Origin of the sequence: Nonomuraea sp. ZG12, from assembly GCF_052068115.1 — a bacterium.
Taxonomy (GTDB): Bacteria; Actinomycetota; Actinomycetes; order Streptosporangiales; family Streptosporangiaceae; genus Nonomuraea.
Genome location: NZ_JBQHCW010000007.1, coordinates 223,980 through 276,821 on the forward strand (window position 1 = coordinate 223,980; position 52,842 = coordinate 276,821).

Annotated in this window: 59 protein-coding genes, 2 tRNA genes and 1 riboswitch (2 of these 62 running past the window's edge); of the genes, 26 read left to right on the plus strand and 35 right to left on the minus strand. The window is 70.2% G+C overall.

Annotation, left to right across the window (positions count from 1 at the left end):
* The 4 genes from ACTMTF_RS21700 to ACTMTF_RS21715 form a co-directional block, all read left to right on the plus strand.
* Window positions 1-594 carry the 3' portion of a DUF2510 domain-containing protein gene (locus tag ACTMTF_RS21700; RefSeq protein WP_441112332.1) on the plus strand. The gene continues 492 nt to the left of window position 1, outside the view, so 594 of the gene's 1,086 nt are visible here — the last part of the coding sequence; its start codon lies beyond the left edge, outside the window; it ends in the stop codon at window positions 592-594.
* Window positions 595-664: 70 nt separating this feature from the next.
* On the plus strand, window positions 665-1,258 hold the full coding sequence (orn, locus tag ACTMTF_RS21705) for an oligoribonuclease (protein WP_189136750.1): 594 nt from the start codon (window positions 665-667) through the stop codon (window positions 1,256-1,258).
* A gap of 66 nt (window positions 1,259-1,324) precedes the next feature.
* A tRNA-His gene (locus tag ACTMTF_RS21710) sits at window positions 1,325-1,400 on the plus strand.
* A 182-nt stretch (window positions 1,401-1,582) separates the two neighbouring features.
* A complete protein-coding gene (locus ACTMTF_RS21715; RefSeq protein ID WP_441112333.1) occupies window positions 1,583-1,780 on the plus strand; it encodes a helix-turn-helix domain-containing protein in 198 nt (65 codons plus the stop codon).
* A gap of 41 nt (window positions 1,781-1,821) precedes the next feature.
* On the opposite strand, the gene lat is transcribed toward ACTMTF_RS21715, so the two are convergent.
* The 4 genes from lat to ACTMTF_RS21735 form a co-directional block, all read right to left on the minus strand.
* The gene (gene lat / locus ACTMTF_RS21720; RefSeq protein WP_441112334.1) at window positions 1,822-3,102 is read right to left on the minus strand and encodes an L-lysine 6-transaminase; all 1,281 of its coding nucleotides are present in this window, start codon (window positions 3,100-3,102) and stop codon (window positions 1,822-1,824) included.
* A gap of 66 nt (window positions 3,103-3,168) precedes the next feature.
* Entirely contained in the window at window positions 3,169-3,711 is a 543-nt protein-coding gene (locus ACTMTF_RS21725) for an HdeD family acid-resistance protein (RefSeq protein WP_441112335.1), read from the minus strand.
* Between the two features lie 172 nt (window positions 3,712-3,883).
* Window positions 3,884-4,528, minus strand: coding sequence for a PAQR family membrane homeostasis protein TrhA (trhA, locus tag ACTMTF_RS21730; RefSeq protein ID WP_441112336.1), 645 nt, complete (start codon window positions 4,526-4,528; stop codon window positions 3,884-3,886).
* Between the two features lie 20 nt (window positions 4,529-4,548).
* The gene (locus ACTMTF_RS21735; protein ID WP_441112337.1) at window positions 4,549-6,060 is read right to left on the minus strand and encodes a penicillin-binding transpeptidase domain-containing protein; all 1,512 of its coding nucleotides are present in this window, start codon (window positions 6,058-6,060) and stop codon (window positions 4,549-4,551) included.
* Between the two features lie 69 nt (window positions 6,061-6,129).
* On the opposite strand from ACTMTF_RS21735, the gene ACTMTF_RS21740 reads away from it, so the two are divergent.
* A complete protein-coding gene (locus ACTMTF_RS21740; RefSeq protein ID WP_441112490.1) occupies window positions 6,130-6,951 on the plus strand; it encodes a spermidine synthase in 822 nt (273 codons plus the stop codon).
* Window positions 6,952-7,011: 60 nt separating this feature from the next.
* Here ACTMTF_RS21740 and ACTMTF_RS21745 read toward each other — a convergent pair whose 3' ends face one another.
* Entirely contained in the window at window positions 7,012-7,407 is a 396-nt protein-coding gene (locus ACTMTF_RS21745) for a helix-turn-helix transcriptional regulator (RefSeq protein WP_441112338.1), read from the minus strand.
* 151 nt (window positions 7,408-7,558) lie between these two features.
* Between ACTMTF_RS21745 and ACTMTF_RS21750 the strand changes: the two genes are divergently transcribed.
* Window positions 7,559-8,524 (plus strand): pirin family protein, encoded by a 966-nt coding sequence (locus tag ACTMTF_RS21750; protein ID WP_441112339.1) that lies wholly within the window; start codon window positions 7,559-7,561, stop codon window positions 8,522-8,524.
* A gap of 102 nt (window positions 8,525-8,626) precedes the next feature.
* Here ACTMTF_RS21750 and ACTMTF_RS21755 read toward each other — a convergent pair whose 3' ends face one another.
* From ACTMTF_RS21755 to ACTMTF_RS21785, 7 genes are all read right to left on the minus strand, one after another.
* Window positions 8,627-9,160: a hypothetical protein gene (locus tag ACTMTF_RS21755; RefSeq protein ID WP_441112340.1), complete on the minus strand. Its 534-nt coding sequence runs from the start codon at window positions 9,158-9,160 to the stop codon at window positions 8,627-8,629.
* A gap of 74 nt (window positions 9,161-9,234) precedes the next feature.
* The gene (locus tag ACTMTF_RS21760; RefSeq protein WP_441112341.1) at window positions 9,235-9,510 is read right to left on the minus strand and encodes a 4a-hydroxytetrahydrobiopterin dehydratase; all 276 of its coding nucleotides are present in this window, start codon (window positions 9,508-9,510) and stop codon (window positions 9,235-9,237) included.
* Between the two features lie 9 nt (window positions 9,511-9,519).
* Entirely contained in the window at window positions 9,520-10,374 is an 855-nt protein-coding gene (locus tag ACTMTF_RS21765) for a carbohydrate ABC transporter permease (protein WP_441112342.1), read from the minus strand.
* Window position 10,375: 1 nt separating this feature from the next.
* Complete coding sequence (locus ACTMTF_RS21770) at window positions 10,376-11,290, minus strand: carbohydrate ABC transporter permease (protein ID WP_441112343.1); 915 nt, start codon at window positions 11,288-11,290, stop codon at window positions 10,376-10,378.
* Between the two features lie 3 nt (window positions 11,291-11,293).
* Window positions 11,294-12,733: an N-acetylglucosamine/diacetylchitobiose ABC transporter substrate-binding protein gene (gene ngcE / locus ACTMTF_RS21775; RefSeq protein ID WP_441112344.1), complete on the minus strand. Its 1,440-nt coding sequence runs from the start codon at window positions 12,731-12,733 to the stop codon at window positions 11,294-11,296.
* 139 nt (window positions 12,734-12,872) lie between these two features.
* Complete coding sequence (locus tag ACTMTF_RS21780; RefSeq protein ID WP_441112345.1) at window positions 12,873-13,556, minus strand: SDR family oxidoreductase; 684 nt, start codon at window positions 13,554-13,556, stop codon at window positions 12,873-12,875.
* Between the two features lie 93 nt (window positions 13,557-13,649).
* Window positions 13,650-14,678 carry an alcohol dehydrogenase catalytic domain-containing protein gene (locus ACTMTF_RS21785; RefSeq protein ID WP_441112346.1) on the minus strand — a complete coding sequence of 343 codons (1,029 nt, stop codon included), beginning with the start codon at window positions 14,676-14,678 and terminating at the stop codon, window positions 13,650-13,652.
* Between the two features lie 112 nt (window positions 14,679-14,790).
* Here ACTMTF_RS21785 and ACTMTF_RS21790 point away from each other — a divergent pair, with 112 nt between their 5' ends.
* Entirely contained in the window at window positions 14,791-15,369 is a 579-nt protein-coding gene (locus ACTMTF_RS21790; protein ID WP_441112347.1) for a TetR family transcriptional regulator C-terminal domain-containing protein, read from the plus strand.
* Between the two features lie 22 nt (window positions 15,370-15,391).
* On the opposite strand, the gene ACTMTF_RS21795 is transcribed toward ACTMTF_RS21790, so the two are convergent.
* Entirely contained in the window at window positions 15,392-15,865 is a 474-nt protein-coding gene (locus ACTMTF_RS21795) for an RrF2 family transcriptional regulator (RefSeq protein ID WP_441112348.1), read from the minus strand.
* Window positions 15,866-15,935: 70 nt separating this feature from the next.
* Between ACTMTF_RS21795 and ACTMTF_RS21800 the strand changes: the two genes are divergently transcribed.
* Complete coding sequence (locus tag ACTMTF_RS21800) at window positions 15,936-16,781, plus strand: SDR family oxidoreductase (protein ID WP_441112349.1); 846 nt, start codon at window positions 15,936-15,938, stop codon at window positions 16,779-16,781.
* On the opposite strand, the gene ACTMTF_RS21805 is transcribed toward ACTMTF_RS21800, so the two are convergent.
* Window positions 16,707-17,417, minus strand: a complete 711-nt coding sequence (locus ACTMTF_RS21805; protein WP_441112350.1) for a LysR family substrate-binding domain-containing protein — start codon at window positions 17,415-17,417, stop codon at window positions 16,707-16,709. The genes ACTMTF_RS21800 and ACTMTF_RS21805 overlap by 75 nt on opposite strands.
* A gap of 20 nt (window positions 17,418-17,437) precedes the next feature.
* Between ACTMTF_RS21805 and ACTMTF_RS21810 the strand changes: the two genes are divergently transcribed.
* On the plus strand, window positions 17,438-17,719 hold the full coding sequence (locus tag ACTMTF_RS21810; RefSeq protein ID WP_441112491.1) for a cupin domain-containing protein: 282 nt from the start codon (window positions 17,438-17,440) through the stop codon (window positions 17,717-17,719).
* Window positions 17,720-17,736: 17 nt separating this feature from the next.
* Here ACTMTF_RS21810 and ACTMTF_RS21815 read toward each other — a convergent pair whose 3' ends face one another.
* Window positions 17,737-18,951 carry an aminotransferase class III-fold pyridoxal phosphate-dependent enzyme gene (locus ACTMTF_RS21815; RefSeq protein ID WP_441112351.1) on the minus strand — a complete coding sequence of 405 codons (1,215 nt, stop codon included), beginning with the start codon at window positions 18,949-18,951 and terminating at the stop codon, window positions 17,737-17,739.
* A gap of 25 nt (window positions 18,952-18,976) precedes the next feature.
* A complete protein-coding gene (locus tag ACTMTF_RS21820) occupies window positions 18,977-19,894 on the minus strand; it encodes a carbohydrate kinase family protein (protein ID WP_441112352.1) in 918 nt (305 codons plus the stop codon).
* Between the two features lie 67 nt (window positions 19,895-19,961).
* On the opposite strand from ACTMTF_RS21820, the gene ACTMTF_RS21825 reads away from it, so the two are divergent.
* On the plus strand, window positions 19,962-20,546 hold the full coding sequence (locus ACTMTF_RS21825; protein WP_441112353.1) for a TetR/AcrR family transcriptional regulator: 585 nt from the start codon (window positions 19,962-19,964) through the stop codon (window positions 20,544-20,546).
* Between the two features lie 3 nt (window positions 20,547-20,549).
* Here ACTMTF_RS21825 and ACTMTF_RS21830 read toward each other — a convergent pair whose 3' ends face one another.
* From ACTMTF_RS21830 to ACTMTF_RS21845, 4 genes are read right to left on the minus strand one after another with little or no spacing between them, the layout of a single operon-like run.
* Complete coding sequence (locus ACTMTF_RS21830) at window positions 20,550-22,658, minus strand: glycoside hydrolase family 2 protein (RefSeq protein WP_441112354.1); 2,109 nt, start codon at window positions 22,656-22,658, stop codon at window positions 20,550-20,552.
* A gap of 55 nt (window positions 22,659-22,713) precedes the next feature.
* The gene (locus ACTMTF_RS21835; protein ID WP_441112355.1) at window positions 22,714-23,556 is read right to left on the minus strand and encodes a carbohydrate ABC transporter permease; all 843 of its coding nucleotides are present in this window, start codon (window positions 23,554-23,556) and stop codon (window positions 22,714-22,716) included.
* Entirely contained in the window at window positions 23,553-24,419 is an 867-nt protein-coding gene (locus ACTMTF_RS21840; protein ID WP_397004667.1) for a carbohydrate ABC transporter permease, read from the minus strand. Before ACTMTF_RS21840 ends, ACTMTF_RS21835 begins: the two co-directional genes overlap by 4 nt.
* Window positions 24,416-25,780 carry an ABC transporter substrate-binding protein gene (locus ACTMTF_RS21845; RefSeq protein WP_441112356.1) on the minus strand — a complete coding sequence of 455 codons (1,365 nt, stop codon included), beginning with the start codon at window positions 25,778-25,780 and terminating at the stop codon, window positions 24,416-24,418. The genes ACTMTF_RS21840 and ACTMTF_RS21845 overlap by 4 nt, the downstream gene beginning before the upstream one ends.
* Window positions 25,781-25,901: 121 nt before the next feature.
* On the opposite strand from ACTMTF_RS21845, the gene ACTMTF_RS21850 reads away from it, so the two are divergent.
* Together ACTMTF_RS21850 and ACTMTF_RS21855 are read left to right on the plus strand one after the other, a co-directional pair.
* Entirely contained in the window at window positions 25,902-26,951 is a 1,050-nt protein-coding gene (locus tag ACTMTF_RS21850; RefSeq protein WP_441112357.1) for a LacI family DNA-binding transcriptional regulator, read from the plus strand.
* 88 nt (window positions 26,952-27,039) lie between these two features.
* Window positions 27,040-27,681, plus strand: a complete 642-nt coding sequence (locus ACTMTF_RS21855) for a class II aldolase/adducin family protein (protein ID WP_441112358.1) — start codon at window positions 27,040-27,042, stop codon at window positions 27,679-27,681.
* A gap of 3 nt (window positions 27,682-27,684) precedes the next feature.
* Here ACTMTF_RS21855 and ACTMTF_RS21860 read toward each other — a convergent pair whose 3' ends face one another.
* Window positions 27,685-29,253, minus strand: a complete 1,569-nt coding sequence (locus ACTMTF_RS21860) for a DUF885 domain-containing protein (protein ID WP_441112359.1) — start codon at window positions 29,251-29,253, stop codon at window positions 27,685-27,687.
* Window positions 29,254-29,275: 22 nt separating this feature from the next.
* Here ACTMTF_RS21860 and ACTMTF_RS21865 point away from each other — a divergent pair, with 22 nt between their 5' ends.
* From ACTMTF_RS21865 to ACTMTF_RS21885, 5 genes are all read left to right on the plus strand, one after another.
* Window positions 29,276-30,493, plus strand: a complete 1,218-nt coding sequence (locus ACTMTF_RS21865) for a DUF4032 domain-containing protein (protein WP_441112360.1) — start codon at window positions 29,276-29,278, stop codon at window positions 30,491-30,493.
* 183 nt (window positions 30,494-30,676) lie between these two features.
* Window positions 30,677-31,054 (plus strand): roadblock/LC7 domain-containing protein, encoded by a 378-nt coding sequence (locus ACTMTF_RS21870; RefSeq protein WP_397004679.1) that lies wholly within the window; start codon window positions 30,677-30,679, stop codon window positions 31,052-31,054.
* A gap of 4 nt (window positions 31,055-31,058) precedes the next feature.
* Window positions 31,059-31,859 carry a hypothetical protein gene (locus ACTMTF_RS21875; protein ID WP_441112361.1) on the plus strand — a complete coding sequence of 267 codons (801 nt, stop codon included), beginning with the start codon at window positions 31,059-31,061 and terminating at the stop codon, window positions 31,857-31,859.
* Window positions 31,860-31,888: 29 nt separating this feature from the next.
* Window positions 31,889-32,281, plus strand: coding sequence for a roadblock/LC7 domain-containing protein (locus ACTMTF_RS21880; protein WP_441112362.1), 393 nt, complete (start codon window positions 31,889-31,891; stop codon window positions 32,279-32,281).
* Entirely contained in the window at window positions 32,278-32,649 is a 372-nt protein-coding gene (locus ACTMTF_RS21885; RefSeq protein ID WP_397004685.1) for a hypothetical protein, read from the plus strand. Before ACTMTF_RS21880 ends, ACTMTF_RS21885 begins: the two co-directional genes overlap by 4 nt.
* A 54-nt stretch (window positions 32,650-32,703) precedes the next feature.
* On the opposite strand, the gene ACTMTF_RS21890 is transcribed toward ACTMTF_RS21885, so the two are convergent.
* From ACTMTF_RS21890 to ACTMTF_RS21910, 5 genes are all read right to left on the minus strand, one after another.
* Window positions 32,704-33,564 (minus strand): alpha/beta fold hydrolase, encoded by an 861-nt coding sequence (locus ACTMTF_RS21890; protein ID WP_441112363.1) that lies wholly within the window; start codon window positions 33,562-33,564, stop codon window positions 32,704-32,706.
* 130 nt (window positions 33,565-33,694) lie between these two features.
* On the minus strand, window positions 33,695-34,522 hold the full coding sequence (locus ACTMTF_RS21895; RefSeq protein WP_441112364.1) for a hypothetical protein: 828 nt from the start codon (window positions 34,520-34,522) through the stop codon (window positions 33,695-33,697).
* A 181-nt stretch (window positions 34,523-34,703) separates the two neighbouring features.
* Window positions 34,704-34,841: riboswitch (cyclic di-AMP (ydaO/yuaA leader) on the minus strand.
* A gap of 164 nt (window positions 34,842-35,005) precedes the next feature.
* On the minus strand, window positions 35,006-35,206 hold the full coding sequence (locus ACTMTF_RS21900; protein WP_397004691.1) for a DUF5302 domain-containing protein: 201 nt from the start codon (window positions 35,204-35,206) through the stop codon (window positions 35,006-35,008).
* 81 nt (window positions 35,207-35,287) lie between these two features.
* Window positions 35,288-36,520, minus strand: coding sequence for an erythromycin esterase family protein (locus ACTMTF_RS21905; RefSeq protein ID WP_441112365.1), 1,233 nt, complete (start codon window positions 36,518-36,520; stop codon window positions 35,288-35,290).
* Window positions 36,517-36,708 carry a hypothetical protein gene (locus tag ACTMTF_RS21910; protein WP_397004695.1) on the minus strand — a complete coding sequence of 64 codons (192 nt, stop codon included), beginning with the start codon at window positions 36,706-36,708 and terminating at the stop codon, window positions 36,517-36,519. Before ACTMTF_RS21910 ends, ACTMTF_RS21905 begins: the two co-directional genes overlap by 4 nt.
* A gap of 181 nt (window positions 36,709-36,889) precedes the next feature.
* Between ACTMTF_RS21910 and ACTMTF_RS21915 the strand changes: the two genes are divergently transcribed.
* The gene (locus ACTMTF_RS21915; RefSeq protein ID WP_441112366.1) at window positions 36,890-37,717 is read left to right on the plus strand and encodes an SAM-dependent methyltransferase; all 828 of its coding nucleotides are present in this window, start codon (window positions 36,890-36,892) and stop codon (window positions 37,715-37,717) included.
* A gap of 30 nt (window positions 37,718-37,747) precedes the next feature.
* On the plus strand, window positions 37,748-38,596 hold the full coding sequence (locus ACTMTF_RS21920) for an MBL fold metallo-hydrolase (RefSeq protein ID WP_441112367.1): 849 nt from the start codon (window positions 37,748-37,750) through the stop codon (window positions 38,594-38,596).
* Window positions 38,597-38,598: 2 nt separating this feature from the next.
* On the opposite strand, the gene ACTMTF_RS21925 is transcribed toward ACTMTF_RS21920, so the two are convergent.
* The 3 genes from ACTMTF_RS21925 to ACTMTF_RS21935 all read right to left on the minus strand — a co-directional run bounded on the left by ACTMTF_RS21925 (window position 38,599) and on the right by ACTMTF_RS21935 (window position 41,035).
* Complete coding sequence (locus tag ACTMTF_RS21925; RefSeq protein ID WP_441112368.1) at window positions 38,599-39,180, minus strand: DJ-1/PfpI family protein; 582 nt, start codon at window positions 39,178-39,180, stop codon at window positions 38,599-38,601.
* A complete protein-coding gene (locus ACTMTF_RS21930; protein ID WP_441112369.1) occupies window positions 39,180-40,124 on the minus strand; it encodes a GlxA family transcriptional regulator in 945 nt (314 codons plus the stop codon). Before ACTMTF_RS21930 ends, ACTMTF_RS21925 begins: the two co-directional genes overlap by 1 nt.
* A 95-nt stretch (window positions 40,125-40,219) precedes the next feature.
* Window positions 40,220-41,035 carry a class I SAM-dependent methyltransferase gene (locus ACTMTF_RS21935; RefSeq protein WP_441112370.1) on the minus strand — a complete coding sequence of 272 codons (816 nt, stop codon included), beginning with the start codon at window positions 41,033-41,035 and terminating at the stop codon, window positions 40,220-40,222.
* A gap of 144 nt (window positions 41,036-41,179) precedes the next feature.
* Between ACTMTF_RS21935 and ACTMTF_RS21940 the strand changes: the two genes are divergently transcribed.
* On the plus strand, window positions 41,180-41,827 hold the full coding sequence (locus ACTMTF_RS21940; protein WP_441112371.1) for a TetR family transcriptional regulator: 648 nt from the start codon (window positions 41,180-41,182) through the stop codon (window positions 41,825-41,827).
* 61 nt (window positions 41,828-41,888) lie between these two features.
* Entirely contained in the window at window positions 41,889-43,535 is a 1,647-nt protein-coding gene (locus ACTMTF_RS21945) for a tannase/feruloyl esterase family alpha/beta hydrolase (RefSeq protein ID WP_441112372.1), read from the plus strand.
* 113 nt (window positions 43,536-43,648) lie between these two features.
* Here the strand turns inward: ACTMTF_RS21945 and ACTMTF_RS21950 are convergent.
* Window positions 43,649-43,722: transfer RNA gene (locus ACTMTF_RS21950), tRNA-Lys, on the minus strand.
* A 103-nt stretch (window positions 43,723-43,825) separates the two neighbouring features.
* Here ACTMTF_RS21950 and ACTMTF_RS21955 point away from each other — a divergent pair.
* Entirely contained in the window at window positions 43,826-44,665 is an 840-nt protein-coding gene (locus tag ACTMTF_RS21955) for an AAA family ATPase (RefSeq protein WP_397004711.1), read from the plus strand.
* A gap of 16 nt (window positions 44,666-44,681) precedes the next feature.
* Entirely contained in the window at window positions 44,682-46,055 is a 1,374-nt protein-coding gene (locus ACTMTF_RS21960) for a vWA domain-containing protein (protein ID WP_441112373.1), read from the plus strand.
* A gap of 37 nt (window positions 46,056-46,092) precedes the next feature.
* Here the strand turns inward: ACTMTF_RS21960 and ACTMTF_RS21965 are convergent, their stop codons facing one another.
* Window positions 46,093-46,857 carry a nuclease-related domain-containing protein gene (locus ACTMTF_RS21965; RefSeq protein ID WP_397004715.1) on the minus strand — a complete coding sequence of 255 codons (765 nt, stop codon included), beginning with the start codon at window positions 46,855-46,857 and terminating at the stop codon, window positions 46,093-46,095.
* Between the two features lie 155 nt (window positions 46,858-47,012).
* Here ACTMTF_RS21965 and ACTMTF_RS21970 point away from each other — a divergent pair, with 155 nt between their 5' ends.
* Window positions 47,013-47,621, plus strand: a complete 609-nt coding sequence (locus tag ACTMTF_RS21970; protein WP_397004717.1) for a TetR/AcrR family transcriptional regulator — start codon at window positions 47,013-47,015, stop codon at window positions 47,619-47,621.
* Here ACTMTF_RS21970 and ACTMTF_RS21975 read toward each other — a convergent pair.
* The 3 genes from ACTMTF_RS21975 to ACTMTF_RS21985 are packed head-to-tail and all read right to left on the minus strand — an operon-like array spanning window position 47,580 to window position 51,084.
* Window positions 47,580-48,692 (minus strand): acyl-CoA dehydrogenase family protein, encoded by a 1,113-nt coding sequence (locus ACTMTF_RS21975; RefSeq protein WP_441112374.1) that lies wholly within the window; start codon window positions 48,690-48,692, stop codon window positions 47,580-47,582. The genes ACTMTF_RS21970 and ACTMTF_RS21975 overlap by 42 nt on opposite strands.
* Window positions 48,689-49,852, minus strand: a complete 1,164-nt coding sequence (locus ACTMTF_RS21980) for an acyl-CoA dehydrogenase family protein (RefSeq protein ID WP_441112375.1) — start codon at window positions 49,850-49,852, stop codon at window positions 48,689-48,691. The genes ACTMTF_RS21975 and ACTMTF_RS21980 overlap by 4 nt, the downstream gene beginning before the upstream one ends.
* Before the next feature lie 29 nt (window positions 49,853-49,881).
* Window positions 49,882-51,084: an acyl-CoA dehydrogenase family protein gene (locus tag ACTMTF_RS21985; protein WP_441112376.1), complete on the minus strand. Its 1,203-nt coding sequence runs from the start codon at window positions 51,082-51,084 to the stop codon at window positions 49,882-49,884.
* 106 nt (window positions 51,085-51,190) lie between these two features.
* Between ACTMTF_RS21985 and ACTMTF_RS21990 the strand changes: the two genes are divergently transcribed.
* Window positions 51,191-51,769: a GNAT family N-acetyltransferase gene (locus ACTMTF_RS21990; RefSeq protein ID WP_441112377.1), complete on the plus strand. Its 579-nt coding sequence runs from the start codon at window positions 51,191-51,193 to the stop codon at window positions 51,767-51,769.
* Here the strand turns inward: ACTMTF_RS21990 and ACTMTF_RS21995 are convergent.
* Window positions 51,766-52,341: a TetR/AcrR family transcriptional regulator gene (locus ACTMTF_RS21995; RefSeq protein ID WP_441112378.1), complete on the minus strand. Its 576-nt coding sequence runs from the start codon at window positions 52,339-52,341 to the stop codon at window positions 51,766-51,768. The two genes, ACTMTF_RS21990 and ACTMTF_RS21995, sit on opposite strands and share 4 nt — an antisense overlap.
* A 112-nt stretch (window positions 52,342-52,453) precedes the next feature.
* Between ACTMTF_RS21995 and ACTMTF_RS22000 the strand changes: the two genes are divergently transcribed.
* Window positions 52,454-52,842, plus strand: partial view of an alcohol dehydrogenase catalytic domain-containing protein gene (locus ACTMTF_RS22000; RefSeq protein WP_441112379.1) — the 5' portion only. It continues 622 nt past the right edge of the window; 389 of the gene's 1,011 nt are visible here — the first part of the coding sequence; it begins with the start codon at window positions 52,454-52,456; the stop codon falls past the right edge of the window.

Consider the following 52,842-nt stretch of genomic DNA (forward strand, 5'->3'; position numbering starts at 1 on the left):
CCTGAGCCGACGCCGTCCGCCGAGCCGCCCACGGCCTCGGCCGAGCTCCCCGCGCCGGAGTCAGGTCGCGTCACCGACCCGAAGGCGGAGGTCTCGTTCGAGGTGCCCGAGGGCTGGGAGGTGCCGAAGACCCCGATCAACGGCAGCGACCCGCGAAGCCAGCAATGGACGAGTGGCGTCCAGAAGACCTCGCACGACAACTACGACGGCAAGAATGCCAGCTGGATCGGCAACGTCTACACCGGGACTCTGAGCGAGAGCTATCCCTACGCCGGGGCGTCCGGGCTGAGCGCCACGGCCAAGACCATCTTCCTGGACTTCAACGCCAGGTACTACGGCCTCCCGCACAAGAACAAGATCATCGCCGACAAGGCCCTGAAGATCGGTGACCGGGACGCCTGGGTGCTCCAGTTCGAGCTCGACTTCACCGAGGAGTCGGAGAAGAACGACTACAAGTGGAAGAAGGAGAACGGCGCGATCGTGCTGATGGACCGGGGGGAGGGCCAACGACCGGCCCTGGTCTACATGTCCGTCCCGGACAATCTCGGCACCGACGTCGTCAGCGACGTTCTGAGCTCGCTGAAGCCCGCCTGACCGGTGGCACTAGGCTGGTGGGACAAGCAAGCGGGCGGATCGCTCCGAGCCGCTGCGGCGAGGAGAACGAATGAGTGACGTGCTGGTCTGGATCGACTGCGAGATGACGGGGCTCGATCTCGGGCGCGACGCGCTCGTCGAGGTGGCGTGCGTCGTCACCGACAGCGAGCTCAACCAGCTGGACGAGGGCGTCGACGTGGTCATCAAGCCGCCGCCGGAGTCCCTGGAGCAGATGTCGCAGGTGGTCCGCGAGATGCACACCGCCTCCGCGCTGCTGCCCGAGCTGGCGGGCGGCGTGACGCTGGCGGAGGCGGAGTCCCTGGTGCTCGACTACATCCGCCGCCACGTTCCGGAGCCGAAGAAGGCGCCGCTCTGCGGCAACTCCATCGGCACCGACCGCACGTTCCTGTCCAGGGACATGCCGGCGGTCGACGGCTACCTGCACTACCGCATGATCGACGTTTCGTCGATCAAGGAGCTGGTGCGCCGCTGGTATCCACGCGTCTACTTCGCCGCGCCGGAGAAGCAGGGCGGCCACCGGGCGCTGGCGGACATCACCGAGAGCATCAGGGAGCTGCGCTACTACCGCGCGGCCGTGTTCGTGGGTCAGCCGGGGCCCGACTCGGCGACCGCCCGGACGCTCGCCGAGCGTGTCACGGGTTAATCAGTGGCGTAAAGGGTCCCGAAGACCGCTACACTTTTCCTGTGCCGCTCATGCGGGTGGCTCGTGGTGGGTGTAGCTCAGGCGGTAGAGCGCCAGGTTGTGGTCCTGGATGTCGAGGGTTCAAGTCCCTTCACTCACCCCAAGGCGTAACGGCCGGTCCTTCGGGACCGGCCGTTGCCGTTTTTTCCAACATTGTCCCCAAAACATGACAATGCGAGTTATGCTCGCTGTCTACCGCTAACGCCGGAAGCGCGGGGGCCTCGGCGATCTGACCGTCTTCGTTCCGGAGGCCGGATGAGAGTCGACGATGCAGCGTTTGACAGCGTGTTCACGTCCTTGAGCAAGCGCGAGGCCGAGGTCATGGATCTGATCGCCACCGGTCAGTCCAACGGCCAGATCGCGCAGCGATTGTTCCTCAGCGAGAAGACGGTGAAGAACCACGTCAACCGCATCTACGCCAAGCTCGGCGTGGACTCGCGGGTCACGGCCATCGGCCTGTGGCTGTCTCGCTCCTCCGAATAGCCGGTACGCCCCCCGCCGGCGCCGGAGATGTCCCGCCAGGGCTACGAGCGCTGTTCCAGGGACGTCGACAGGGCCGCGAGGCCGTGGTCGAGGTCGTGCTCGGAGATGTTCAGGGCCGGGCGCAGCCGGATGGAGCGCGGGCCGCACGGCAGCACCAGGACGCCCGCCTCCTCCCTCAGCTGGGTGACCAGGGCGTCGCGCTCGGCGGTGCCGGGCAGGTCGAAGGCGCACATGAGGCCCCGGCCGCGGACGTTGGAAACGGTAGCCGGGTGCTCGGCTTCGAGCTTGGTGAGCCGTTCGAGGATAAGAGCGCCCAGCGTGCCGGCGCGCGGGATCAGGCCGTCCCGTTCGACGATCTCCAGCAGGCCCCTGCTGCGCACCATGTCCACCAAGCCGCCGCCCCAGGTGGAGTTGATCCGGCCGCTCTGCCGGAAGACGTTGTCGGACACCTGGTCCAGGTGCCCGCCCGCCATGATGCCGCCCACCTGGACCTTCTTGGCGAAGGCCACGATGTCGGGCGACAGGCCGAGCTGCTGGTAGGCCCAGGGGGTGCCGGTCGTGCCGCCGCCCGTCTGGACCTCGTCCAGGACGAACAGCGCGTCGTGCTCGTGGCAGAGGCCCTGCATGGCCTGCAGGAACTCCGCGCGCATGTGGTTGTCGCCGCCCTCGCCCTGGATGGGCTCGGCGATGAAACAGGCGATGTCGTACGGATACCGCTCGAACGCGGCGCGAGCCTGGGCGAGCGCTCGTTCCTCGGCCGCCTCGACGTCGCCGTGGTGGATGGCCGGCACGTCGATGCGCGGCCAGTCGAAGACGGGGTACCGCTCGGTCTTGACCGGGTCGGTGTTGGTCAGGCTCATCGTGTAGCCGCTGCGGCCGTGGAAGGCCTTGGTGAGGTGCAGGACGCGGGTGCCGAGAGCGGGCGATCTGCCTTCGGCCTCGTTGCGGCGGCTCTTGTAGTCGAAGGCGGCCTTCAGGGCGTTCTCGACGGCCAGGGCGCCCCCCTCGACGAAGAACAGGTGCGGCAGGGCGGGGTCACCGAGCACCCGGGTGAAGGTGTCGACGAAGTCGGCCAGATGCTCGGTGTAGATGTCGGAGTTGGCGGGCTTGTTCCGCGCCACCTGGCCGAGGAGCCGGGTGAAGTCCGGATCGAAGGGCGGGTTCACGCCGAGGGGAGCTGAGGCGAAGAAGGTGTAGAAGTCCAGATACCGGCGGCCGTCGCGGGCGTCGACGAGCCAGGGCCCCTGGCTCAGCTCCAGATCCAGCACCAGGCGGTAGCCGTCGACGAGCAGGTGGCGGGCAAGGCGGGCGTGTACGTCCATGTCTCCTCCACGTATGGCCGGACATTCAATACATTCCCCTCCTCAACCCCGATATATCCGTAAAATTTACGGATATTGGCTCTTTGGCACCATCTTCTTCACCCGGAACGACAGCGCGACCAGCGCGATGCCGTACAGGATGGCGAAGATCGCGATCAGCCAGACCAGGCTGAGCATCCCCGCCCCCGGCCAGATCAGCAGCAGGATGCCGAAGATCACCGACAGGGCGCCGGCCAGGATGAGCGTCCACTCGTTGTCGATCACCTTGCGAAGCCGGATGCCGTCCATGATCTCGGCCACCCCGGTGAAGATCGCCCAGAAGGCGATGACGTACAGCAGCGCCAGCGACGTGATCCCCGGCCAGATGAATGCCACCAGACCCGCCAGTATCCCGAAAATTCCGGAAATGATGAGCCAGGCCCGCGACCGCGCCCCATGCCGGAACGCCGAGAAGAGCGAGAAGACCCCGTCCACGATCGCGTAGGCACCGAAGAAGATCACCAGCACCAGCAGGGTGATACCGGGCCAGATCAGCGCCAGGATCCCGAAGATGATCGCCGCGATGCCGCGGATGAGCACCAACCACCAGGTGCGCGCGAGTTGCTCCATTCCGGACTGTTGTCCGCGCCGAGCACCCGCCCAACCCCTGACAAGGTCAAAACTGTGTGACTGGTGATGGACAAGGTCAAAACTGTGCGGTTGGGGATAGACAAGGTCAAAACTGTGCGGCTGGGGATGGACGCGGTCAAACGCGTGACGCGAGCACGTGGTCAGAACCGCGTCACTGGGAGTAGACGACGATCGACACCGCGATGTACTGGACCAGGTAGGCGGCGATGGTGAAGGCGTGGAAGACCTCGTGGTAGCCGAACCAGCGCGGCGACGGGTCCGGACGGCGCAGCCCGTACACGATCGCGCCCGCGCTGTAGAAGACGCCGCCGACGGCGACCAGCACCACGGCGACCATGCCCGCGCCCTGCAGGAGTTGCGGCATCACGAAGACGGCGGTCCAGCCGAGCGCCAGGTACAGGACCGTGTAGAGCCAGCGCGGCGCGCCCATCCACAACACCCTGAACAGCACGCCCGCCAACGCCCCGCCCCAGGTCACGGTGAGCACGGCGACCCTGGGGATCCCGTCGAGCGCGAGCAGCGCGAACGGCGTGTAGGTGCCCGCGATGATCAGATAGATGTTGGCGTGGTCGAGGCGGCGCAGGACCTCGGCCAGGCGGGGGCCGAGCGTGCTGCGGTGGTAGGTGGCCGAGATGCCGAAGAGCAGCGCGGAGGTGATCGCGTAGATGGCGGAGGCGAGCCGGGCCTGCAGGGTCGGCCCGAGGGCCACGAGCGTGAACCCCGCGATCAGCGTCACGGGCAGCGCCCCCGCGTGCAACCACCCCCGCAGCCTGGGCTTAACGGTGATCGTCGTCATATAACCTACGGTACCGTAGGTTAGAGCCCCTTGAGGAAGCGGGTGGCGATCGGCACGGCCGCCGAGCCGCCGGATCCACCGTGCCGCACGAAGACGCAGAAGGCCAGGTCGTCGCGGTAGCCGACGAACCAGCCATGTGATCGCCGGCCCTCCACCTCGGCCGTTCCGGTCTTACCGGACACCCCGTCGGGCAGTCCGCCGCCGCTGGCCGTGCCGTGCGCCACGACGGCCCGCATCATCTCGCGCAGCTTGGCCACCACGCCCTGGTCCAGCTCGACCGGCGGGGACGGCTCGCCGTCGATGCGGCGTACCTGCTTGTCCGACAGCAGGCGGGGCGAGCGCCAGGTGCCGTCCTGCACCGCGGCGGCGATCGCGGCCATGCAGAGCGGGCTGGCGACGACCGTGCCCTGGCCGATGGCGTTCGAGCCGAACCAGTCGGCGTCCGCGGGGTCCTCGATGATGCCGCACACGCCCTGCGCGCCGGTCCGCATCGGCCTGCCGAACCCCCACTCGTGCGCGGTCTCGCGCAGGTCCTGGCGTTGAAGGCGGGTGAGCGCCTGCTCGACGAAGGTGGTGTTGCAGGAGTAGGCGAAGGCGTCGGTGAAGGAGACCAGGCCGCGATCCGCCCCGCCGTCGTTGGTGAAGGCCCGCCGCTCCGGGAAGCTGTACGTGGCCGGGCAGGGCACCTGGGCGGCCGGTTCGAGCCCGGCCTTCATCAGGGCGGCGGCGGTGATCATCTTGAACGTCGATCCCGGGGGGAAGAGGTCGTGGAAGGCGCTGTAGTTCTCCTCCAGCCTGTCGGCCACCGCGAGCACCTCACCGGTGGCGGGCCTCAGCACGACGATCGCCGAGTCCTCCACCCCGTCCAGTGACCGGGCGGCGGCGGCCTGGACGGAGCTGGACAGTGTGGTGCGCTCCACGTCGGGCTTGGGCTCGGCCGTCATGACCCGCTGCTCCGGCCGGCCCGGCGCCTTCGCCACCAGCGCCCACCCCGCGTTGTCCTCGTCCAGCTCCGGCCGCAGCCGCGCCAGGATGGACTCGGCGTAACTGTTGTTGGGGATCTTGTGGCCTTCCCTGGTGAGCAGCTCGACCGGGGGCCCGTCGAAGTCCACGACCTCCACCGTCCCGCCGTCCTTGAGCAGCGGGTGGAGCGTCTCCGGCGTCCACAGCACCTTCCACTGCCGATTCCGTACGGCCAGCCGCAGCGTGCTGTCGAACGGCCAGGCGCCGAAGGTCTCCAGTGTCCTGCTTCCGCTGAAGGGCACCTCCGCCGTCTCGTCGCCGGTGGCCTTGATCGTCCCTGGCCGCAGCTCCAGGCTCTCGACACCGAGTTGGGCGCTCATCGACAGGTGGCGGGCGCGGAAGTCGCCGGGCGGCTCGTGCACCAGGCCGGCCATGGCGTCGACGTTCCCCGCGCGCCAGGCCGTGAAGTACGCGGCCGAGGTCTCTGCGGCGCTGCCCTTGACACCGCCGGCGGCCGCGACCGCGAAGGCGACCGCCCCGAATACCGCCGCAACCGCGCTAACGAGCACAATCAACCTTCGACGTCGCATACGGTTCTCCCAGGAGGGATCAACGTGGCACGTGGACAGCGAGAGCCGATGCCCGGGCAATATCCGGTGACCTTCGGCGAGGTCGAGCTGCTCCGGGATCTTGATAGGCAGGACGGCTGGGTGCTGTCCAAGGATGGCGTACCTCAGTCATATATTGACCTACAAGACCCGACATTTCTTGAATTCGAGTACGTACGCCTCATGGCGGATGTCATCGACCTGCTGGACGAGGGGCCGCTGAGCTGTGTGCACGTGGGGGGCGGCGCCTGCACCATCCCGCGCTACGTCGCGACCACCCGCCCCGGCTCCCGGCACATCGTCATCGAGCCCGACGGGCTGCTCATCAACCTGGTGCGCGAGCAACTCGACCTGCGCTCGGTGCCGCGCCTGAAGGTGATCGTGGCCGGCGGCCGCGAGGGCACCGCCAAGGTCTGGGACGACACGGCCGACCTGGTGGTCCTGGACGCCTTCATGGGCGCCACGATGCCGGTGGAGCTGGCCACGACCGAATACCTGGGCGACCTCGCCAGAGTGCTGCGGCCCTCGGGCACTCTGCTGATCAACCTGGCCGACGGCAAGGGACTGGCCTTCGCCAGGCGCCTGCTGGCCACCGTCACCGGCACGTTCGGACACGTGGCGCTGCTGGCCGAGCCGGGCGTCATGCGCGGCCGGCGCTTCGGCAACCTCATCGTCGCCGCCTCGCGCACCGAGCTGCCCCTCGACCTGCTCACCCGCCGTGCCGCCGGCGGCCTCACCCAGGCCAGGTGCGTGCACGGCACGGCGCTGACGAACTTCATCGCCGGTGCGGCGCCCATCAAGGACGGCGACGCGGTCCTCGCGCCGGTGCCGCCGCCCGCCGTCTTCGGATAGCGCCGTCTCCGGTCTGTGCCGTCTTAGGTCAGGGCCGTCTTAGGTCAGGGCCGTCTTCGGTCAGGGCCGCAGGTAGGCCAGCACCGCCGCCACCCTGCGGTGCACGTCGGCGCTGTTCTCCAGGCCGAGCTCGGTGAAGATGGAGTTGACGTTCTTCCCCACCGACGACACCGACAGGTGCAGCGCCCTGGCGATGGCGCCGTTGGACCTGCCGTGGGCCATCTCGCGCAGCACGTCACGCTCGCGCGTGGTGAGCGCCTCGTGCTCGCCCCGCACGTCGTGCCGGTCGGCCAGCGTCGCCGGCCCACGACGCGCACCGGCGCCGAACCCTTTGCCGTCGTCGACCACCGCCACGCTCAGCCGACCGGCCGCCCTGTCCAGCCGTACCTCTATCGTGGTCGCCTCGGCGTGCTTGAGCGCGTTGGCGTCCGACGACGGCCGGACCTTCGTCGTCACCGTGATGGGCGTCGACCCCGCCAAGACGCACGACGCCGGGAAGCTCGGCCAGGAGTTCGCGGCGCTGGTGCGAGGGGGGTTCGCGCTCGCCAGGAATAGTTGAAACATAAACTTGGTTGTCCCCGGCACCTGAAGCCGGAAGGAGCCCGACATGCCCGCCGTAACCGTCGAAAACCCGCTCACCCTCCCCCTGCTGCCCGAGCCCGCACCGGGCACCCTCCAGCGCAAGGTGCTCGCCGTGGAGTCCGCGCCGAGCGGGTTCGAGGGCGAGGGCTTCCCCGTGCGGCGGGCGCTCGCCGCGATCAAGCCCGCCTACCTGGACCCGTTCGTGATGATGGACCAGATGGGTGAGGTCGACTACGCGGCCGGTGAGCCCAAGGGCACCCCCTGGCACCCGCACCGCGGCTTCGAGACCGTCACGTACATGATCGACGGCGTGATGGACCACCTCGACTCCAACGGCGGCGGTGGCACCATCACCAACGGCGACACGCAGTGGATGACCGCCGGGGCCGGGATCCTGCACAAGGAGGCGCCGCCGGAGTGGCTCGTGCAGCAGGGCGGGCTGTTCCACGGCATCCAGCTGTGGGTGAACCTGCCGGGCGCCAAGAAGATGACCGCCCCGAAATATCAGGACATCCGGAGCTCCAGCGTCGCGCTGCTCGGCAGCCACGACGGCGGCGCGCTGGTACGGCTCATCGCGGGCGACCTGGCGGGCCACAGCGGCCCCGGCAGCACGCAGACGCCCATCGCCCTGCTGCACGCCACCGTCAGCCCCGGTGCCCGGCTCGCCCTGCCCTGGCGCAAGGACTTCAACGCGCTGGCCTACGTGCTGTCGGGCAGCGGGACGGTCGGAGCCGACAACCGTCCGCTGAAGAGCGGTCAGCTCGCGGTCTTCAACGGCTTCGGCAATCGCCCGGGGCTCAGCACGGACGGCGAGTTCATCACGATCTCCGCCACGGAGAAACTGGAGGTCGTCGTGCTGGGCGGCGAGCCGATCGGTGAGCCGGTGGCCCACTACGGCCCGTTCGTCATGAACACCCAGGCGGAGCTCGCCCAGGCCATGGAGGACTTCCAGAAGGGCAGGCTCGGCACCATCCCGGCCGGGCACGCGTAACCGGTGAGAGGCCCGCGCGGCAGTGACCGCGCGGGCCCCGTTGCCGTTGCCGTTGCCGCCGGTGCCGCCGGTGTCGTCGTCAACCTCGTCGGCAGGCGAGGATCACTTGAGCGTCAGGCAGGCGGCGCGGTCTCCGGCCGCGCCGATGTCGGGGCCCGAGGTCGTGGTGGGCTTGGCGTGCACGATGAGCGACCTGGGCAGCCTGGCCGAGTCGAGAACCCAGTCGTTGCGCGCGGTGGAATGGCCCGCCCCCGAGGCGTCCGTGGTGAAGTCGAGCCAGACCTCGCTGGCGGCGCTCACCTGGCCGGGCACATGCTGGTAGTGCGGGCCGGCGTCCTCGCCCTTGGGACCGCAGGGCTTGGTGTGCAGGTGGGCGCCGTAGGTCCGCTCCGGCCGGAAGCCCTCGACCACCAGGGACGTGAGCGTCCGGCCGGCGGTGGACTCGGCGGTGAGGTTGGCCTGGGCGCCGACGGGCACCAGCTTGCGGTCGTAGGTGATGGCGTCGGGGCCGCTGGTGGTGAACTCACCGCTCCCCTTGAGCATGATGCCGTCCTGTGCCGCCGGATGCGCGAGCTGTGCCGGAGCGCCGGAGCAGCCCGCCGCGAACAGGGCGAGCAGAAGTGCGGGCAGGCGCATGTGAACCCCTCAGGAGCACGAGCCCGTACGAACGCGGACTCTCGGGGCACCTACTCTATAGAGTAGCCGCTCGGCTACGCATCGTATTCGGCCGCGATGGCGTCGATTCGTGCGGCGAGGGTGAAGTCGAGCTCGGTCAGGCCGCCCTGGTCGTGCGTGGTGAGCGCCAGGTGCAGCTCCCGCCACCGGATGTCGATGTCGGGATGGTGGTTGAGCTCCTCGGCCCGGACCGCGATCTCGTCGACGATCCGGATGGCCGTGGGAAAGTCGGGGGCGGTGATCGTGCGGCGGATCTCGTCGCCTTCGCGCCGCCATCCGGGCAGCTCGCGCAGCTTCTGCTCGACGTCCATGCGGCAACGTTACTTCAACGTCCCGGCGCCGAGCCCGGACTGGATCTGGCGCTGGAAGATGATGTAGACGAACAGCACGGGCAGGATCGCCATGCTGAGCGCCGCGAACAGGCCCGGCCAGTCGGCCTCGTAGCCGGCCAGGGTGGAGATGTTGGCGATGCCCTGGGTGATGACCCAGTCCTCCTGGTCGCGGGCGAGCAGCACCAGTGGCAGCAGATACTGGTTCCACTGGCCGAGCACGTTGAAGATGGTGATGCTGACCAGGCCGGGCCTGGCCATGGGCACCATGATCTGGAAGAACGTGCGGGTGTGCGAGGCGCCGTCGATCCTGGCGGCCTCGGCCACCGCCTCCGGCAGCGTCCTGAAGAACGCGGCCAGGAAGAAGATCGTGAACGGCATCGAGTAGGCGATGTAGACCAGGATCAGCCCCGCGTGCGTGTACAGCAGGCCCAGCTGGTCGACCACCAGGAACAGCGGTCCCAGCGCCAGGAAGACGGGGAAGGCCATGCCGGCCACGAAGAAGTAGTAGATGAGCCGGTTGCCGGGGAAGCGGTAGCGCGCCAGCACGTAGGCCGCCATCGAGCCGAACAGCATCGTGCCCAGCGTGCCGAAGAAGACCACCACGACCGTGTTGAGCAGATACTGCCCGATGTGCGCCTTGTCCCAGGCTCTGCCCCACGAGTCGAGGCGCAGCGCGCCGGGCAGTTGCAGCGCGTCGCCGAAGAGCTCGGCGTTGCTCTTGAACGACGCCAGGAACGTCCACAGCAGCGGCGCGATGATCAGCAGCGCCCAGATGAACAGCGCCACATGGGACAGCCCGCCGAGCACACTGGGCCGGGGCTTGCCCTGACGAGGCGAGGCCATATCAGAACTCGATCCTTTCGCGCCGGGTGGTGCGCAGCGTCAGCACCGCGAACGTCACCGTGAGGAAGAACAGCGCCACCCCCATCGCCGACGCGTAGCCGTAGTCGGTGTAGCTGAAGGCGGTCTTCCAGATCTGCACGGGCAGCACGCTCGTCGTCCCGTCGGGCTCCCCCTTGTCCCCCACGAGGACCTGGATCAGGGCGAACCCGTCGAACGCGGCGATTCCCAGATAGACCCAGCCCACTTGGACGGTGTCCCGCAGCAGGGGCAGCGTGATGGAGAAGAAGAGCCTGAACCGCCCCGCGCCGTCCAGCGCCGCCGCCTCGAAGTAGTCCTTCGGAATCGCCGCCATCCCAGCCGAGAACAGCACCACGTAGAACCCGACCGCCTGCCAGACCATCACCGCGATGATCGACCACAGGGCCAGGTCCGGCTCCACCAGCCAGCCGACGGGGTCGAGGCCCAGTTTGATCAGCAGCCCGTTGACGACGCCGTACTCGTCCGGCCGGTAGATGGCCCGGAACAGCACCCCGACCACCGCCACGGCGAGCACCTGGGGGAAGAAGAACACCACCCGGTAGAACCTCGACCCCCAGATCCCCTTCATGCCCGCGCCGCTGGACCCGCCGCCCAGGTTGAGCAGGTAGGAGAAGAACAGGGCGATGACGATGGTCAGGATCGGCAGGACGAGCAGGATGAGCCCGTGGTTGCGCAGGGCCTGCCAGAAGTCCTGGTCCGCCAGCAGCTCGGCGAAGTTCTCCAGCCCCACGTACGTGAGCTCACTGGCGTAGCCGTCCCAGTCCGTCAGCGAGATCTGGAACGCCTGAACGTACGGACTGATCACGAAGACCGAGTAGAGGGCGAGGGGAACGAGGAGGAATCCGGCGACGAATCCGTACCTGCGCAGCCGCTCCATCGGCTACTGGCTCCGGATCTGCTTGGAGACCGAGGAGTCCTTCTTGATCTCGTCGGCCCTCTTCTGCAGGTTCGCGCAGAACTCCTCCGGGGTGATCCGGCCGGCCATGACCCGGTTGACCTGCTCGGTGGCCTGGTCGAACAGCTCCTTGTACCAGCCTTCGAAGCGGGCGTCGGTGATGATGTTCTGCCCGGCCGCGTCCTGGGCCTTGGCGGCGCTCTTCAGGGCGGCGGGCAGGTCGATCCCCTCGGCCGCGCCGTTGACGACCGTGAGGTTCTTGGTCTGCTCGGTGAAGCCGCGCGCGCCTTCCTGGGAGAGCATGATGCGCAGGTATTCGAGGCCGCCCTGCGGGTTCTCGCCCTTGGCGGCCACGATGAAGTTCTCGCCGACGCCGACCTGGATGGCGCCGTACGGCATCTTGTCGGTGGCGGTGACGTCGGGGATGGGGGCGATGGCGTACTCGAAGTCGTCCGGCTTGTCCTTGGCCATCTCGTTCTCGATCCAGGAGCCGACCGGGTAGAACAGCAGCCTGTTCTGCAGGTGCTTGACCTGGGTCTGGGTGTGATCAAGGCCGAAGTACGATTTATCGCCGTATTTGCTTTGGATGTCCACCCAGGCGGCGACCGCCTGCTTCATCGGCGCGGCGAGCCAGGCGCCGTCGACCAGATTGTCGACGTCGATGATGACCTGGTTCCCGCCGATCTTGGCGGCGGTGTAGAGGATGTTCCAGAGCTGGTAGTACGGGCCCTTCTGACCTGGATAGGCGAACAGGAGGATGCCCTCCTGCTTCGCCGTCTCCCCCAGCGCCGTGAACTCGGCCCACGTCTTCGGCAGCGCCCAGCCCTTGTCGGCGAAGAGCCTGGCGTTGTACCACAGCGCCCGGTGCGACACCGTGTAGTTGAGCACCAGGTCCTTGTCACCGATCTTGGCATTGGTGATCACGGCGGGCGTCAGCGTGTCCCGCACCTTCCTGGCCGGATCGTCGAGCGAGGGTGCGTCGAACAGCACGGACAGGTCGGCCAGGTGCCCCTGCCCGGCCAGCGCCACCAGGTCCATCGACTCCGGGCCGGAGTTGTTGACCACGTCCGGCACGTCGCCGCTGACGAAGCGAGGGCGGAGCTGGGTGCTGATCTGCTGGGTCGCGTTGTGCTTGACGGTCGCGCCGGGGAAAGCCCTCTTGTACGCCTCCTCGTGCAGATTCTTCGCGTACGCGTCGCCGTACCCGCCGCTGAAGATCGTCACCTCGAGCGGCTTGGCCGGATCGACGCCGAACGGGTTCTTCCCGTCGGCGGAGGCGGCGAGCGACGTGGCGGGTGCGGCCGACGATCCGCCGCCCGCGGTGGCGCAGGCGCTCAGCAGGCCCGCGCTGGGACCGGCGGCGAGCGCGGTGATGCCGATCCGGCGCAGCAACTGGCGTCGGGTGATCTCTCCCGGGTTGGACATGGGGGGCTCCTGAAGAGAGGACTGATTAGGAAAGTTTCCTAATCATGGGCCCGAACGTATGAACGCCCGCCGATGCCCGTCAAGAGGCCCCCATGGAGACGTGACCTTGCCGTGATGTCCAACCCGGCTCCGCCGTCGCTCAGCCCGCCGGCGAGGACGCCAGATCGCGCTTCACGGTGCGGGTCAGTTCGTCCGCGAGGATCTCCGGCGCGCCCGACTCGACCGCTTCCAGCGCGGCGGTCGCGACCGTGGCCGGGTCGGTCTTGTCCTCCGGAGCGACGAACGCGGCCATGGCGGTGTCCATGTACCCGACGTGCAGGGCGGTCACCTGAATGCCCTTGGGAGCCAGCTCACCGCGCACCGCGTCCGTCATCGCCCAGCTCGCGGCCTTCGCGGCACTGTAGGCGCCGGAGCTCGGCAGGTGCAGCCAGGACAGGATGGACAACACATTGAGGATCGCGCCGCCGCCGTTCGCCTCGATGATCGGTGCGAAGGCGCGCGTCACGCCAAGGGTGCCGAAATAGTGGGTCTCCATCTCCAGGCGGATCTGATCCAGATCGCCGGTGAGGAGCGAGCTGCGGGTGGAGATCCCGGCGTTGTTGATCAGCAGCGTGACGTCGGCCGCGACCCGGGCAGCCTGTGCCACCGACTCCGGGTCGGTGATGTCCAGCCGCAGCGGAATCGCGCCGGGCACGTCGACCGACTCGGGGTCGCGGGCGGCGGCGTACACCTTGGCGCCGCGCTCGATGAGCTGCGTGACGAAGTGCCTGCCCAGCCCCCGGTTCCCGCCGGTCACCACTGCCACAGAACCGTTGATGTCCATGCCATGTCCTCCTTGTTTGTCACGATTCGTACCCATTAGTGCTGATTTATAGTTTTTGTCGGCTTTCTTGAGCGCCGCCTTCCGGCAGCCCGGTCAGGCCGCCGCGTCCAGGACGATGCGGAACCTGGCCCGGCCGGACATCATGCGCGCGTATGCCTCCGGCGCCCGTGACAGCGGCATGACCTCGACCATCGGGCTGATCCCGTGCCGCTCGCTGAAGGCGAGATTGTCCTCGTTCTCGATCGACGTGCCGGTGAGGCTGCCGCTGACCGATCGGGAGCCGAAGATCAGGTCCGCGGGGCTCACCGGGATGGGGTCCGGAGCCGCGCCGACGACCACCATGCGGCCGCCCGGCGCCAGACCCGCCGGCAGCGGTGCCATCGAGGCGCCGGTGGTGGCCGTCGCGACGATCAGGGCGGCGCCGCCGAGCTCTCGCAGCGCGGCCCCCGGGTCGGTCACCGAGCTGTCGATGTAATGGTCGGCGCCCAGGCTCCCGGCCGCCTCCGCCTTGGCGCCGCCCCGGGCGACGGCGGCCACCCGGTAGCCCAGCTTGGCGGCGTACTGCAGGCCGAGGTGCCCCAGGCCGCCGATGCCCTGGATCGCCACGAGCGCCCCTGGCCGGCCGTGGATCTGCTGCAGCGCCTTGAACATGGTCAGGCCGGCGCACAGCAGCGGCGCGGCCTCGACCGAGCTCACCCCCTCCGGGACGCGGACCAGCCCGCTGCTCCTGGCGAGAATCGCCTCGGCGTACCCACCGTCGGCCGTGATCCCGAGCTGCGGCTGGTCGGCGCAGTTGACGAAGTCGCCGCGCCGGCAGGGGTCGCACTCGCCGCACTGGCCGCCGAGGAAGCCCACTCCGACGCGCTCGCCGATCCGCCATCCCCGCACCTCGTCACCGATCGCGTCGATGACGCCGACGATCTCGTGGCCGGGGACCATCGGCAGGCTCGGATCGGCGCGCAGGCCCTCTGCCGCGACGGCGTCGGTGTGGCAGACCCCGCAGGCCTCGACCCGGATCCGCACCTGGCGGGCGGCCGGCTCGGGCAGCCGCCGGCTCACGAGCTCGAACTTCCGCGCTCCCGTCACCTCGAAGGCGCGGTAGGAGCCGTTCTGACTGGGCATCTTGCTCTCTTCTCTGGCTGACGACTTCTTCAATATGACCGGTCGTCTTAGATACGTCAAGTCGCTGTACGAGCATTGACAACAGGTGAGACGACCGGCCATATTGGACGCCATGGCCAGGCGGAGCATGCGCAACGAGATCGTCACGGCGGCGCTGGAGCAGTTCCACGCGCACGGCTACAACGCGGCCGGAGTCAAGACGATCACCGACGCGGCCGGCGTACCGAAGGGGTCGTTCTACAACCACTTCGACAGCAAGGAGACGCTGGCCGTCGAGGTGCTGCGTGTTTACGGCGAGGGGCGTCTCGACGAGCTGCTCAACGGCGCGGGCGAGCCGCTGGACCGCCTGCGCGCCCACTTCGGGGCCCTACGGGACGAGGTCGTACGGCGCGAGTTCACCCGGGGGTGCCTGCTGGGCAACTTCGGCGCCGAGATCGCCGACCACAGCGAGGTGATCCGGGAGACCGTCGCGGAAGGCTTCCGGCAGTGGGTCGAGGCGATCTCGACCGTCCTCGCCCAGGCTCAGCGCGGCGGCGCCGTGCGGGCCGGGCTCGACCCCGAGCTCACGGGCCGGTTCCTGCTCAACGCCTGGGAAGGCACCCTCCTCCGGGCTCGGGCGGACCACTCCGCCGAGGCCCTGGACACCTTCTTCGCCATCGCCTTCGGCCCGCTGCTCGTCGAGGGCGCCTGAGCGACTTCGCGCACGCGCGGGCCTATGCCGTTCCGGTCAGGCGGAGCCGGGTGCGGGCCGGCGCCGAGGCGGGCAGGCTGTCGAGGATGTCCGCGAGAGTGACGGCGGCGAGGCTGCGCCGCCACGCCTCGTGCGCCTGCGCCATCTTCTCAGCGAGGACGCAGGTGCGGCGACACTCCTCAGCGGGTAGCGCTCCGCGCCCTCGCCGGCGGATCTCGCGGCACTCATAGGGCGGGGACGTGCCGTCGACGGCCTCGACGAGCTGCAGGAGCGTGATCTCGGAGGCGGGCCGCGCGAGCCGGAACCCGCCCCGCGGGCCCGTGGTCGCGGCCAGCGCGCCGGCTTTGACGAGCGCCTTCAGCTGCTTGGCGAGATAGGGCGCCGGCAGGTCGTAGTACTGCGCGAGCTGTGTCGTCGACGCGCTGGCCCCCGGATCGAGCTGGGCCAGCGTCGTGGCGCAGTGCAGGACCCATTCAGTGCTCACCGGCAGCTTCACGCCCTCCAGCCTATCGTGGATATCATGGACCCGTTTAGTCCGTAATATTTTGGAGAAGAAGGAGATCATCGTGCGGATCGCCATTGCCGGATCCACCGGGAACATCGGCGCACGCACCGTCGCCGTCCTCGAACGGGACGGGCACGATGTCGTGCGCATCAGCCGCTCGCTGGGTGTGGATCTGTCGACCGGTGACGGCCTCGACGACGCCCTGGCCGGTGTCGAGGCGGTCATCGACGTGACCAACGCGTCGGCGGCCGACCGGGACGAGACGGTGGCGTACCTCGGCGGCACCACACGGAACCTGCTCGCCGCCGAGGAGCGCGCCGGGGTCCGGCACCATGTGCTGCTCTCGATCGCCGGCATCGACCGGATCGACGGCAACGCGCACTATGCCGGCAAGCGGGAGCAGGAGCGTCTCGTCGCCGCCGGGCCGGTGCCGTGGACGATCGTCCCGGCCACACAGTTCCACGACTTCGCCGAGATGGTGGCGGGCTGGACCGAGCGGGACGGCGTCGCCACCATCGCGCCGCTGCTCGTGCAGCCGATCGCGCCCGCGGACGTGGCCGTCGTTCTCGCCGAGATCGCGACAGGCGAGCCGCAGGGGCGTTACGTCGACGTCGCCGGGCCCGAGACGCAGGACCTGGTGGACATGGCCCGGCGCACCCACCGGACGCGCGGCCGCGCGGTGAAACTCGTGCCGACCTGGTCAGCGGTGTTCGGTCCCACGATGGCCGGCAACGTGCTGCTCCCCGGCGAGGGCGCCCGCATCGCCGACCACCTTCGACGAGTGGCTCGCCGAACAGCGGTGATGCCGCCCGGTCCAGCTCTCCGGCGACGTTCAGGCGCCGCCGGTCAGGGCTTTCAGCAGGTGGCGCAGGGCCGGCGTGGGCGGGCCCTGCGGAACGGCCAGTGACGTGGTCAACGTGGGGCCGGTGAGCGGGCGGACGGCGACCCGGGGGATCTCCGGCAGGCCCGCCACCTCGTAGAAGACGGTCCAGGACGCGGCGCCGACACCGATGTCGGCGAGCGTTTCCTGGAGTGTGGTGAACGGCGGCCCCGGCTGTGGCGCGACCCCCGCCGCCCGGCATGCGCCGGTGATCAGGTCGTGGAAGGGCGGGTTGGCCTCGCGCGGGGCGAGCCGCAGGGGGAGGTTCGCCAGGTCGTCGAGCCTGAGCGCTGCCGAACGGGTCAGCGGATGCTCGGCGGGCAACGCCACGTACAGCGGATCGGTCCAGATCGGGAGCAGTTCCAGGCCGGGCGCGTCGGTGAGGGCGCGGACGAGCGCCGCGTCGAGCTCGCCGTAGCGTACGGCGGTCAGCCGGGCGGGGATGGGCAGGCGGCGCGGGCGGACCTGGAGTCGCGGCGCGACGGCGGCCAGTTCGGCGAGGGTGCGGAAGACCCGGTCGCCTGGCCCCTGCACGATCCCCAGGCGGAGGACGCCATCGGTGCCCGCCCGGATGTCGGCGGCGACCTGCCGGGTGCGCTGCGCGTCGGCGAGGACGGCACGCGCCTCGGGCAGCAGGCGTTCACCCGCGCCGGAGAGGTGCACGTGCCGCACTGTCCACCGAGCTGTTCTACGTCCTGGACGGCACGATGGAGTTCGTCCTCGGTGAGGAGACGGCGACCGTCGCCAAGGGCGGGTTGGTCGTCGTGCCTCCAGGGCTGCCTCATGCGTTCGGCGCGGCGCCGGGGGTGGGCGCCGACCTGCTCGCCGTGCTGACGCCGGGCGTCGAGCGCTTCGGCTATTTCCGGCAGCTGGGACGTATCCAGCACGGACTGGGGCCCTTCGGCGGCCTGCTGCCGGAGCAGGAGCGCTACGACGTGCACTTCGTGGCCATGGCCGCGCCCTGACAACCCGCCCGGAAGGCTCAGCCGAAGTGGGCGCGGGTCTCCGCGAAGGCCAGGTCGGTGCCCTCCAGGGCGCGGGCCACGTCCTCTTCGGTGTGGGCGGCCGACATGAACCAGTTGTGCCAGGGGTGGAGGTAGACCCCGTGGCGCAGGCAGGCCTCGCTCCAGTGCAGGGCCGTCGACAGGTCGGTGTCGCCGTCGAAGCTCAGCCAGGGGATCGTCACCGGTCCCGTCTGGTTGACGGTGAAGCCGTGTGCCTTGGCCTGGGCGTACAGGCCCTCGCGCAGTTGGGTGCCGGCCCGTTCCATGGTGGCGATCCCGCCGGTGTCGCGCAGGGTCTCGATCGTGGCCTTGGCCGCCGCCATGGCGACCGCCGAGAACCAGAACGATCCGGTCGAGTACAGCGTCTGGGCGGGGCCGCGCAGCGCGTCCGTGCCGGTGACGGCGGCGATCGGGTAGCCGTTGGCCATGGCCTTGGACCACGCCGTCAGATCCGGACGGACCCCGTACTGCTCCCAGGAGCCGCGCAGGTCGATCCGGAAGCCCGCGCGCACGTCGTCGATCACCAGCGCGGCCCCGAGCCGGTCGGCCAGTGCCCGCGCGCCGCGCGCGAAGGCGGGCTCCACCAGCTCCTGGTCCTCGAACGCGTCGTGCTTGAACGGCGTCACGATGATCGCCGCCACGTCACCTTCGACGGAGGCCGCGGCGGCCTCCAGCGACTCCAGCGAGTTGTAGGCGAACTCCACCAGGTCGGCCCGCTCGTTCGGGGTCGTGCCGGCCGTGGAGGGCGTGCACCAGGGGTCGGCACCGTGGTAGGCGCCGTGCGCCATGAGGACCTTCGTCCGGCCGGTGGCCGCCCTGGCGACCATCAGCGCCTGGGTGGTGGCGTCGGTGCCGTTCTTGGAGAACATCGCCCAGTCGGCGCTCGGCACGGTGTCGACCAGCAGCTCGGCCAGCTCGACCATGACGGGACCCGGCCCGTTGAGGCAGTCGCCCTGGGCGAGCTGGCGGGCCGCCGCCTCCTCCACGCGCGGGTGCCGGTGGCCGAGCACGACGGGCCCCCAACTGCACATGAAGTCGATGTACTCGCGCCCGTCCACGTCCCACTGCCTGCACCCGTCACCTCGCGCGAAGAACTGCGGGTAGCCGGGGGCGAAGATGGCCGCGTTGAGATGCCCGTACATGCCGCCGGGCACCACCTTCATGGCCCGCGCGCGGAGATCGGCGTCTGTCATCGGAAAGCTCTCTTCCACGAGAAGGTCAGCTGAGAAGGGCCAGGGTGGCGGCGAGGTCCGTCAGGCCGGCGTCCGAGCCGAGGCCCGTGGCGACCTTCGCGGCGGCGGCCGTGCCCCAGCGGGCGGCGGTCAGCACGTCCTGGTCGTGCAGCAGGCCGGTGATGAACCCGGCGCAGTACGCGTCGCCGCAGCCGGTGGTGTCGGCCACGTCCGTCTTGAGCGCCGGCACCGTCTCGGCTCCGGCCTCGGTCACGACCAGGCTGCCGGCCGCCCCCAGGGTGACCAGCACGCCGCGGGGTCCGTCGGCCAGCAGGGCCGAGGCCGCTGCCGGTACGTCCGCCGCGCCGGTCATGAGCAGCGCCTGGGAGTCGTTCGGCAGGACGTAGTCCACATGCGGCAGGAACGCCCGCGCCATGCCGAGCAGGTCCGGCATCTCCGATAACAGGTCCATCGTCACGATGACGCCGGTGGCCCGGACGGAGTCGAGCAGGTCGAAGAAGGCCGGGTCGCCGAGGCCGAAGGTCACGTCCATGCCGCCGAGGTGGATCGCCCGCATGCCGCGCAGCGCCTCGGTGTCGAGGTCGGCGAGGGTGACGCCGAGGTTGGCGCCGGGGACGTGGAAGCTGGGACGGCCACCGTCGGGCCGGATGGGCAGGATGGAGGCCGCAGTCTGCTCACCGGCCCGGCGCGCCAGACGGGACACGTCCACGCCCCGCTTGGTCATCACCGCCACCAGGAAGTCGCCGAGCTCGTCGTCGCCGATCGCGCCCATGGAGACGACCTCGTTGCCCAGCTTGACCAGGTCGACCGCGGTCCCGGCGGCGGCGCCCGCGGCGGTCAGCCGGATCTGGTCGACCAGGACGGTGTCCTGCCCGTCGGGGATGCGCTCGACGGGCCTGGCGAGGATGTCGACGATGTGCACGCCGACCGTGGCGACGGTCATGGTCTAAATAGACAGACGTCCGAATAAAAAGTCAATATGCTGAGGCGAGCACGAGAGGGGGCCGCCGATGCCGAAGATCGTCGACCATGACGAGCGCCGGCGCGAGGTGCTGGCCGCCGCCCGCCGGGTGATCGTCAGGGACGGCATCGACGCCGCCACCACCCGCGCCATCGCCAAGGAGGCGGGCTACTCCAACGGCGTCCTGGCCCACTACTTCACCGACAAGGACGAGATCCTGCTGTCGGCGCTGCGCCAGTCGCACCAGCGCATCCGCGAGCGCCTGGCCGGCAAGGTCGACGCCGCCTCCGGGCTGGCCGCCCTGCGTGAGCTGCTGCTGGACAACCTGCCCCTCGACGCCGAGCGCACCCAGGAGACCCGCCTTGAGGTGAGCTTCTGGAGCCGCAGCCTGGCCTCCGAACGCCTGGCCGAGGTGCAGCGCGCCGAGGCGGCCGAGCTCCGGACCGCCGTACGCGACCTGCTCGGCCAGGCCGGCGCGGCGGGCGAGCTGACGACGGACCAGAGCCTCGACGACGTCACCGAGCAGCTCCTCGCCCTCGTCGACGGCCTCAGCCTGCACCTGCTCCTCTACCCCGACCGCCTGCGCCGGGCGGACCTGGAACGCCTGCTCCTCCGGTTCCTCGACCGGCTCTGACGGTCAGGGCCGGTCGTCGCCGATGACGAAGCCGGTGTGGGTGTCCACGTCCACCGCCGAGCGGGCGATCACCGCGCCGTCGCTGACCAGGGCGAGGTGCAGCCGCCCGCTCGACCAGCCGGCCGGCAGCTCGGCGCGGACCTCGGCGGGGCCGCTGAGCACGTACGGCTTGGCCTCGATCCACGGCCCCTCGACGCCCGGCGCGGCCGGTGCCGGGCCGAAGACGGGGGTCCAGGCCGCGTGCAGGCGGCCGTTGACCGGCTCGGTCCCGTGGTGCGAGACGCGGACGGGCACGGTGACCTCACGCTCCGGGCTGAGCAGGTCACGGCCGGGCGCGACCGGGACGACGTCGAGGACGAGCGCGGTGGCGGCGTTCACGTCCGCCGGGCTCACCCCGGCCAGGTCCTTGGCCCGCCGTTCGAAGTCCAGCAGGCCCGCGGACTCGTGCTCGACGTCGTACAGCTCGGTGTAGACGTAGCCGGCCAGCCGGTCGTGGCGGCGCAGCTCCTGGGTCTGCCAGCGCAGGTGCCAGGCGCGTTCGACACAGGTGAAGCCGCCGCCGTACTCGCTGTTGAGGTTCGGCAGGCCGCGCAGCGGCTGCGACGGGACGCCCGCCAGCTTCTTGCGCACCACGTAGTCGGGGCCGAGCCGGACGGGGAAGTCGTCCTGCTCGCCGTCGAGCAGCGCGGCGACCGTCCGGCCCCAGGAGGCGGCGGACTCGTCGTAGTAGTGCCAGTCGAGCAGGTCGGTCCTGACGTGCGTCCAGCCAGAGTTGTCCACTGCGGGCCTGGTCGGGTCGAGCGCCTTGAGCAGGTCGTACGCGCGCGCCGCCGCCTCCTGCTTGGCCGGGTCGCCCGGGATGTCCCAGTCCAGGCCCCATTCCTCGTTGTACAGGCCCCAGATGACGATCGCCGGGGAGTTGCCGTCACGTTCGACCATGGGCGCGATCTGCTCCTCGAACGCCGCCACCGACTCAGGCGAGAAGCGGCCGGTCGCGGCGGGTTCGGCCCACACCAGCATGCCGAGCACGTCGGCGTGGTGGACGAAGCGCGGATCCTCCAGCTTGAGGTGCTTGCGCACCAGGTTGTAGCCCGCCGCCGCGGCCAGCTCGATGTCGTGGCGCAACGCGGCGTCGTCGGGAGCGGTGATGCCGGTACGCGGCCAGTAGCCCTGGTCGAGCACGCCGCGCACGAACAGGCGGCGGCCGTTGAGGTGGAGGTCCTCGCCGATCACCTCGATCCGGCGCAGCCCGGTGTAGGCGGCGACCCGGTCGGTGCCGTCGGCGGAGACCAGCTCGGCGTCCACGTGGTAGAGGTACGGGTCCTCGGGTGACCAGAGTCGCGGCTCGGCCACGGGGAGCACGATCGGGTCCGTGGCCGTCGCGGCCTCCGAGCCCGCGACGGCGCCCGTGCCGATGACCGTGCCGATGACCGTGCCGGTGACCGCGACGGCGCCCGTGCCGGTGACCGGGAGCTCGACCGTGGTGCCCGTCTCGCGGACGGTCAGGCGCAGGGTCGCCTCCGACGGGCCCTCGACCCGGGCCGTCACCTCGATGGCGGCCAGCCCGGCGGAGGGGCGCAGCCGCAGCTCGGCCAGGTGCGTGGCGGGCCGGGCCTCCAGCCACACGCTCTGCCAGATCCCCGACGACGGGGTGAAGCACACGCCGTCGAAGTCGTCGCGCGGGATGCTGCGCTGCTTGCCGTGCGCGAGCTCCCGCTTGTCGAGCGGCGCGGAGACCCGTACCAGCACCTCCTGCTCGCCCTCGCGCAGCGCGTCGGTGATGTCGGCCTCGAACGGCGTGTAGCCGCCCCGGTGCGTGGCCACCTCGATGTCGTTCACCCACACGGTGGCCTCGTGGTGGACGGCCCCGAAGTGCAGCACCACCCGCTGTCCCGTCCAGGCGGAGGGGACGGTGATCCGGCGCCGGTACCAGGCGAGGGGCAGCCAGTGGGCCTCGATGCCCGACGCCGGGGTCTCCCAGGCGAAGGGCACGGTGATGGTGGCGGTCCAGTCCTGCTCGGTGTCGGCCCGGAAGTCCCAGTCGCCGTTCAGGCTCGACCAGGTGTGCGACCGGTCGAAGTGGGGCCGGGGGTATTCCGCACGCGGCGTCATGGTGCTCCGTTTCGTTGGGATGGCGAGGTTTCGTGGGTTTCGTGAGGATGGCGGGTCAGCCCTTGACGCTGCCCGCGAGGATGCCGTTGATGAAGTGGCGCTGCAGCAGGACGAAGATCACCAGCAGCGGCAGCATGGCGATGCTGCCGGCGGCCAGCAGCTCGCCCCAGACGGTGGCGAAGTCGGCGCCGATCCGGTTGCCGGTGATGTTCTGCGCCAGCGTGGCCAGCACCACCTGGAGCGTCTGGTGGGAGGTGTCGTTGACGGCGACGACCGGCCAGACGAAGTCGTTGTAGACGTTCATGGTGGTCAGCACGGCCAGCGCGGCCATCCCCGGCCGGATCACCGGGAGCACGACCTTGGCGAAGATGCCGAACTCGCCGGCCCCGTCCACCCGTCCGGCGTCGATCAGCTCGTCCGGGATGGCGGCGATGGTCTGCCGCATCCAGAAGATGCTGAACGCGTCGATGCTGCCCGGCAGGATCAGCGCCTGGTAGGTGTTGACCCAGCCGAGCGCGCTCATCTCCAGCAGCAGCGGGATGATCAGCACGAGCGTCGGCAGCATCAGTGTCAGCAGCACCACGCCGAACAGTGCGTTCTTGCCGGGGAAGGTGTACTTGGCGAAGGCGTAGCCGGCCAGCGGGCAGAAGAACATCGTCATCGCGCCCTTGACCGCCAGCACCAGCGCCGTGTTCGCGAACCCGGTGCCGATCGGCACGTCGGCGAACATCGCCCGATAGTTGTCCAGCGTCGGCGCGCCGATCGACAGCGGACTGGTGATGATCTCGGCGGCCGGCTTGACGGAGGAGCTGATCGCCCACCAGATCGGATACAGGAAGGCGAGGGCGAGCAGCGTCAGCAGCACGTACTGCGCGACGCCCGGTCTGGTCCGGTTCATGACACCTCGTCTTTCGGCCGCAGCAGCCTGACCGCGCCCAGCGACAGGCCGAAGACCAGCAGGACCAGCAGGAACGAGTTCGCGGCGCCGGTGCCCAGGTCGGAGGCGGCGATGTGCTCGTACAGGTAGAGGCCGGCGGTGGTGGTGGAGCCGTACGGGCCGCCCTCGGTGACCACGAACGGCTCGGCGAACATCTGGAAGACGGCCAGCGTCTGCACGACCACCAGGAACGCCATGCTCCTGCGCACCAGCGGCACGGTGATCGACCAGAACTGCCGCCACCGGGACGCGCCGTCGAGCGCGGCGGCCTCGTACACACCGCCGGGGACGGCCTGGAGGCCCGCGAGCAGGATGATGATCGCGAACCCGGTGGTCTTCCACAGGAAGAGCAGCGCCAGCGTCGGCTTGGCCCACACCGTGGACGTCAGCCACCCCACGTCGGGCAGCCCCACCAGGTTGAGCAGGTAGTTGACCGGCCCGTGGTCCTCGTCGAACACCACGATCCACACCTGCGCCATGGCCACCAGCGGGGTCACGAAGGGCGCGATGAACGCCACCCGGTACAGCCCCCGCAGCCGCAGCCTGGCGTTGGCCAGCAGCACCGCGCCGCCCAGGCCGGCCACGACCTGGATCGGCACGATGAGCACCCACATGACCGCGCTGTTGCCGAGCGAGCCCCAGAACTCCGGGCTGGTCAGCAGGTAGAGGTAGTTGTCCACGCCGACCCAGTGGGCCGCGCCCGCGCCCCGCCAGCGCATGAAGCTGAGCTGCAGCGCGTAGATCAGCGGGTAGACCCCGAACGCGGCGAAGACGACGAAGAAGGGGGCGACGAACAGGTACGGCGTCAACCGCACGGACCTCATGAGCGGTCGATCAGGTTGCGCTGGATCTTCTCGCCCGACTCGGAGATCACCTGGTCGGGCGACATCTTGCCCTCCATCAGGCGCTGGAGGTTGTTGCCCAGGTAGTCCACCGACTCGGCCCACCACCACGGGATCGGCGCGGCGGCCGGGATGGTGGCGGCGGCCTCGACGGCGACCTTCCACAGGTCCTGGCCACCGAGCGCCTCGATCGGCTCGAACAGCGGCTTGGCCGGGTCCAGCGCGGGCTTGAAGCTGGGAACCGAGGTGGACAGGCCGCCGGGGTAAATGTCGTTGGGGCCGTACACCGCGGTGTAGCCGGGCTCCTTGAAGCAGAGGAACTCGTACAGCAGCCAGGCCAGCTCGGGGTTCTTGGCCTTGGCGGGGATGACGAAGCTGCTGCCGCCCATGGCGCCGCTGCGCGCGCCGCCGGGTGTCCAGGCCGGCAGCGGCGCGGCCCGCCACTTGCCCTTGGTCTGCTTGAGCAGCTGCTGCGGCGCGAACGACCACCAGATCGCCCACGGCACGAACACCTGCTGGCCGTTGTCGAGCGTGTTGACGTCGGCCGGCTTCAGGTAGGGCGCGTGGGTGACCAGGCCGTCCTTGACCGCGGTCTCGATCCAGGTGAGGATCCGCCGGTACTCGGCGGAGTCCAGCCTCAGCTTGCCCTGGGCGTCGGTCAGGCTGGTGCCTTGCTGGTTGGCGAGCATCTCCAGCCACAGCTGGCCGAGGAAGGGGTCCTTGTCCAGGTGGATGGGCTTGGTGGCGGGATCCTTCTCCTTGACCGTCCGGGCGGCGGCCACCAGGTCGTCGTACGTGGCCAGGCCCGCCGGGTCAACCCCCGCGTCCTCCAGGATGTCCTCGCGGTACCAGAGCAGCCCGGGGTCCAGGTCCCACGGCACCCCGTAGATCTTGCCGTCCACGGTGTTGACGGACAGCTTGTAGGGCGCGGTCTGGTCGCGGTAGGGCGAGATGAGGTCGGTCAGGTCGAAGAGGTGCTCCGCCTGCCCGCTGATCTTGGCGTCGTCCCAGAAGCTGCCGTCGGGCACGCCCGTGCCACTGATCAGCGTGTTGGCCAGCTTGGCGTCGATGTCCACGGCCTGGTGGTTCACCTTGACGCCCGGGTAGGCCTCGCGGAACTTGCCGATCGCCGCGTCGAACACCTTGAACAGGTCACCCGACCGATTCCAGATCGTTATCTCGCCCTTGGCCGACGACGCCGAGGCGGTCGGTTTGGCGAGCTTGCTCGGCGCGGCGGTGGTGCCGCCGGGAGCGCACGCCGCGAGTGAGCCTGTGGCGGCGAGAGCGCCCATGCCGAGGGCTCCCTTGAGGAAACCGCGACGGGCGAGCGGGGGTGTGGACATCTTGGGACTCCTCGGCATGGCAGCTCTGCAACGATGCAGACATCATGCATACTTGTCTGCAACGATGCAAGGGCGGGTTTGGGATCTTCCCAGTCCCGGTGGCGGGAGGTACAAGAGACGCATGTCCGGTCCTACCCTGCGCGACGTCGCCAAGCGGGCGAACGTATCGATTCGCACGGTGTCCAATGTGGTCAACGGTTACGCGCCGGTCTCCGACGAGCTGCGCGCACGGGTGCAGGCCGTCCTGGACGAGCTCGACTACCGTCCCAATCTGATCGCCCGCAACCTCAAGCAGGGCCGTACGGGGATGATCGCCCTGGTGGTGCCCGAGCTCGACGTGCCGTACTTCGCCGAGCTGGCCCGCGAGGTGATCACGGCGGCCCGCGCCCACGGGTACGTGGTCATGATCGACCAGACCGACGGCGCGGTCGAGCGGGAGCGCGCGCTGCTCGGGCGGGACTCACGGGCCATGATGTTCGACGGCCTGCTGCTCAGCCCGCTCGCCGTCTCCGCCGAGGAGCTGCGCGAACGCGGCAACCGGATCCCGATCGTGCTGCTCGGCGAGCACATCTTCAACGGCAGCTTCCACCACGTGGCCATCGACAACGTGGCCGCCGCCCGCGAGGCCACCGCACACCTGCTGGGGCTGGGCCGGCGCCGGGTGGCCGCGATCGGCGACCAGCCGTACGCGACCGGGGAGACCGCCCAGCTGCGCACCGCCGGCTACCGCCAGGCGCACGCCCACGCCGGCCTGGCGGTGGACGAGAAGCTCATCGTCGCCACGCCGCACTTCCACCGGCGGCTCGGCGCGCAGGCCATGGAGCGGCTGCTCGCGCTGCCGGACCCGCCTGACGCCGTGTTCTGCTACAACGACCTGCTCGCGCTCGGCGCCATGCGGGCGCTGACCAGGGCGGGTCGCCGTGTCCCCGGCGACGTCGCCGTGGTGGGCGTCGACGGCATCGAGGAGGGCCAGTACAGCACGCCGAGCCTGACCACGGTCGCCCCGGACAAGGGCGAGATCGCGCGCACGGCGGTGGACACGCTGATGGAGTCGATCAGCGGCGGCGCGGCCAACCCCACCGAGATCGTGGTGCCGCACAGGCTGATCATCCGCGAGAGCACGGCGGTCATCCGCGAGAGCACGGCGGGCGAGGACGACGCGCGATGGTGACGGGCGCCCGCGCGTCGAAGGGCCTGCCTTCTGGACGGGCTCGGGGCCGGCTGGTGCGGATCCGGCCGACCGGCTACATTGCCGTCGCATGAGCCTGCGCGAACAGCTGTGCGAGTACGGCCGGCGTGCCGTCGAGCTCGGCCTGGTCATCGGCACGTCGGGAAACCTGAGCGTGCGCGACGGAGACCGGGTCGCGGTCACCCCTTCGGGCGCGGCGCTCGACCGGCTGACCCCGGAGATGTGCCCCGTCGTCGACACCGACGGCTACCTCCTGGAGGGCGAGCTCCAGCCGTCCTCGGAGACCCCGATGCACCTGGCGGTCTACGCCGCGACCGGCGCACAGGCGGTGGTCCACACCCACTCGGTGTTCGGCACGGTGGTGGCCACCACGATGACCGAGCTGCCGCCCGTCCACTACAACGCGCTGCTGCTCGGCGGGGTGGTCAAGGTCGCCGAGTACGCGACGTACGGGACCGCCGAGCTGGCCGCGAACGTGCGGGCGGCGCTGGCGGGCAAGCAGGCGGCCCTCATGGCCAACCACGGCGGGGTGACCGTCGGCGCGACGCTCGAGCAGGCCTTCGAGGCCACCCGCCTGCTGGAGTGGCTCTGCGAGGTCTACGTGCGCGGCCTGAGCGTCGGCAAGCCGGCGATCCTCACCGACGAGCAGCTCGCGGCGGTGGTCGAGCGCTCGCTCAACCCGCCGGAGTTCCCCCGCCGCCCGTCCCCGTGACGGTCATCCTCTGACGGCGGCCTCCGCGAGGCCGAGCGGCAGCCCGCCCGCGCCCGCGATCCGGTCGTGGAACGACTTCAGCGACCCCTGGTATGACTCCCGGATGCGGTCGATCTCGATGGCGCCGGTGAGGTACGACGGCGCCTGCGTGGGCCAGGCGCAGTAACGGTCCACCTCGCCCTGGGCGGTGCCGGGAGACAGGGACGCCTTGGTGGCCATGAACGTCTCGGCCTCCTCGATCGGCAGGTCGTCGCAGTGCAGCGCGGTGTCGACCACCATCCGGGCGGCGCGGAAGATCCGGCAGTCGAGGTGGGCCAGCTCGGTGGCCGGGGTGTCGAAATAGCCCTGCTCGTGCAGGAGCTTCTCCACGTACAGGGCCCAGCCCTCGGTGAAGTACGGCGTGCGGAACACCTTGCGGACGGCGCTCGGGTGACCCGCCATGTAGGACAGGTGCCAGTGATGTCCCGGATAAGCCTCGTGGACGGCCAGCGAGGGCATCACGGCCCGGGAGTTCGTCCGCAGGCGCTGCCGTACCTGCTCCTCGGTGAAGTCGTCCGGGGTGTAGGGGACGAAGAAGACGCCGGTGCGCGAGGTGCTGAGCGGCGGCGGCGCGAGGTAGTGGGCGACGGACAGGACGGGCCGGGTGTAGACGGCCGACGGCAGCACCAGGCACTCCTCCCCCTCGGCGAAGGTGACCAGGTCGCGGTCGCGGACGAAGTCGCGGGCCCGCCGGGTCTCGACCTCGTACTCCGCGCGCATCTCCGCCAGGGTCGCGGGGTGGTCGTCCATCAGGGACTCCATCGCGGCCCGCCAGTCCGGGGAGCCGTTCACCCGTGGCGAGACCTCGCGCATCCGGTCGTTCAGCGCGTCCCAGGCCGCCCGGCCCTTGGCGTGCAGCTCGGCCGCGCCGTACCCGAGGAGTTCGCGCTCGCGCAGCAGTGTGGAGTAGAGCCGCTCGCCCATCCGCCAGGTGCCGCCGCACCGGAAGCCGTCGAGGAAGGCGACGAGCTCGTCGAACGCGACGGCGGCCGGTTCGGCGGCGTCGGCGAGCCGGGCGCGCAGGACGGGGTCCTCGATCATCGAGGGGACGGTCTCGGTGAGGAAGCCGCGCCCGGTGCGGGCCTGCCGGAGCCCGCGCTGGACCAGCAGCGGCGCGGCGAGGTCGGGGTCGAGGTTGGCCTGGCAGGCGGCGAGCACGCCGGGCACCTCGGCCAGCAGGGAGAGCGCGGCGGCCACCAGCTCGGGTTCGGGCTTGAGCCGCCGCTGGAGCGGGGTGTAGAGGGCGCTGAAGACGGTCCCGAGGTAGCCGCCGGGGTCGCGGCGCCACTCGGGCCAGGCGGCCATCGCGATGGAGCCGCGCAGCTGGGACAGGACGAGGTCCCGGTCGATCGCCTCGTCGGGAGTCCCGATCTCGGCGGCGGACAGGCGCTCCAGCCAGCGGAGCTCGTCGCGCTCGCGGTCGGTGAAGGCGGTGGCGGAGAAGTCGCCGAGCGTATGGTCATAGCCCTCGGCGCCCAGGGTGGCGGCGACCACCGGACGTCCGGAAAAGTACCACTTGAGAAACTCGTCCACCGATGCACAATATCCTGGTGTAATGCCCCTTCAGATCACCGGCGCGCTAGGCGATTCCGACCTGATCCGGCTCCCCTGGGAGCTCCCGCTGGAACAGTGGCCGCAGCGCCATCTGGTCGATCTTCCCCGCGGCATCTCGCGGCACGTCGTGCGCTTCGCCCGGCTCTCCGGCAAGGTCTACGCGATCAAGGAGATCAGCGAGCGGTACGCCAAGCGCGAGTACCAGCTCCTGTGGGACCTGGCCAGACTCGACGCCCCCGCCGTGGAGCCGATCGCCTACGTCACCGGCAGGGACGAGGGGCTCGACGCGGCGCTGATCACCCGGCACCTGCAGTTCTCGCTCCCCTACCGGGCCGTCATGTCGGGCACGCTGCGCCCGGACACGCTCACCCGCCTGCTGGACGCGCTGGCCGTGCTGCTGGTGCGGCTGCACCTGAACGGCTTCTTCTGGGGCGACTGCTCGCTGTCCAACACGCTGTTCCGCCGGGACGCGGGGGCGTTCGCCGCCTACCTGGTCGACGCCGAGACCGGCGAGATGCACCCGATGATCAGCGAGGGCCAGCGGGCCGCCGACATCGACAGCGCGCACACCAACATCTTCGGCGAGATGCTCGACCTGGAGGCCGGCGGGCTGCTGGACCCCGCGATCGACCCGATGAACACCGCCGAGGACGTGGTCAACCGCTATCACCGGCTGTGGAGCGAGATCACCCAGGACGAGATCATCGAGGAGGTCGACTGGCACCGGGTGGAGCACCGGATCCGGCGGCTCAACCTGCTCGGCTTCGACGTGGCGGAGATGATGGTGCGGCGCAAGGTCGGCACCGGCCGGCTGATCGTCCGGCCCAAGGTCGTCGACTCCGGGCACCACCAGCGCCGGCTGCTCCGGCTGACCGGCCTCGACGCCGAGGAGAACCAGGCGCGCCGGCTGCTGAACGACCTCGACGGGTTCAGGGTGGCCAAGGGGCTGCGGCACGAGGACGAGGCGATCGTGGCCCACCGGTGGCTGGCCGAGGTGTTCCAGCCCACGCTCGCGGCCATCCCCGCCGAGCTGCGCGGCAAGCTGGAGACCGCCCAGCTGTTCCACGAGATCCTGGACCACCGGTGGTATCTGTCGGAGGCGGCCGGGGGCGACGTCGGCCTGAGCGCGGCCGTCAAGTCGTACGTGGACAACGTGCTGGTGTTCAAGCCCGACGAGAAGGCGCTGCTGCCCGCCGAGCCCACCGATCAGCAGATATGAATCGAATTCCGAGACCTCGCGAACTGTTCCCATAAATCACGGGATTCTGTATCACGGTGGGGTTTTTCTTCGCCTCAGCGATATACATCTCCATCTCTGTACGACTCCTGACAAGTTCCGGCATTCGGTACTCCTTTCGTCACTCCTAAGCTGTCCCAGTCCCAGGACGGCGAGGGAGGCCAGATGCTCGGACTAGACACCTGCCTGACCGCGGTCATGGCCATACCGGGCGCGCTCGACGCGATGCTCGTGGACCACACGAGCGGTATGGCCGTGGCCGTCAGCGGGCAACCGCACGGCGTGGACGCCGAGAAGTCGGCCGCGGCGCTCACCGAGACGCTGCGCGCCACCGTGGAAGGGCTGGCGCACTCCTGTCCGGGCGACACGGTCCGCGTCGACGACATGCTCATCACCACCGACAAGGGCCACCATCTGCTCCGGATGCTGGACACCCTGTTCGAGGGCCCGCTGGTGATCTACGTACGCCTCGACCTGGAGCGCTCGAACCTGGCTCTGGCACGCCACCGCCTGCGCGCCCTGTCCGACCAGTTGCTGGCGTGAGCGCATGCCACCGCTCGACACACTGCTGGCCGGCCTCGCCAAGGAGCGATCCACCGGCGCCCTGCGCGTGGGCAGGGCCGGCACCGTCTTCCTCGATGAGGGGCGCGTCACGTACATGGACTGTGCGCAGACGCCGGGCGTCGAGCGGCTGCTGGCCGCGCGGGGACGTGTGCCGGAGGCAGCGCTGCGCGCGCTGCGGGCGGACGGCGGCTGCGAGCGACTGCTCGAACAGGGGCCCGTCACCCTCGGCGAGCTGCAGTACTGCGTGCTGGGCGCCGTCCTGGACGCCGCGTTCTTCCTCCTGCCCACCACCGGGACCAGGCCGAAGTTCCGCCCCGGCGAGCGCCACTGGCTGGGCGGGCGGTGGTACTTCGACGTGCCCGGCCTGGTGCGCGAGTGCGCGCGCCGCCGCGCCCGGCTCGCCCAGATCTGGCCCGCCGCCGACGTGGACACCGCTCCCGTACGGCCCGCTCCCCGGCTGGCAGGACGGGGTGTGGCGCTCAGCGACGTGGAGTGGGAGGTCGTGGTCCGCGCCGACGGCGAGGCCACCTCGCTGGAGCTGGCCAGGCGGCTCGGCAGGTCCGGCTACTCGGTCATGCTCGCGGTGCGCAGGATGGCGGCGGCGGGCCTGCTCGTCACGGGAGAGCGGGCCGCCGCGCTGCCCAAGCGGGACAGGCGACCCGAGTCCCGGCGGGAGGCCGGCGGTCCCCGGCCCGCCGGGGCGCTGGGCCCGCAGGTGAACGCCGACCCGACGGACATCGAGCTGCTGCTGCGGCTCAAGAAGGCGCTGGAGGAGCTGTCGTGAGGTTCCCCTCACGCAAGAGGAGGCCACCGGTGGAGCTGCGTGACGAGGTGCGCAAGGAGATGGTCCTCCTGCGCGAACGCACCCCTGATGTCAGGGGCAGCGTCGCCTCGACCGTCGACGGACTGACGATCGCGTGCGACCTCGTGATCGACAGCGGCGAGCAGGTCGCCGCGCTGGCCTCGGCGCTGCTCGCGATGAGCAGGCGCATGCTCGTCCTGGCGGGGAGGGGCGAGCTGGAGGAGACGCTCATCTCCGGCTCGGCCGGCCACGCCGCCCTCTACGCGGCCGGCCCCACCATCGTCCTCACAGTCCTGGCCAAGCCCGGCGCGAACCTCGGGCTGCTCCGGCTGGAGGGCCGCAAGACGGCGTCCACGGTCGCCGAGGTCGCCCGACACGTTCATTCCCGATCGGAGGAAGCATGACCAGCATGGACATCTCGCTCAAGGAGATGATGACGATCGACGGCTCGCTCGGGGCCGCGATCGTCGACCACGGCAGCGGCATGGCGCTGGGCTCGCTCGGCAGCTCGAAGGACCTGGATCTCCAGGTCGCCGCGGCCGGCAACACCGAGGTCGTCAAGGCCAAGCTGCGGACGATGGACTCGCTCGGGCTCAAGGACAGCATCGAGGACATCCTCATCACCCTCGGCGGCCAGTACCACATCATCCGGCCGATCTCCGGCCGTGGCGGCAAGGGCCTGTTCCTCTACCTGGCCCTTGACCGCAACCGGGCCAACCTGGCCATGGCCAGGCACCAGCTCAAGACCATCGAGGAGAGGCTCGAGGTCTGACAGATCGCGGCGGCTCGCGTCCGGGCGCGGCGGGCGCGAGCCGTCGTCACAAACCTACGCTTTTCCGGCCGAATTTGAGGTCAGCTTCGTGATGGAATCGGCGATCTCCGGCCACAGGGGCTGCGGCAGGTCGTGCCCCATACCGGGGAGGACCAGGAGCTCGGCTCCCCGGATGGCCGCCGCGGTGGCCTGGCCGCCGGCGAGCGGAACCAGGGGGTCCGCGTCACCGTGGATGACCAGCGTGGGCACGTCCACCCCGCCGAGCGGCTCGGTCCTGTCGGGGGAGGCCATGATCGCGGCGAACTGCCTGGCGGTGCCCGCCGGGTCGTGGCAGCGGTCGTAGGCCAGGGCGGCCAGCCGCAGGAAACGCTCCCGGTCGAGCTCGAAGCCGGGCGAGCCGATCACCGCCCGGTTCGCCAGCGCCTGGGCCAGCACCGCCTCCCGGTCGCCGGCCGGCGGGGCGAACAGCACCGCGCCGGCCGCCTCGGTGGGCGGGGCCGCCGACGGGCCCGTGGTGGACATGATCGAGGTGAGGGTGAGCACTCTTTCGGGGTGCCTGAAGGCGAGGGTCTGGGCGATCATGCCGCCCATCGACGCGCCCACCACATGCGCGGCGGGCCAGCCGAGCACCTCCATCAGCCCCGCCGCGTCGTCGGCCATGTCGTCCAGCAGATACGCCGAGGGCGTCCCCGGTAGGGGGACGCCCTCGGCGTGCAGATGGGTGGACAGGCCCGCGTCGCGGTTGTCGAATCTGACGACGTGGTGACCCTGCTCGGCCAGTAGCGAGCAGAATTCGTCGTCCCAGTGTATGAGCTGGGCGCCCAGCCCCATGATCAGTAGGAGAGGGCGCCCGTCAGGCGAGCCGAAGCTCTCGTAGGCCAGTTCGATGCCGTTGACCGATGCACGCGAGATCACAGATGACAATTACCGTCAAATGCTCCTGGCGTAAAGCCAAACCCAAGGACGGCGGGGGGGGGTCGACGGAGGTCGGCGCAGAACCATCCCCAGGGGTCGGCGGGGGGTGTCGCGTGCGGTGAGGGGTGGGTCAGCGGGTCATGAGGCGGCGGATGCGGTCGCGGCCGAGGATGGCGCCGCCGCCGACGAGGGCCAGGCCGCCGGCGAGGGCGGCACCGGCGACGCCGCTCGGCTCTTCGGTCGCGGCCGCGGCGGCGGGGCTGGAGGGGCCGGCGTACGCGGTCGCCTTGACGGAGACGGCGGAGCCGCCGGAGCCCGAACCGGCGCGGGCGGAGGCGTCGGCGAGAGGCTTGCCCTCCACGACCTTCGACTCGCCCTTCTCGATCTTCTTCTCGGCCAGGATCTGCGGCGGCTTGGCCGGGTTGGCGTCCTTACGCGACCAGGCGCCGGTCGAGAAGGCCACCGGGTGGTTCTTCTTGCCCACGCCCTTGCCCCACTTGGTGATGACGTACTCGACCTTGATGTGGCCCTTGCCACCGTTGTCGTCGACCATCAGCGTCCGGGAGTTGAACGTGCCACCGGTCAGCTCGGCGAAGGTCTTGGAGTCCAGGTCCAGCATGACGCCGCTGCTGGAGGGAGCGCCGGGGCCGCGGTCACCGACGAAGAACGGCATCTTCTTGCCGTTGTAGACCACGTAGCCCTCGGTCAGCAGGGGCCAGCTGGGGCTGGCGGCCATGCCCTTCTGCATGGGCTTGCCGCTGGCGGGCAGGCCGGTGTCGCCGGCGCGGCCGGAGTTGTCGTCCCAGAAGTACGAGGCCGTGGTCGAGCCCTTGAGCAGGACCTTCTGAGTGTCGTCGACATCGGCGTGGGCGGCGGGGCCGGCGCCGAAGGCCAGGACGCCGGCAGTGGCGGCGCCGGCGAGCAGGGTGATGGAACGCATGCCGAAGCGAGCAGACATGAAAAAGGGAATCCTTCGTTAGGTATGGGGAAGCGCGCGCTCGCTTGAGGGCGTAGCCGGGCAGCGAAAGGCCGACGGACGCTACGCGGAGCGCGGAGAAGCTTGGGGGAAGTCGCCGCTCAGTGGGCGGCTGGTGACGTTACGCGGGCTGGGGGTACGCGGGAACGGAGCACAGGTGAGTTCGTCCTCTCCATCTCGCCTACCGGGTTAGCTGACGGGTTCGGACGTGGAGATGTCCTACCGGCCGCGAAGGCCGGATTCACCCCAGGAGATGGGTCCCCGGTTCCCGCGGAGGCGCGGGATTCGGCGCCAGGCGGCCGCCTCTTCCTGTTGAAGGGCCAGGTCACCGCCTGGTAACGCCACTCAACTTATAGGCCAAACCGGACAAACGCAAAGCAAATGCCATGAATCGGTCGAAGATCTACCTAAGAAGGTCAAGAAAAAAGGGGGTACGGCATGCCGTACCCCCGCGAATCCCCCGATTCAGCCGCCGCTCTTACGCCTGAACGATCGCTTGCTGGCAGCCGGCCCGTGTGCTCCGTGGATCTTCGAAGCGTCGGCGCCCCTGCCACCCGCACCCGTGTCCGCCTGCTGGTTGCGCTTGCGATCCAGCGCCTCGCGGAACTTGCGCTTCATCTCGTCCTCGGGGGTTTCGCTGACTTCCGGCTCCGGTGATTCCGCCATGAGGACCTCCTGGTGTTGGGGACATACACAGCTTGGCATGACGCTCCTTACAGCGCGAAACCGGGGATCGGCGATTCCGGGTCACAGCGGCGTGGAGCAGGTGCCCGAGCGGATGAAGGCGAGGCCGTCGTAGTCGTCCGCGAGCACGGTCGGGGCGAAGCGGAACTTGTAGGTGAGGCGGCTGACCACGGCTCCGTAGGCGCGCACGTGCAGACGGCTGCCGAGCCAGCGCGCCACGCCCTCCGACCGCTCGCCGGTGCGCAGGTCCAGCAGGTGGTCGTCCGGGCAGGCGGCGGCCAGCCTGGCCTCCACCATCGTGGCGTTGTCGACGCTCGGCACCCGGTTCCGCACGGGCGGCTTGCGCGTGTCGGGCCTGCCGAAGCGCATCCGCCTGGCCCTGAACTCCCCCTCCCCCATGAGCAGCCCCAGGGCGTAGTAGGCGGCGCCGTGCCGCTGCCGCAAGTGCCGGCCCATGGCCGGGACGGGGCCGCCGCCGTGGTTGCCGGACATCACATGGCCGTTGTGCGCCCACACCGCGACCTTCACGGCGGGGTCGCCCAGCAGCCGGTCCACGTTGTCGGCGAGGAACAGGTCACGGACGGCGCCGACGGTCTGCTGCGGGTCGGCGTGCCGCATCGGCCGGGACGCCAGGACGGCGCTCTGCCGCAGCGTCCTGGCATGCGCGATCGCCTCACCCGCCGATCCGGGCCCGGTGGCGAGGAAGTCCTCCAGGCGGCGGGCGGCTGTCTCGACGGCCGGGTCCAGGGGGCCGTCCACCCCCAGCCGGGTCTGCCCGAGCGCGGCCAGCGGCTCCAGGAACGCCGGGGCGACCTCCCCCAGGTATCGGGCCAGCCACTCGATCGAGGCCGCCGGATACTGCGGGTCGATCCCGGCGAAACGCACCTTACGCTCCGGGGGCGCGGCGCGGTTGTACTCGCGCATCCACTCCACCACCCCGAGCATCTCGCGCGTGTGCCAGGTCCAGAAGACCATCCCGCCCAGCGCCTCGGCCGCGTCGCCGGTGCCGTGCAGCACGTAGTCGTTGACCGCCTCGGCGGCGGAGACGCTGGCCTCCATCGCCAGCACGGTGAAGCCCAGCTCCTCCACCAGGAAGCGCAGCAGCCGGTGCTTGAGCAGGAAGAACTCCCGGGTGCCGTGGGTGGCCTCGCCGAGCCCCACCACGCGCACGCCGTCCAGAGCGGGCCGCAGCGGCTCCAGGTCGGCGACGGGCGCGCCCGGCTCCAGCGCGGCCAGCCGGATGGCCCGCCCCGCCAGCCAGCCGGTCAGCTCTTCCGGGACGGCGACAGCGGTCATGACTTCTTCGCGCCGCGCCGTACGGCATCGCCCAGGAGCACCAGCCCGAGCAGGCCGAGAACGAGACTCAGGGCGGTGTGCGCGCTGCCGTCGAGCCAGAGATGCAGCAGACCGAAGTGCCGGTCGAAGGAGGTGGCCACCAAGCCGCCGAACCCCTGAAGCATGAGAAAGAAACCGAGAATCCCCATGGGCTACACCTTGCCATGGCGACGTCGGCGGCACAGGCGACCAAAGTATGCCCACAGCCGACCATCGAACGTTTCTTATTGCCGCCCAAGAAAGTGCCGATCATTTTTCTTTCGGCAAAGATCCACACAGTCCGGAAAACTCGTACTATTTCTGGCAAAGCACCGGAAACGAGGCGAGGGCATGACAGGGGACGAGCAGCTTCCGGCACACATCGATCCGACCGTGCCCAGTGTCGCCAGAATGTACGACTACTACCTCGGCGGGAAGGACAACTTCCCGGCCGACCGGGAAGCCGCCGAGCAGATCATCCAGCTGGGCCGCCGGATGGGCTCGGACATCAGGGAGGTCGCCCTGGCCAACCGCGGGTTCCTGATCCGCGGCGTACGGCATCTCGCCGAGTCCGGGGTGCGGCAGTTTCTCGACCTGGGCACCGGCCTGCCCACCCAGGACAACATCCACCAGGTCGTCCAGCGCGTCACGCCCGACGCCAGGGTCGTCTACTCCGACAACGATCCCATCGTGCTGGCCCACGCGCGGGCCCTGCTCGCCGACAATCCCGGCACGGTCATCGTGGAGGCGGACGTACGCGACCCGGAGGCCCTCCTGGCCGCCGCCGCCGGCCACCTCGACTTCACCCGGCCCGTGGCGGTCGTCATCGCGGCGGTGCTGCACTTCCTGCACGACGACGCGGAGGTGGCGCGGATCATCGAGACCCTGCGCCGGCCGCTGGTCCCGGGCAGCCACCTGATGGTCTCCCACGGTTACATCGAGACCGGCCAGGCCGACAAGGAGGCAGTGGACGTGGTGCGCGGCGTCTACCGGCGCAGCACGTCCGGCGCGATCGCCTGGCGTGACCGCGAGAGCCTGCTGGGCTGGTTCGAGGGCCTCGAACTGCTGGATCCGGGCGTCGTCCCGGCCCAGCGGTGGCGCAACCCCGACGAGGACCCGTACGGCTGGCCCGGCCTGGCCCGCGGCGGCGTGCTGGCCGGGGTCGCCCGCGTCGCGTAGCTGTTCACCCGCATGGCGAGGAGAGAGCGCATGTTCCAGGTGGGGGCGGTCACCGTCACCGAGATCGTCGAGACCCGGATGTCCGTCCCCGTCACCCTGGCGTTCCGGGGGCTGAACGGCGAGAACCCCGCCGACCTGCGCCCCCGCTTCCCGGCGGCCCTCTTCGACCAGGCCGGAGACCCGGTGCTGGTCTTCCGGAGCCACGTCCTGCGCACCCCGCAGAGCGTGATCGTCCTGGACACCGGCTGGGGCAACCACAAGGAACGCCGCCTCGACCCGTACGGCCACCTCCTCGACACCGGCTACCTGGACACCATGACGGCGGCCGGCGTCGACCCCACGGACGTGGACTACGTCTTCTGCACCCATCTGCACCAGGACCACGTCGGCTGGAACACCCGCCTGGTGGACGGCGCCTGGGTGCCCACCTTCCCGAACGCGACCTACCTGTTCGTCCGGCAGGAGTACGAGCACTGGACCACGTCGGCGACCCCCGGCTCCTACGGCCACGACTCCTTCATCGACAGCGTCCTGCCGGTCGTCGAGGCCGGCCTGCACCGCCTGGTCGAACCGGGCCACGCCATCGACGACACCGTGCACGTCGAGCTCCTGCCCGGCCACACCCCGGGACACAGCGGCCTGCACGTGACCTCGGGCACGCAGGAGGCGGTCTTCACCGGCGACCTGTTCCACATCGTCCACCAGTTCGCCCGCCCCGACTGGCACATCGTGGTCGAGCACGACGTCCAGCAGGGCGTGGCCACCCGCAGGGCCTTCGTGGACCGCTACACCGGCACCGGCGTCCGCGTGGTCCCGGCCCACTTCAACCTCCCGGCCGGCGGCTACCTCGAACCCCACGGGTTCACCGCCGCTTCCTGACCTCAGATCGGCGGCTGGGGATCGTACTGGATGTACCGCCGCACCTCGCGTGCCCGGTCCACCCCGGCCAGGCGGCTCACCAGGTGGAGTGCCATGTCGATGCCCGCCGACACGCCCGCCGAGGTGATGATGTCGCCGTCGTCGACGTACCGGTCGTCGGGCCGGACCTTGATGCTCGGGTCGAGCTTCCCGAGCAGGTCCAGGGAGCCCCAGTGGGTGGTGGCCGGGCGGCCGGCCAGCAGCCCCGCCGCGGCGTACACCAGTGAGCCCGTGCACACGCTGGTCATCAGCGAGACGCTCGCGCGCTGCTCGCGGATCCAGGCCAGGTGGGCGTCGTCGTCCAGCAGCGACCTGGTGCCGAACCCGCCGGGGTGCAGCAGCACGTCCAGCGGGCCGACGTCGGACAGGCCGTGCTCGGCGAGCAGGCGCAGGCCCTTGGCCGCCCGGATCGGCCCGGCCTCGCGGGCGAACGCGACGACCTCGGCCTCGGCGGGGTGCGACTTGGCCCAGGAGGCCAGCACCTCCCACGGGCCGACGGCGTCCAGCTCCTCCACGTCGTCGAACAGCATGATCCCGATGCGCATCAGTGACTCCTCACAGCTTGGAAGTGACGGCGGTACTGGCCCGGTGTGACGTCGAGGGTTCGTCTGAAGGTGCGGTGCAGGGTCTCGACCGTGCCGAACACGCAGGTGCGGGCGATCGAGTCGAGGGTGGTGCCGGTGGTCTCCAGCAGGCGGCGGGCCGCCTCCAGCCGGGCCGCCTCCACGTACGCGCCGGGCGTGCGGCCGGTCTCGGCGGCGAAGACGCGGGTGAAGTTGCGCTCGCTCATGCCGGCCCGCCGGGCGAGCGCCGGAACGGTCAGGTCCGCATCGGGATGGGCCGCGATCCAGGCCGGCAGGTCGCGCAGCGCCTCCCGCACCGGCCGCTGCACGGCCAGCTGCGCGGAGAACTGGGCCTGCCCGCCGGGCCGCTGCACGAACATCACCAGCATGCGGGCGATCCGCCGCGCCGTCTCCGCGTCCAGGTCCTCCTCGACCAGCGCGAGCGCCAGATCCATCCCGGCGGTCACCCCCGCCGAGGTCCACACGTTCCCGTCCTGCACGAAGAGCGGATCGGGGTCCACGATGACGGCCGGATACAGCTCGGCCAGCAGCTCACACCCCGACCAGTGGGTCGCCGCCCGCCGCCCGTCCAGCAGCCCGGCCGCCGCCAGCAGGAACGCCCCCGTACAGACCGACGCCACCCGCCGCGCCCGCCCCGCCGCCTGCCGAATCCACCCGACCAGGGCCGCGTCCTCGCACGCCTCGATCTTCCCCCGCCCCCCGACGACGACCAGCGTGTCGATCGGCCCGCCGTACTCCCCGACCGTCGCGGTCGGCTCGACCACCACCCCACCCCCGCTACGCACCGGTCCGCTCCGCGCGGCCACGATCTCCATGCGGTACGGCCCGGCCTGCTGGAACACCTCATGCGGGCCGGTCAGGTCGAGAATCTGGAAGCCGGGATAGATGACGAAGACGACGTGCACCCGTTCATCGTCAAGCCGGCGCCGCCCCGGCGGCAAGGACACGAACCTGACGATCCCCGCCACTCCCCGGCCAACGCCTTGCGCGCGTCGGCGGGTTAGAACCCGAACCGCACGATGCGGGTGGACCGTTTCATGCCCGGCAGCAGGTTCATGAGGCGGTACCTGCGGCGTACGTTCGTGGGTGCCTTGGCCATCAGCACCGGTGAGTCGTTCATCGGCGCCTCGTCGATGTATTCGAGCCGCGGGTGCCACTCGGCCAGCGCGGCCGGGTCGTCGAAGCCGCAGCGGAACTGGGTGCCATATCGGCGCAGCGTGGGATCCCATTTCGAGGTGCGCCACGCCCAGACCGCCACCGTGTCGAACTGTATGCGGCCGGTGGGGAAGGCGTCGACGACGCTGGTCAGCAGTTGCCGGACGGCGGTCTCGGTCAGGTAGGGCACCAGCCCCTCGGCGATCATCAGCATCGGCCGGCCGCGCGGGACACGTTCCAACCAGGTCAGGTCGGTGACGCTGGAGTCGATCAGGGTGTAGTGCTCGCGCGGCGGCAGGAATCGTCGCCGCAGTTCGATGACGGACGGGTAGTCCAGGTCGTACCAGTCGACGGTGGCGGGCGGGTCGATCCGGTACACCCGGGCGTCGAGGCCGCAGCCCAGGTGCAACACCACCGCGTCAGGACGATCGGCGAGGAAGCTTCGGGCCCAGTCGTCGTGGGCCTTGGCGCGCGCCACGGCGACGAGGCCCATCTGGCTGGTGCCGAATCTGCGCTTGTCGTAGCCGGGGTCGAGGCGGCGCATCACCCGCTCGGCGTACTCGTCGCCGAGGATCGGGTCCGGCAGCCGGTTGTCCAGTGCTTTGGCCCTGAGGACGGGGCTGAGGGTCTTCTGCACTCCGACGAGTTCAGTGTCCTTCACGACACCGACGCTACTCAGGGACAGCGGCCTGCTCCACAGTCGCAACGGCGATATCGGTCCCGGACGGACGCCCGGATATAACTGGTCCAAGTCTAAAGATAGACTTGGACTAAATATTGTCTTAGTCTAAGTCCGGGAGGCAGGATGTCACTGCGCGAGATGAAGAAGGAGCAGACCAGGCAGCTCATCGCCGACACGGCGTGGCGCCTGTTCGCCGAGCAGGGATTCGACGGCGTCACCGTCGCCGAGGTCGCCCGTGAGGCACGGGTCGCCAAGGCGACCGTCTTCAACTATTTCCCGACCAAGGAGGATCTGTTCTACGCGCCGTTCGACGCCTTCGGCACACGGTTGGTCGAAGCGATCGGCAGGCGGCCCCCCGGAGAGCCTGTGCTCGTGGCCTTCCGACGCTTCCTGCTCAACGCCAACAGCATGCTCGACCAGGTGGAAGCCGGCGACGAGGCCGCTCTGGAGTCGGCACGGACGGTCGGCCGCCTGATCGCCGGCAGCGCTGCGCTGCAGGCGCGCGAGCAGCAGGCGATCAAACAGCACACCGACTCCCTGGCGCGGCTCCTGGCGGCGGAGACCGGGGCGACGGAAGACGATCCCGGCCCTCAGGTGGCGGCGAACGCGCTGATGGGAGTGCACCGCACCCTGATCGACCACGCGCGCCGCCGCATCGCCGAGGACCGGACCGCCCGGCTCGGCACCGACATCCGGACCCTCTGCACGCGGGCCTGCGCCCTCCTGGAACGCGGCCTGGCCGATTATGCCCCGGCCCCGCCCCAGAGCTGAACGATCGGCCCCGCACCCGAACAAGCACCCCTTACCTGTCCCTGGACATGGAGGCGCCATCATGAATCCGCACGCCTTACCCAGATTCCTGGCAGCAACCACCACGGCCTTGCTCATCGCGGTATCGGGCACACCCATCCCTGCCGTCGCCGCCTCCGCGCCCGATCCGGTGATCGAGCCGGTACGTCAGTGCGGCGAACTGGAGCAGCGTTTCGACCTGCCGGGCGCGACGACCCACGTCACGAGCGCCAAGGTGAACGACCAGAGCGAGCCGGCCTACTGCGACGTGCAGGGCCGCATCGAACCCGCGGTGACCTTCCGGCTCAGGCTGCCTCTCGACACCTTCACGGGCCGCTACCTGCAGTACGGCTGCGGCGCGTTCTGCGGGCGGATCCCGGAGCTGCCGTTTCCCGACTGCGGGGGCGATCTCGGCGGGGACGTCGCCGTCGGCGCCACCGACGACGGTCATGTGTCGGAAGGGCCGGACGAACGCTGGGCGGCGGACGATCAGACGGCCCGGAACGACTACTTCTATCGCGCGCCGCATGTGCTGTCGGTGGCGGCCAAGCGCATCATCGCCGAGTTCTACGGGGCGCCGCCGAAGAGGTCCTACTTCAGCAGTTGCTCCAACGGCGGGCGAGAAGGGCTGCTGCTGGCCCAGCGCTATCCGCGCGACTTCGACGGTGTCATCGCCGGCGCGCCGGCCCATGCCATGGGCCCGTTGTTCGGCGTCTACGCGCCCTGGCTGGCCCGGACGAACACCGCCGCCGACGGCGAACCGATCCTCACCGACGCCAAACTGCCCGCCTTGCACGGGGCCGTGGTGGCGGCCTGCGATCGGCTCGACGGGCTGGCCGACGGGCAGATCGACGATCCGCGCGCCTGCCGGTTCGACCCGGTGACGGCACAGTGCCCGGCCGGCACCGATCAGGCGGACTGCCTCACCCCGCGCCAGGTGGCCGTCGTCCGCGCGCTGTACGCCGGACCGGTGGACCCCGACGGGCGCCGGCTGTACCCCGGCTGGCAGACCCGCGGCTCCGAACTCGGCTGGGAGGGAATGATCACGCCTGCCTCCTACCTGGGCAACCGCTCGTTCGCGGCGTGGCTCGGGGACAACTACCTGAAGTACGCGGGGTTCCCGATCGGCACACCGCACTCGTCCCTGGCCGAAGCCTCCTTCACCGCGGCCGGGTTCCACCGGCTGACCGCCGAAGGCGTCAAGGGCAACGCGATGAGCCTCGATCTCCGCGCGTTCCGCCGTGCCGGAGGCAAGCTCATCCTGTGGCACGGCTGGGCAGACCCCCTGCTGCCGGCGACCGCGACGGTGGACTACTACCAGCGGCTGTCCGAACGCAACGGCGGCCTGCGCGAAACTCAGCGGTGGGCGCGGCTCTTCATGGTGCCCACGATGTCGCACTGCGGCTCCGGCTACCGGCTGACCGAATTCGACCCGCTTCGTGAGCTTGTCACATGGGTCGAACGGGACACGGCGCCCACCCGCGTCATCGCCGTGGGCAGGGACGCGCAGGGCGCGGTCTCCCGGTCGCGACCGGTCTTCCCCCATCCGCTGGTGGCCACCTACGACGGCACCGGCAGCATCGACGACGCGGCCAACTTCGTCCCCGCACCACCGCGGCGTCCGTCGCCGGCCACCATCCGCTGGATCGGCAGCCACCTGCACGAGCTGCCCGGACCCGTGGCGCCCTAGACGTGCCAGACGGGCCCGATGTACAAGATCTGTATGTGTCCGCAACGTCTAGAACAACATTCAAAAAGGCCGCCACCCTGCGTGTTTTCGCAGAGTGGCGGCCTGATGAAAGGTGCGCCGTCAGGGACTCGAACCCCGGACCCGCTGATTAAGAGTCAGCTGCTCTAACCAACTGAGCTAACGGCGCGCCGTGCAGGAAGGAATATACCGGCACTGAGCATCTTGGTCGAATCGGCGCGAGTCACACCCCCTCCGCTAGAATAAAGTTCGGCCAGCAGACAGGAGCATTGATGTTCGACTCCCCCGCCGACGTGACCGAGCGGCTCACCGCCGTGGACTATCTCTCCGACGACGCCATCTCCACTTCGGTGTTCCTGGCCGCCGCGCTCGGCAAGCCGCTACTGGTCGAAGGACCGGCGGGGGTGGGCAAGACCCAGCTGGCCAAGGCCGTCGCGCAGGCGACCGGGTCCCAGCTGATCAGGCTGCAGTGTTACGAAGGGCTCGACGAGGCCCGCGCGCTGTACGAGTGGAACTACAAGAAGCAGCTCCTGCGCATCCAGGCCACCAGCGCCGACGACGACATCTTCAGCGAGGAGTTCCTGCTGGAGCGGCCGCTGCTCAAGGCCATCAGGGCGGGGACGCCGACCGTGCTGCTCATCGACGAGACGGACAAGGCGGACGTCGAGGTCGAAGGGCTGCTGCTGGAGCTGCTGTCCGACTTTCAGGTGACAATTCCGGAGCTGGGCACCATCGTGGCCGTACGCAAGCCGTACGTCGTGCTGACCTCGAACGCCACCCGCGAGCTGTCCGAGGCGCTCAAGCGGCGCTGTCTCTACCTGCACATCGCGTATCCGACGCCGGAGCGCGAGCGGGACATCGTGCTCAGCCAGGTGCCGACGATCCGCGCCGACCTCGCCGAGCAGCTCGCCAGGACCGTGGCGACGCTGCGGGCGCTGGAGCTGAAGAAGGCGCCGTCGGTGGCCGAGACCGTCGACTGGGCGAACACGCTGCTGGCGTTGGGCCGGGAGGAGCTGGACGAGGCGACGGTGGCGCAGACGCTGGGCGTGGTGCTCAAGCACAACTCCGACCAGAGCCGGGCGGTCAAGGAGCTCGGGCTTCCCACCGCATGACGCCCGAGGAGGGGATATGTCGCTCGTAGACAGACATGTCGGCTTCGTGCATGCGCTGCGTACGGCCGGGCTGCCCGTGTCGCTGGCCGAAGGGCTCGACGCTGCGCGGGCGCTGCGGGTGATCGACCTGACCGAGCGGGAGTCGCTGCGCGCCGCCTACGCGGCGACGCTGGTCAAGAGGCCGTCGTTCCGGCCCGGCTTCGACGTGCTGTTCGACCTGTGGTTCCCGGCCTCCACCAGCGGCCTGTACGCGATCCGTCCCGGCGGCGAGACCGAGGACAGGCCCGATCTGGCGCACGCGCCCGTGCCGGAACTGCGCGCCTATCTGGCCCGGCTGCTGACCGGCGGCACCGACGCCGAGATGCGCGAGTTCGCCCGTGCCATGGTCGAGCGCTTCGGCCGCCAGGAGGCCGGCCCAGGACGGCAGAACTGGTTCTCCTACAGCGTGCTGCGCGTCCTGTCGCCCGAGACGCTCATGGCCGGCATCCTGCGGGAGGTCCTGGCCGGTCAGGAGCGCGGCGGGCTGGCGGAGAAGACGGCCCGCCAACGGGTCACCGCCAACACCGCGCGCCTGGAGGAGGCCGTGGCCACCGACGTGCGCCGGCGCATCGCCGAGGACTCCGGCATCGAGCGCATCGCCCGCTCGGCCGTGCGTCCCCCGCTGGAGCAGCTCGACTTCCTGCGCGTCACCAAGGCCGACCTGGCCAGGCTGCGCCGGGAGGTGCACCCGCTGGCCCGGCGGCTGGCCGCGCGCCTGACCATCAAGCACCGGCGCGGCAGGCGGGGCCGGCTGGACTTCCGCAGGACCGTGCGGGCCTCGCTGCAGAGCGGCGGCGTCCCGCTGACGACGCACTTCAAACCGCCCCGGCCGCACAAGCCGGAGCTGGTGATCCTCTGCGACACCAGCGACTCCGTCTCGTCGTTCGCCCATTTCACGCTCCTGCTCACCTACGCGCTCAGGGAGCAGTTCACCAAGGTGCGCGCGTTCGGCTTCGTGGACCGGGTGGACGAGATCACCCGTTTCTTCGTCCCCGGCGCCGACGTGGTGGACGCCATGACCCGGCTGGCGAACGAGGCCGACATGGTCCGGTTCGGCCGGACGAACTACGGGCACTCGCTGGAGGGTTTCGCCGAGCGCTACGGCGACGCGATCGGCCCGAAGACCTCGCTGCTGATCCTCGGCGACGCCCGCTCCAACTATCAGCCACCCGCCCTGGACGTGCTGCGGTCACTGGCCGGCCGCGCCCGCCACGCCTACTGGCTCAACCCCGAGCCCAGGGCGCAATGGGACACGGGCGACTCGATCGCCACGGACTACGGCACGGTCGTCCCCATGTACGAGTGCCGCAACGTCGTCCAGCTCACCGCGTTCATCGAGAGCATCGTATAAACCTGTATGAACGCTGCGTGAACGCGCCTGAACGCGTCTAGACGCGCTGCAGCTCCCGGGCGGCGGTGCGGGCCAGGAGCTCGATCTGGGCGTCGTCGAGCCGGGGGGTCGCCGTCCGCTTGATCTGCCGGGCCACCAGCCGTGGCTTGAGCAGCGTGATGCCCTCCACGGTGAGCGAGCCGCCGCGCGGCAGCATGCCGCAGTGCACGGCCAGCAGCGGGGTGATGGTGACCGGGACCCCGGTCTCCCGGGTCAGCAGCTCGGCGAAGGCCTCGGCGGCCTCGACCAGTGGCTTGGCGACCTTGGTGCCGTACTTCTCGCCGAAGAACAGCCGCCCGCCGTAGGTGGCGATCTCGGTGTCGGGGCTCCAGGACTCGTTGTCGACGACCCAGACCCCGCCGGGACCGATCACCAGGTGGTCGATGGACGCCTTGTCCCTGATGGCGCGGCCGTCGAGCACCTGGTAGCCCTGCTTGCCCAGCGAGCGGCGCAGCAGCCTGCCAGTGATCGCCTCGCCGCGCCGGCGGCCACGCCAGACGGCCGTGGCCCGGAAGGCCCGCCAGTCGAGCCACCAGTCGACGGCGGCCACCAGACCGGCCAGCAACAGGCCGTAGAGCGCGGCGTAGGACAGCCCGAACCGGAGCGCGAGCACGAATCCGGCGACGAAGCCCACCGCCGCCTTGACCGCCCTCGACCGCCTGCGGTTCTGGGCGTCCTCGCGCCAGAACTTCTCGTACCACCACTGTGGTGACGAGCCTGTGAACTTCTCGTCCTGCTGCACGTAGATAGAGCCACCAGGCACGGCAAACTCCCCGAATGAGTCGTCGTCAACCAGGATCTGCCACGCCGAAGATCCCTCGCCGGTCAAGAGATACCCCATCTGGAACCAAGGCGAGCCTAAGGTGACGGAATTGGTACCCCAAAGAGAAGCATCACGGCACCAACCGACCAGCCGGTATGCTTTGGGGCGTGATGGTGAAGGAAGAATCCGTGCGTCAGAGGCTGCTGAGCGAAGCCACCCGGCTGTTCGCGGAGCACGGCTTCGAAGGCACCTCGGTCCAGGAGATCGTGCTGGCCGCCGGCGTCACCAAAGGCGCTATGTACCACTATTTCAACTCCAAGGATGACCTGCTGCACGAGATCTACGGTCGCGTGCTGCGCATGCAGATGGACCGCCTGACGCAGATCGCCGATGGCACGGGCACGGTCGTCGAGCGGCTGCACAGGGCGGCGGCCGACGTCGTGGAGACCACCACGGCCAACCTCGACGACTCCACGATCTTCTTCCGGTCGATGCACCTGCTCGCGCCGGAGACCCGCAAGAGCGTGCGCGCCGAGCGCCGCCTCTATCACGAGCGCTTCCGTGACCTGGTGCTGGAGGGCCAGCGCGAGGGCGTCTTCAGCGACCGGGTGGAGGCGGGGCTCGTCGTCGACTACTTCTTCGGCTCGGTGCACCACCTGGGCACCTGGTATCGCACGGACGGGCCGCTGACCGGTGCTCAGGTGGGCAGGCAGTTCGCCGACCTACTGCTGGCCTCGCTCGGGGCCGGGCACGTCGACGAGTGAGGCCAGCGCCTCCCGGTGGTCGCCGGGCGTGCCGAGCGCGATCTCGCTCGCCTTGGCTCGCTTGAGATAGAGGTGCAGGGGGTGCTCCCAGGTCATCCCGATCCCGCCGTGGAGCTGCACCGCCTCCTCGGCCACGCGTACGGCCACGCCCGCGTTCCACGCCTGGGCCACAGCCGCCGACACAGCCGACGACGCTGCTGTCGACCCGGCTGTCGACTCGGCCGACGACACCGCCGAGGCGTCGGCGGCGGCGTTGCGAGCCGCCGCCTTGGCCCTGACCACGTCGAGCCAGAGGTCGGCCAGCCGGTGCTTGATCGCCTGGAAGGAGCCGACGGGCCGGGCGAACTGGTGACGCTCCTTCACATGGTCCAGCGTCGTGTCCAGGCACCACTGCGCCACGCCGTACTGCTCCGAGGCCAGCAGTCCGGCGCCGAACAGCAGCACCTCCGCCAGGTCCACGTCGCCGACCCGGGTCGCGGCCGCGCCGTCGAGCGTGACGGTCGCGACCGGCCGGGTCAGGTCGAGCGACGGCACGACCCGCACCTCGGCCCCCGTCACGCTGTAGAGGCCGCCGTCGACCGGCACGAGCAGCAGGTCCGCGACGTCGGCCCCGGCCACGCCGCCGACCGTGCCGGACAGCCGCTCCCCGCCGTCGGCCAGGCGCACCGCCCCACTCCCGAAGGGCCGATGGGGGGAGGTGGCGAACGGGACCACGAGCGCGGCCGTGGCGCTGCCGTCGGCGAGTCGTTCGAGCAGCTCACCGGCTCCCGCCTGGATCAGCGCGCGGGTGGCGAGCACCGAGCTGGTGAAGAACGGCACCGGCGCGACGCCCCGGCCCAGCTCCTCCAGCACCACCGCCACCTCGCTGGCCGACGCGCCGGCGCCGCCGTGCTCCTCGGGGATGAGCAGCCCGGCCACCCCGATCTCCCCGGCCAGCGTCTTCCACACATCCAGGTCGTACGGATGCGATTCGGCGCGCTTGAGCACGGCGGCGGGCGGGCAGCGGTCGGCGAGCAGGGCGCGCACGGCGGCGCGCAGCTCCTCCTCGACTTCCGTGTACAGGAGGGTCATCGCGGCAGGTCCTTCCAGGGCACGTCCTTGTCGATGCGGGGCTCGGAGGGCAGGCCCAGCACGCGCTCGGAGATGATGTTGCGCAGGATCTCCGAGGTGCCGCCTTCGATCGAGTTGCCCTTGGCGCGCAGGTAGCGGTAGCCGGCGCCACGGCCGTAGAAGTCGACGGTGTCCGAGCGGCGGAAGGTCCAGTCGTCGTAGCCGAGGTCGCGGTCGAGCTCGACCTCCAGGCCGGACACCGCCTGGTTGAGCTTGGCGAACGACAGCTTCATGCCGGAGCCCTCGGGGCCGGGCTGCCCGGCGGCCAGCTGCTCGCGCAGCCGCGCCCCGGACAGGCGGGTCACCTCCGCCTCCACCCAGAGCGACAGCAGCCTCTGGTGCAGGTCGTGCGTGCGCAGCTCGGGCCGCTCGCGCCAGGTGGACAGCACGGGGCCGAGCATGCCGCCGCCGCGTCGTACGGGAGCGCCGCCGATCGCGACGCGCTCGTTCATCAGTGTGGTCTGGGCGACGCGCCAGCCGTCGCCCACCTCGCCGAGGCGCAGGTCGTCGGCGAGCCGCACGCCGGTGAGGAAGACCTCGTTGAACTCGGCCTCGCCGGTGATCTGCCGCAGCGGGCGCACGTCGACGCCGGGTGCGTGCATGTCGCAGACGAAGTACGTCATGCCTCGGTGTTTGGGCACGTCGGGGTCGGTGCGGGTGACCAGGATGGCCCACCTGGCGTGGTGGGCGCCCGAGGTCCACACCTTCTGGCCGTCGACGATCCACTCGTCGCCGTCCCTGACCGCGCGGGTGCCGAGGGTGGCGAGGTCGGAGCCGGCGCCGGGCTCGCTGAAGAGCTGGCACCAGATCTCCTCGCCGGTCCACAGCGGCCGGAGGAAGCGCCGCCGCTGCTCCGGCGTGCCGAAGGCGAGGATGGTGGGCGCGGCCATGCCCAGCCCGATGCCCTGCACGCCGGTGTCGAGCTGCGGCGTGTGCGCGAGCTCGTGCTCGACGACCTGCTGCAGGTCACGCGCGAGGCCCAGCCCGCCGAGCCCTTCGGGGAACCACACCCAGGCCAGCCCGGCGTCGAACCTGGCACGCAGGAACTCCAGCCGGTCCCCGGCGGGGTCGTGCTCGCTCAGTAACGCGGCGATGCGTTCTTTGAGCCGTGTCTCGTCCACTCCAGCTCCTGTCACTCCCGCTCCTGTCGTCACATGTACTTCTTGAGCTCGCGGTAGGCCAGCGACCGCTTGTGCACCTCGTCGGGGCCGTCGGCCAGGCGCAGCGAGCGGGCTCCGGCCCAGAGCCCGGCCAGCGGGAAGTCCTGGGAGACGCCGCCGGCGCCGTGCGCCTGGATGGCCTTGTCCAGGATCCACTCGACGGTGATCGGGGTGGAGATCTTGATGGCCTGGATCTCGGTGTGCGCGCCCTGGTTGCCGACGGTGTCCATCAGCCAGGCGGTCTTGAGCACCAGCAGGCGCAGCTGCTCGATGCGGATGCGGGACTCGGCGATCCAGTCCTGGACGACGCCCTGCTGGGCGATGGTCTTGCCGAACGCCGTCCGGCCCAGCGCCCTGCGGCACATCAGCTCGACCGCGCGCTCGGCCATGCCGATCAGCCGCATGCAGTGGTGGATGCGGCCGGGCCCGAGCCTGGCCTGGGCGATGGCGAAGCCGCCGCCCTGCTCGCCGATCAGGTGGTCCGCCGGCACCCGGACGTCCTCGAAGACGATCTCGGCGTGACCGCCGTGGTCGGCGTCGGTGTAGCCGAAGACGTGCATGCCGCGCTCGATCCGCATGCCGGGGGTGTCGCGGGGCACCAGCACCATGCTCTGCTGGCGGTGCTTGGGCGCCTCCGGGTCCGTCTTGCCCATGACGATGAAGATCTTGCAGTTGGGGTTCATCGCGCCGGAGATGAACCACTTGCGGCCGTTGATGACGTACTCGTTGCCGTCGCGGGTGATCGAGGTGGCGATGTTGGTGGCGTCGGAGGAGGCCACGTCGGGCTCGGTCATCGCGAAGGCCGAGCGGATCTCGCCGTCGAGGAGCGGTCGCAGCCACTCCTTGCGCTGCCACTCGTTGCCGAACATGGCCAGCACTTCCATGTTGCCGGTGTCGGGCGCGGCGCAGTTGGTGGCCACCGGCGCCAGGTGCGGGCTGCGGCCCATGATCTCCGCCAGTGGCGCGTACTGCAGGTTGGTCAGCCCGGCGCCGTGGTCACCGGGCAGGAACAGGTTCCACAGGCCGCGCTGCCTGGCCTCGTCCTTCAGGTCGTCGATCAGCGGCGGAGAGCCCCAGCCGCTGGCGGCGGCCTGCTCCTCGAAGGCGGGCTCGGCCGGGTAGACGCATTCGTCCATGAACAGCAGCAGACGCTGGCGCAGGTCCTCGGTGACACTGTCGAAGGCGAAGTCCATGAAGGGAGCCTACCGACCGGCCGGTATGCATGTCGACAGGTGGTTCCCCGCAAAACCGCCCATGTGGACATCATCCCGACCCCGGACCTCCCCATAGGGTCACGCCATGACCGCCATCTTGCCCGCACCCGTGGTGCTGGAGAACGACATCGTCCGTCTTGAACCGCTCACCCTGGACCATCTGCCCGGCCTGTTCGCCGCTTCGGGCGGCGACGAGGAGGTCTGGCGCTGGCTGCCCGCCGAGACGCCACGCACCGAGGAGGACCTGGCGAAGATCGCCCGGCAGCTCATGGAGGACGACCGGCACATCCCGCTCGCGGTGATCGTCAAGGAGACCGGCCGGGCCGCCGGCTGGACCACCTACATCGACGTGCCGGGCTTCGCGGAGAGCGTCGAGATCGGCTGGACGTGGTACGGCAGGGCCTGGTGGCGCTCGGCCGTCAACACCGGCTGCAAGCTGCTGCTGATCGACCACGCCTTCGACAAGCTCGGCTACAACAGGGTCCAGCTCAAGACCGACATTCTTAACGTGCGCTCACAGAACGCGATCAAGAGGATCGGCGGCACACATGAGGGCACGCTGCGGCGCCAGCGCAGGAGGCCCGACGGCACCTGGCGCGACACGGTCTACTTCGGCATCCTCGACGAGGAGTGGCCCGCCCACCGGGCCCGCCTGATCGGTTAGCCTCCCCCCGGGCTCGGCGGCGGCCCTTGCAGCATGCCCGCCAGCAGCTCGCGTACGGCCTCGCGGAGCTCGTCCAGCGTCGGCTCGGCGCCCGCCCCGGCGATCGCGTCGAACATGATGCCCTCCCCGAACGCGACCACCTGGCGCGCGTGCCGTACCGGATCCGTCGAGCCGGCGGCGGCGAGCAGGGCGACGGCGGGGTCGCGGAAGCGGCGGCCGGCCTGGTCGTAGATCGCGCGCAGCTCCGGCCGCCTGGTCGCCTCCAGCGCCAGCTCGTAGCGGGCCAGGGTGCGCCTGGCGTCGCGGAGCTGGACGTGCAGCACCTGGGCCATCAGCTCCGGCAGGTCGCCGGGCGCCGGCGCCGTCAGCGCCCCGGCGAACACCTGCTCCTCCAGCTCCGTCAGCCGCGACAGCGTGAGCTCCAGCAGCGCGGCGCGGGTGCGCGCCAGGTTGGAGGTCGAGCCCGGCGGCAGGCCCGCGGCCTCGTCGACGGCCCGGTGGGTGAGGCCGCGCATGCCCCGCTCGGCCAGCAGGGTGATCGCCGCCTCGGCGACGGCCTCGGAACGCTTCACGGGCACCGATACTACGCGTGTAGTCATGGTGCGGAGGTGCATGGACGGGGCACGTTGCAGGAGGTGGTGCGGCGAGCACCGCCGATCGAGTTCTGCCAAGAAGGAGGCCGTCATGCGTGCGGCACTTGCCACCGGGGTGGACGCCCCGTTGTCCGTCGAAGAGCGCGAGATCCCGGAGCCGGGCCCCGGCGAGGTCCTGGTGAAGATCACCGCCTGCGGCGTCTGCTTCACGGACCTCAACCTGGTACGCGGGCACTACCCGTTCGCCCGGTTCCCCGTGGTGCCCGGCCATGAGATCACCGGCACGGTGGCCGCGCTCGGCGGCGGCGTGCCCGGCCTCTCCGTGGGCGACGCGGTCGGGGCCCAGTTCCTGTACGACTCGTGCGGGCACTGCGACTACTGCGTGTCCGGCGAGGAGATCCTCTGCCCGGCCAAGCGCGTCACCGGCATCGTCGCCGACGGCGGGTACGCCGAGTACGGCCTGTTCAAGGGCGGGTACGT

What these genes read in the sequence shown, in the direction of transcription:
- orn (WP_189136750.1), top strand. Translation starts at nt 665, where the DNA reads ATGAGTGACGTGCTGGTCTGGATCGACTGCGAGATGACGGGGCTCGAT.
- lat (WP_441112334.1), bottom strand. Translation starts at nt 3,102, where the DNA reads ATGGACGTACACGCCCGCCTTGCCCGCCACCTGCTCGTCGACGGCTAC.
- ACTMTF_RS21725 (WP_441112335.1), bottom strand. Translation starts at nt 3,711, where the DNA reads ATGGAGCAACTCGCGCGCACCTGGTGGTTGGTGCTCATCCGCGGCATC.
- trhA (WP_441112336.1), bottom strand. Translation starts at nt 4,528, where the DNA reads ATGACGACGATCACCGTTAAGCCCAGGCTGCGGGGGTGGTTGCACGCG.
- ACTMTF_RS21740 (WP_441112490.1), top strand. Translation starts at nt 6,130, where the DNA reads ATGCCCGGGCAATATCCGGTGACCTTCGGCGAGGTCGAGCTGCTCCGG.
- ACTMTF_RS21750 (WP_441112339.1), top strand. Translation starts at nt 7,559, where the DNA reads ATGCCCGCCGTAACCGTCGAAAACCCGCTCACCCTCCCCCTGCTGCCC.
- ACTMTF_RS21755 (WP_441112340.1), bottom strand. Translation starts at nt 9,160, where the DNA reads ATGCGCCTGCCCGCACTTCTGCTCGCCCTGTTCGCGGCGGGCTGCTCC.
- ACTMTF_RS21760 (WP_441112341.1), bottom strand. Translation starts at nt 9,510, where the DNA reads ATGGACGTCGAGCAGAAGCTGCGCGAGCTGCCCGGATGGCGGCGCGAA.
- ACTMTF_RS21765 (WP_441112342.1), bottom strand. Translation starts at nt 10,374, where the DNA reads ATGGCCTCGCCTCGTCAGGGCAAGCCCCGGCCCAGTGTGCTCGGCGGG.
- ACTMTF_RS21770 (WP_441112343.1), bottom strand. Translation starts at nt 11,290, where the DNA reads ATGGAGCGGCTGCGCAGGTACGGATTCGTCGCCGGATTCCTCCTCGTT.
- ngcE (WP_441112344.1), bottom strand. Translation starts at nt 12,733, where the DNA reads ATGTCCAACCCGGGAGAGATCACCCGACGCCAGTTGCTGCGCCGGATC.
- ACTMTF_RS21780 (WP_441112345.1), bottom strand. Translation starts at nt 13,556, where the DNA reads ATGGACATCAACGGTTCTGTGGCAGTGGTGACCGGCGGGAACCGGGGG.
- ACTMTF_RS21785 (WP_441112346.1), bottom strand. Translation starts at nt 14,678, where the DNA reads ATGCCCAGTCAGAACGGCTCCTACCGCGCCTTCGAGGTGACGGGAGCG.
- ACTMTF_RS21790 (WP_441112347.1), top strand. Translation starts at nt 14,791, where the DNA reads ATGGCCAGGCGGAGCATGCGCAACGAGATCGTCACGGCGGCGCTGGAG.
- ACTMTF_RS21815 (WP_441112351.1), bottom strand. Translation starts at nt 18,951, where the DNA reads ATGACAGACGCCGATCTCCGCGCGCGGGCCATGAAGGTGGTGCCCGGC.
- ACTMTF_RS21820 (WP_441112352.1), bottom strand. Translation starts at nt 19,894, where the DNA reads ATGACCGTCGCCACGGTCGGCGTGCACATCGTCGACATCCTCGCCAGG.
- ACTMTF_RS21825 (WP_441112353.1), top strand. Translation starts at nt 19,962, where the DNA reads ATGCCGAAGATCGTCGACCATGACGAGCGCCGGCGCGAGGTGCTGGCC.
- ACTMTF_RS21830 (WP_441112354.1), bottom strand. Translation starts at nt 22,658, where the DNA reads ATGACGCCGCGTGCGGAATACCCCCGGCCCCACTTCGACCGGTCGCAC.
- ACTMTF_RS21835 (WP_441112355.1), bottom strand. Translation starts at nt 23,556, where the DNA reads ATGAACCGGACCAGACCGGGCGTCGCGCAGTACGTGCTGCTGACGCTG.
- ACTMTF_RS21840 (WP_397004667.1), bottom strand. Translation starts at nt 24,419, where the DNA reads ATGAGGTCCGTGCGGTTGACGCCGTACCTGTTCGTCGCCCCCTTCTTC.
- ACTMTF_RS21845 (WP_441112356.1), bottom strand. Translation starts at nt 25,780, where the DNA reads ATGTCCACACCCCCGCTCGCCCGTCGCGGTTTCCTCAAGGGAGCCCTC.
- ACTMTF_RS21850 (WP_441112357.1), top strand. Translation starts at nt 25,902, where the DNA reads ATGTCCGGTCCTACCCTGCGCGACGTCGCCAAGCGGGCGAACGTATCG.
- ACTMTF_RS21855 (WP_441112358.1), top strand. Translation starts at nt 27,040, where the DNA reads ATGAGCCTGCGCGAACAGCTGTGCGAGTACGGCCGGCGTGCCGTCGAG.
- ACTMTF_RS21865 (WP_441112360.1), top strand. Translation starts at nt 29,276, where the DNA reads ATGCCCCTTCAGATCACCGGCGCGCTAGGCGATTCCGACCTGATCCGG.
- ACTMTF_RS21870 (WP_397004679.1), top strand. Translation starts at nt 30,677, where the DNA reads ATGCTCGGACTAGACACCTGCCTGACCGCGGTCATGGCCATACCGGGC.
- ACTMTF_RS21875 (WP_441112361.1), top strand. Translation starts at nt 31,059, where the DNA reads ATGCCACCGCTCGACACACTGCTGGCCGGCCTCGCCAAGGAGCGATCC.
- ACTMTF_RS21885 (WP_397004685.1), top strand. Translation starts at nt 32,278, where the DNA reads ATGACCAGCATGGACATCTCGCTCAAGGAGATGATGACGATCGACGGC.
- ACTMTF_RS21895 (WP_441112364.1), bottom strand. Translation starts at nt 34,522, where the DNA reads ATGTCTGCTCGCTTCGGCATGCGTTCCATCACCCTGCTCGCCGGCGCC.
- ACTMTF_RS21900 (WP_397004691.1), bottom strand. Translation starts at nt 35,206, where the DNA reads ATGGCGGAATCACCGGAGCCGGAAGTCAGCGAAACCCCCGAGGACGAG.
- ACTMTF_RS21905 (WP_441112365.1), bottom strand. Translation starts at nt 36,520, where the DNA reads ATGACCGCTGTCGCCGTCCCGGAAGAGCTGACCGGCTGGCTGGCGGGG.
- ACTMTF_RS21910 (WP_397004695.1), bottom strand. Translation starts at nt 36,708, where the DNA reads ATGGGGATTCTCGGTTTCTTTCTCATGCTTCAGGGGTTCGGCGGCTTG.
- ACTMTF_RS21915 (WP_441112366.1), top strand. Translation starts at nt 36,890, where the DNA reads ATGACAGGGGACGAGCAGCTTCCGGCACACATCGATCCGACCGTGCCC.
- ACTMTF_RS21920 (WP_441112367.1), top strand. Translation starts at nt 37,748, where the DNA reads ATGTTCCAGGTGGGGGCGGTCACCGTCACCGAGATCGTCGAGACCCGG.
- ACTMTF_RS21925 (WP_441112368.1), bottom strand. Translation starts at nt 39,180, where the DNA reads ATGCGCATCGGGATCATGCTGTTCGACGACGTGGAGGAGCTGGACGCC.
- ACTMTF_RS21940 (WP_441112371.1), top strand. Translation starts at nt 41,180, where the DNA reads ATGTCACTGCGCGAGATGAAGAAGGAGCAGACCAGGCAGCTCATCGCC.
- ACTMTF_RS21945 (WP_441112372.1), top strand. Translation starts at nt 41,889, where the DNA reads ATGAATCCGCACGCCTTACCCAGATTCCTGGCAGCAACCACCACGGCC.
- ACTMTF_RS21955 (WP_397004711.1), top strand. Translation starts at nt 43,826, where the DNA reads ATGTTCGACTCCCCCGCCGACGTGACCGAGCGGCTCACCGCCGTGGAC.
- ACTMTF_RS21960 (WP_441112373.1), top strand. Translation starts at nt 44,682, where the DNA reads ATGTCGCTCGTAGACAGACATGTCGGCTTCGTGCATGCGCTGCGTACG.
- ACTMTF_RS21970 (WP_397004717.1), top strand. Translation starts at nt 47,013, where the DNA reads ATGCTTTGGGGCGTGATGGTGAAGGAAGAATCCGTGCGTCAGAGGCTG.
- ACTMTF_RS21975 (WP_441112374.1), bottom strand. Translation starts at nt 48,692, where the DNA reads ATGACCCTCCTGTACACGGAAGTCGAGGAGGAGCTGCGCGCCGCCGTG.
- ACTMTF_RS21985 (WP_441112376.1), bottom strand. Translation starts at nt 51,084, where the DNA reads ATGGACTTCGCCTTCGACAGTGTCACCGAGGACCTGCGCCAGCGTCTG.
- ACTMTF_RS21990 (WP_441112377.1), top strand. Translation starts at nt 51,191, where the DNA reads ATGACCGCCATCTTGCCCGCACCCGTGGTGCTGGAGAACGACATCGTC.